This is a genomic window from Streptomyces sp. NPDC049837, assembly GCF_040674455.1.
GTDB lineage: Bacteria > Actinomycetota > Actinomycetes > Streptomycetales > Streptomycetaceae > Streptomyces.
The window spans coordinates 173,015-229,442 of the sequence record NZ_JBFAMP010000007.1 but is presented as its reverse complement, the minus strand read 5'-3'; the positions used below and the strand labels follow the sequence as shown (position 1 = coordinate 229,442).

52 protein-coding genes (2 of these 52 cut by a window edge) are annotated in these 56,428 nt (G+C 71.6%); 19 read left to right on the top strand and 33 right to left on the bottom strand.

Annotated elements, in window-relative coordinates:
* The 6 genes from AB0J57_RS21135 to AB0J57_RS21110 all read right to left on the bottom strand — a co-directional run.
* Positions 1 to 497 carry the 5' portion of an ester cyclase gene (locus AB0J57_RS21135; RefSeq protein ID WP_366129779.1) on the bottom strand. The gene continues 52 nt to the left of window position 1, outside the view, so the window shows 497 of its 549 coding nt (coding positions 1-497); its start codon is at positions 495 to 497; its stop codon lies off the left edge, out of view.
* Between the two features lie 46 nt (positions 498 to 543).
* Entirely contained in the window at positions 544 to 2,064 is a 1,521-nt protein-coding gene (locus tag AB0J57_RS21130; protein WP_366129778.1) for an NAD(P)/FAD-dependent oxidoreductase, read from the bottom strand.
* 88 nt (positions 2,065 to 2,152) lie between these two features.
* Positions 2,153 to 2,683, bottom strand: a complete 531-nt coding sequence (locus AB0J57_RS21125) for an ester cyclase (protein ID WP_366129777.1) — start codon at positions 2,681 to 2,683, stop codon at positions 2,153 to 2,155.
* Positions 2,680 to 3,216, bottom strand: a complete 537-nt coding sequence (locus AB0J57_RS21120) for an ester cyclase (protein WP_366129776.1) — start codon at positions 3,214 to 3,216, stop codon at positions 2,680 to 2,682. The genes AB0J57_RS21125 and AB0J57_RS21120 overlap by 4 nt, the downstream gene beginning before the upstream one ends.
* Before the next feature lie 40 nt (positions 3,217 to 3,256).
* Positions 3,257 to 4,831 carry an MFS transporter gene (locus AB0J57_RS21115; RefSeq protein ID WP_366129775.1) on the bottom strand — a complete coding sequence of 525 codons (1,575 nt, stop codon included), beginning with the start codon at positions 4,829 to 4,831 and terminating at the stop codon, positions 3,257 to 3,259.
* 187 nt (positions 4,832 to 5,018) lie between these two features.
* The gene (locus AB0J57_RS21110) at positions 5,019 to 5,624 is read right to left on the bottom strand and encodes a hypothetical protein (protein WP_366129774.1); all 606 of its coding nucleotides are present in this window, start codon (positions 5,622 to 5,624) and stop codon (positions 5,019 to 5,021) included.
* Positions 5,625 to 5,815: 191 nt separating this feature from the next.
* Here AB0J57_RS21110 and AB0J57_RS21105 point away from each other — a divergent pair, with 191 nt between their 5' ends.
* Positions 5,816 to 6,448 carry a TetR/AcrR family transcriptional regulator gene (locus AB0J57_RS21105; protein ID WP_366129773.1) on the top strand — a complete coding sequence of 211 codons (633 nt, stop codon included), beginning with the start codon at positions 5,816 to 5,818 and terminating at the stop codon, positions 6,446 to 6,448.
* Between the two features lie 88 nt (positions 6,449 to 6,536).
* Positions 6,537 to 7,304 carry a TetR/AcrR family transcriptional regulator gene (locus AB0J57_RS21100; protein WP_366129772.1) on the top strand — a complete coding sequence of 256 codons (768 nt, stop codon included), beginning with the start codon at positions 6,537 to 6,539 and terminating at the stop codon, positions 7,302 to 7,304.
* Between the two features lie 16 nt (positions 7,305 to 7,320).
* Here the strand turns inward: AB0J57_RS21100 and AB0J57_RS21095 are convergent, their stop codons facing one another.
* Both AB0J57_RS21095 and AB0J57_RS21090 read right to left on the bottom strand, forming a co-directional pair.
* A complete protein-coding gene (locus AB0J57_RS21095; protein WP_366129771.1) occupies positions 7,321 to 8,121 on the bottom strand; it encodes an aminotransferase class IV family protein in 801 nt (266 codons plus the stop codon).
* 32 nt (positions 8,122 to 8,153) lie between these two features.
* Complete coding sequence (locus AB0J57_RS21090; RefSeq protein ID WP_366129770.1) at positions 8,154 to 9,590, bottom strand: PLP-dependent aminotransferase family protein; 1,437 nt, start codon at positions 9,588 to 9,590, stop codon at positions 8,154 to 8,156.
* On the opposite strand from AB0J57_RS21090, the gene AB0J57_RS21085 reads away from it, so the two are divergent.
* Positions 9,589 to 10,512: a DMT family transporter gene (locus AB0J57_RS21085; protein WP_366129769.1), complete on the top strand. Its 924-nt coding sequence runs from the start codon at positions 9,589 to 9,591 to the stop codon at positions 10,510 to 10,512. The genes AB0J57_RS21090 and AB0J57_RS21085 overlap by 2 nt on opposite strands.
* Here AB0J57_RS21085 and AB0J57_RS21080 read toward each other — a convergent pair.
* Positions 10,487 to 11,620, bottom strand: coding sequence for a D-alanine--D-alanine ligase (locus AB0J57_RS21080; protein ID WP_366129768.1), 1,134 nt, complete (start codon positions 11,618 to 11,620; stop codon positions 10,487 to 10,489). The genes AB0J57_RS21085 and AB0J57_RS21080 overlap by 26 nt on opposite strands.
* 30 nt (positions 11,621 to 11,650) lie before the next feature.
* Positions 11,651 to 12,595: an EamA family transporter gene (locus tag AB0J57_RS21075; RefSeq protein WP_366129766.1), complete on the bottom strand. Its 945-nt coding sequence runs from the start codon at positions 12,593 to 12,595 to the stop codon at positions 11,651 to 11,653.
* Positions 12,596 to 12,674: 79 nt separating this feature from the next.
* On the opposite strand from AB0J57_RS21075, the gene AB0J57_RS21070 reads away from it, so the two are divergent.
* The gene (locus AB0J57_RS21070; protein WP_366129916.1) at positions 12,675 to 13,595 is read left to right on the top strand and encodes a LysR family transcriptional regulator; all 921 of its coding nucleotides are present in this window, start codon (positions 12,675 to 12,677) and stop codon (positions 13,593 to 13,595) included.
* A gap of 305 nt (positions 13,596 to 13,900) precedes the next feature.
* Here AB0J57_RS21070 and AB0J57_RS21065 read toward each other — a convergent pair whose 3' ends face one another.
* Complete coding sequence (locus AB0J57_RS21065) at positions 13,901 to 14,335, bottom strand: DUF6223 family protein (protein WP_366129765.1); 435 nt, start codon at positions 14,333 to 14,335, stop codon at positions 13,901 to 13,903.
* 66 nt (positions 14,336 to 14,401) lie between these two features.
* A complete protein-coding gene (locus tag AB0J57_RS21060; protein ID WP_366129764.1) occupies positions 14,402 to 14,806 on the bottom strand; it encodes a hypothetical protein in 405 nt (134 codons plus the stop codon).
* 941 nt (positions 14,807 to 15,747) lie between these two features.
* Between AB0J57_RS21060 and AB0J57_RS21055 the strand changes: the two genes are divergently transcribed.
* From AB0J57_RS21055 to AB0J57_RS21035, 5 genes are all read left to right on the top strand, one after another.
* A complete protein-coding gene (locus AB0J57_RS21055; protein WP_366129763.1) occupies positions 15,748 to 16,263 on the top strand; it encodes a hypothetical protein in 516 nt (171 codons plus the stop codon).
* Entirely contained in the window at positions 16,260 to 17,381 is a 1,122-nt protein-coding gene (locus AB0J57_RS21050) for an N-acetylmuramoyl-L-alanine amidase (RefSeq protein ID WP_366129762.1), read from the top strand. Before AB0J57_RS21055 ends, AB0J57_RS21050 begins: the two co-directional genes overlap by 4 nt.
* Positions 17,382 to 17,735: 354 nt before the next feature.
* Positions 17,736 to 18,890: a hypothetical protein gene (locus AB0J57_RS21045; protein WP_366129761.1), complete on the top strand. Its 1,155-nt coding sequence runs from the start codon at positions 17,736 to 17,738 to the stop codon at positions 18,888 to 18,890.
* Between the two features lie 281 nt (positions 18,891 to 19,171).
* A complete protein-coding gene (locus AB0J57_RS21040) occupies positions 19,172 to 19,768 on the top strand; it encodes a hypothetical protein (protein ID WP_366129760.1) in 597 nt (198 codons plus the stop codon).
* A 534-nt stretch (positions 19,769 to 20,302) separates the two neighbouring features.
* A complete protein-coding gene (locus AB0J57_RS21035) occupies positions 20,303 to 21,883 on the top strand; it encodes a phospholipid carrier-dependent glycosyltransferase (RefSeq protein ID WP_366129758.1) in 1,581 nt (526 codons plus the stop codon).
* Here AB0J57_RS21035 and AB0J57_RS21030 read toward each other — a convergent pair.
* From AB0J57_RS21030 to AB0J57_RS21020, 3 genes are all read right to left on the bottom strand, one after another.
* On the bottom strand, positions 21,854 to 24,415 hold the full coding sequence (locus tag AB0J57_RS21030) for a glycosyltransferase family 4 protein (RefSeq protein ID WP_366129757.1): 2,562 nt from the start codon (positions 24,413 to 24,415) through the stop codon (positions 21,854 to 21,856). The two genes, AB0J57_RS21035 and AB0J57_RS21030, sit on opposite strands and share 30 nt — an antisense overlap.
* A 392-nt stretch (positions 24,416 to 24,807) precedes the next feature.
* Positions 24,808 to 26,313 carry a glycosyltransferase family 4 protein gene (locus AB0J57_RS21025; protein ID WP_366129756.1) on the bottom strand — a complete coding sequence of 502 codons (1,506 nt, stop codon included), beginning with the start codon at positions 26,311 to 26,313 and terminating at the stop codon, positions 24,808 to 24,810.
* Positions 26,313 to 27,077 (bottom strand): glycosyltransferase, encoded by a 765-nt coding sequence (locus tag AB0J57_RS21020; RefSeq protein WP_366129755.1) that lies wholly within the window; start codon positions 27,075 to 27,077, stop codon positions 26,313 to 26,315. Before AB0J57_RS21020 ends, AB0J57_RS21025 begins: the two co-directional genes overlap by 1 nt.
* Positions 27,078 to 27,745: 668 nt before the next feature.
* Between AB0J57_RS21020 and AB0J57_RS21015 the strand changes: the two genes are divergently transcribed.
* Together AB0J57_RS21015 and AB0J57_RS21010 are read left to right on the top strand one after the other, a co-directional pair.
* Complete coding sequence (locus AB0J57_RS21015; protein WP_366129754.1) at positions 27,746 to 28,819, top strand: helix-turn-helix domain-containing protein; 1,074 nt, start codon at positions 27,746 to 27,748, stop codon at positions 28,817 to 28,819.
* Between the two features lie 398 nt (positions 28,820 to 29,217).
* On the top strand, positions 29,218 to 30,246 hold the full coding sequence (locus AB0J57_RS21010) for a helix-turn-helix domain-containing protein (RefSeq protein ID WP_366129752.1): 1,029 nt from the start codon (positions 29,218 to 29,220) through the stop codon (positions 30,244 to 30,246).
* A gap of 37 nt (positions 30,247 to 30,283) precedes the next feature.
* Here AB0J57_RS21010 and AB0J57_RS21005 read toward each other — a convergent pair whose 3' ends face one another.
* Together AB0J57_RS21005 and AB0J57_RS21000 are read right to left on the bottom strand one after the other, a co-directional pair.
* A complete protein-coding gene (locus tag AB0J57_RS21005; protein WP_366129751.1) occupies positions 30,284 to 31,609 on the bottom strand; it encodes a class I SAM-dependent RNA methyltransferase in 1,326 nt (441 codons plus the stop codon).
* An 80-nt stretch (positions 31,610 to 31,689) separates the two neighbouring features.
* Positions 31,690 to 33,738: an APC family permease gene (locus AB0J57_RS21000; RefSeq protein WP_366129750.1), complete on the bottom strand. Its 2,049-nt coding sequence runs from the start codon at positions 33,736 to 33,738 to the stop codon at positions 31,690 to 31,692.
* A 391-nt stretch (positions 33,739 to 34,129) separates the two neighbouring features.
* On the opposite strand from AB0J57_RS21000, the gene AB0J57_RS20995 reads away from it, so the two are divergent.
* On the top strand, positions 34,130 to 34,798 hold the full coding sequence (locus tag AB0J57_RS20995; RefSeq protein ID WP_064071475.1) for a TrkA family potassium uptake protein: 669 nt from the start codon (positions 34,130 to 34,132) through the stop codon (positions 34,796 to 34,798).
* Complete coding sequence (locus tag AB0J57_RS20990) at positions 34,798 to 35,475, top strand: TrkA family potassium uptake protein (RefSeq protein WP_366129749.1); 678 nt, start codon at positions 34,798 to 34,800, stop codon at positions 35,473 to 35,475. Before AB0J57_RS20995 ends, AB0J57_RS20990 begins: the two co-directional genes overlap by 1 nt.
* A gap of 134 nt (positions 35,476 to 35,609) precedes the next feature.
* On the opposite strand, the gene AB0J57_RS20985 is transcribed toward AB0J57_RS20990, so the two are convergent.
* From AB0J57_RS20985 to AB0J57_RS20950, 8 genes are all read right to left on the bottom strand, one after another.
* A complete protein-coding gene (locus tag AB0J57_RS20985; protein WP_366129748.1) occupies positions 35,610 to 36,383 on the bottom strand; it encodes a DUF3159 domain-containing protein in 774 nt (257 codons plus the stop codon).
* 3 nt (positions 36,384 to 36,386) lie between these two features.
* Positions 36,387 to 36,785 carry an OB-fold nucleic acid binding domain-containing protein gene (locus AB0J57_RS20980; protein WP_366129746.1) on the bottom strand — a complete coding sequence of 133 codons (399 nt, stop codon included), beginning with the start codon at positions 36,783 to 36,785 and terminating at the stop codon, positions 36,387 to 36,389.
* A gap of 34 nt (positions 36,786 to 36,819) precedes the next feature.
* Positions 36,820 to 37,503 carry a response regulator gene (locus AB0J57_RS20975; RefSeq protein WP_366129745.1) on the bottom strand — a complete coding sequence of 228 codons (684 nt, stop codon included), beginning with the start codon at positions 37,501 to 37,503 and terminating at the stop codon, positions 36,820 to 36,822.
* Positions 37,500 to 40,055: a sensor histidine kinase KdpD gene (locus tag AB0J57_RS20970; RefSeq protein ID WP_366129744.1), complete on the bottom strand. Its 2,556-nt coding sequence runs from the start codon at positions 40,053 to 40,055 to the stop codon at positions 37,500 to 37,502. The genes AB0J57_RS20975 and AB0J57_RS20970 overlap by 4 nt, the downstream gene beginning before the upstream one ends.
* A 142-nt stretch (positions 40,056 to 40,197) precedes the next feature.
* Positions 40,198 to 40,926 (bottom strand): ABC transporter ATP-binding protein, encoded by a 729-nt coding sequence (locus tag AB0J57_RS20965; protein WP_366129743.1) that lies wholly within the window; start codon positions 40,924 to 40,926, stop codon positions 40,198 to 40,200.
* Positions 40,927 to 41,059: 133 nt separating this feature from the next.
* The gene (locus AB0J57_RS20960; RefSeq protein ID WP_366129741.1) at positions 41,060 to 41,824 is read right to left on the bottom strand and encodes a DUF3710 domain-containing protein; all 765 of its coding nucleotides are present in this window, start codon (positions 41,822 to 41,824) and stop codon (positions 41,060 to 41,062) included.
* A 1-nt stretch (position 41,825) separates the two neighbouring features.
* Positions 41,826 to 42,338 (bottom strand): dUTP diphosphatase, encoded by a 513-nt coding sequence (dut, locus tag AB0J57_RS20955; RefSeq protein ID WP_366129740.1) that lies wholly within the window; start codon positions 42,336 to 42,338, stop codon positions 41,826 to 41,828.
* A complete protein-coding gene (locus AB0J57_RS20950) occupies positions 42,338 to 42,913 on the bottom strand; it encodes a PaaI family thioesterase (protein WP_366129739.1) in 576 nt (191 codons plus the stop codon). Before AB0J57_RS20950 ends, dut begins: the two co-directional genes overlap by 1 nt.
* Positions 42,914 to 42,971: 58 nt before the next feature.
* Between AB0J57_RS20950 and AB0J57_RS20945 the strand changes: the two genes are divergently transcribed.
* Positions 42,972 to 43,478 (top strand): DUF3093 domain-containing protein, encoded by a 507-nt coding sequence (locus AB0J57_RS20945; protein ID WP_366129738.1) that lies wholly within the window; start codon positions 42,972 to 42,974, stop codon positions 43,476 to 43,478.
* Here the strand turns inward: AB0J57_RS20945 and AB0J57_RS20940 are convergent.
* The 4 genes from AB0J57_RS20940 to AB0J57_RS20925 form a co-directional block, all read right to left on the bottom strand.
* The gene (locus AB0J57_RS20940) at positions 43,475 to 44,416 is read right to left on the bottom strand and encodes a hypothetical protein (protein ID WP_366129737.1); all 942 of its coding nucleotides are present in this window, start codon (positions 44,414 to 44,416) and stop codon (positions 43,475 to 43,477) included. The genes AB0J57_RS20945 and AB0J57_RS20940 overlap by 4 nt on opposite strands.
* Positions 44,417 to 44,428: 12 nt before the next feature.
* On the bottom strand, positions 44,429 to 44,725 hold the full coding sequence (locus AB0J57_RS20935; RefSeq protein ID WP_003955561.1) for a DUF4193 domain-containing protein: 297 nt from the start codon (positions 44,723 to 44,725) through the stop codon (positions 44,429 to 44,431).
* Between the two features lie 394 nt (positions 44,726 to 45,119).
* The gene (locus AB0J57_RS20930; protein WP_366129736.1) at positions 45,120 to 46,343 is read right to left on the bottom strand and encodes an ATP-binding protein; all 1,224 of its coding nucleotides are present in this window, start codon (positions 46,341 to 46,343) and stop codon (positions 45,120 to 45,122) included.
* A gap of 4 nt (positions 46,344 to 46,347) precedes the next feature.
* Complete coding sequence (locus tag AB0J57_RS20925) at positions 46,348 to 47,001, bottom strand: response regulator transcription factor (protein ID WP_073755389.1); 654 nt, start codon at positions 46,999 to 47,001, stop codon at positions 46,348 to 46,350.
* Between the two features lie 325 nt (positions 47,002 to 47,326).
* Between AB0J57_RS20925 and AB0J57_RS20920 the strand changes: the two genes are divergently transcribed.
* Positions 47,327 to 47,500 (top strand): hypothetical protein, encoded by a 174-nt coding sequence (locus AB0J57_RS20920; protein WP_366129735.1) that lies wholly within the window; start codon positions 47,327 to 47,329, stop codon positions 47,498 to 47,500.
* 109 nt (positions 47,501 to 47,609) lie between these two features.
* Here AB0J57_RS20920 and AB0J57_RS20915 read toward each other — a convergent pair whose 3' ends face one another.
* Together AB0J57_RS20915 and AB0J57_RS20910 are read right to left on the bottom strand one after the other, a co-directional pair.
* Entirely contained in the window at positions 47,610 to 48,419 is an 810-nt protein-coding gene (locus AB0J57_RS20915) for an inositol monophosphatase family protein (protein ID WP_366129734.1), read from the bottom strand.
* A 9-nt stretch (positions 48,420 to 48,428) separates the two neighbouring features.
* The gene (locus AB0J57_RS20910; RefSeq protein WP_366129915.1) at positions 48,429 to 49,556 is read right to left on the bottom strand and encodes a ferrochelatase; all 1,128 of its coding nucleotides are present in this window, start codon (positions 49,554 to 49,556) and stop codon (positions 48,429 to 48,431) included.
* Between the two features lie 161 nt (positions 49,557 to 49,717).
* On the opposite strand from AB0J57_RS20910, the gene AB0J57_RS20905 reads away from it, so the two are divergent.
* Positions 49,718 to 50,977: an MFS transporter gene (locus tag AB0J57_RS20905; protein ID WP_366129733.1), complete on the top strand. Its 1,260-nt coding sequence runs from the start codon at positions 49,718 to 49,720 to the stop codon at positions 50,975 to 50,977.
* Positions 50,925 to 52,256: a D-arabinono-1,4-lactone oxidase gene (locus tag AB0J57_RS20900; RefSeq protein ID WP_366129732.1), complete on the top strand. Its 1,332-nt coding sequence runs from the start codon at positions 50,925 to 50,927 to the stop codon at positions 52,254 to 52,256. The genes AB0J57_RS20905 and AB0J57_RS20900 overlap by 53 nt, the downstream gene beginning before the upstream one ends.
* Before the next feature lie 32 nt (positions 52,257 to 52,288).
* Here AB0J57_RS20900 and AB0J57_RS20895 read toward each other — a convergent pair whose 3' ends face one another.
* Positions 52,289 to 53,062, bottom strand: coding sequence for a hypothetical protein (locus AB0J57_RS20895; RefSeq protein WP_366129731.1), 774 nt, complete (start codon positions 53,060 to 53,062; stop codon positions 52,289 to 52,291).
* Between the two features lie 466 nt (positions 53,063 to 53,528).
* Between AB0J57_RS20895 and sepH the strand changes: the two genes are divergently transcribed.
* A complete protein-coding gene (sepH, locus tag AB0J57_RS20890) occupies positions 53,529 to 54,581 on the top strand; it encodes a septation protein SepH (protein ID WP_366129730.1) in 1,053 nt (350 codons plus the stop codon).
* A 193-nt stretch (positions 54,582 to 54,774) separates the two neighbouring features.
* On the opposite strand, the gene AB0J57_RS20885 is transcribed toward sepH, so the two are convergent.
* Positions 54,775 to 55,602, bottom strand: coding sequence for a sulfurtransferase (locus AB0J57_RS20885; protein WP_366129729.1), 828 nt, complete (start codon positions 55,600 to 55,602; stop codon positions 54,775 to 54,777).
* Between the two features lie 269 nt (positions 55,603 to 55,871).
* Here AB0J57_RS20885 and AB0J57_RS20880 point away from each other — a divergent pair, with 269 nt between their 5' ends.
* Positions 55,872 to 56,428, top strand: the 5' portion of a protein-coding gene (locus AB0J57_RS20880; RefSeq protein ID WP_366129728.1) for a VOC family protein. The gene runs 220 nt beyond the window's last position; only the first 557 of its 777 coding nucleotides appear in the window; the start codon lies at positions 55,872 to 55,874; its stop codon lies beyond the right edge, outside the window.

Below are 56,428 nucleotides of genomic sequence, written 5' to 3'. Positions count from 1 at the left end.
AGCTTGAGGATGGTGCCGGGCCCGCTGCCGGGCTCGGGCGCCATGCCGACCTGCTCGACCATGGAGGCGGTGCTCTCCTCGTGCCACAGCTCGGCGAACTTGCCGTCGCGTACGAGGTGGAAGTCCAGGCCCGTCATCGTCATCCGGCGACCGGTGCCGGGGAAGCCGTACAGCTCCCCGCGGAAGGTGCCCGTGGCGGTCCAGCGGTCGATCACCTTGTCGCCCATGACGACCACGTCGTCCAGGAAGAACCGCAGGTCGGGGAAGGCGTCGTGCATGAGCTGCACGGCGGCGCGGTGACCGGCCGGGCCCTGCGGGCAGCCGGGCAGCGGCATGTGGTCCACCCAGTCGGTGGCCAGCAGCTCGCGCTCGGTGGCGGCGTCGTTCTTGTCCCAGACGTCCTCGATGTAGCGGCGGGCCATCTCGTGGTACGTCTTGTCGAGCGAGCCGTCGACGTTGGCGTGTGCCCGGGTGTCGATGTGTGCGGGGCGCGACATCATCGGTCCTTTCGGTTGCGGTGTGGGTATCGGCGTGCGTGGTCGGTCACAGCTCCGGGCCCACGTCGGTGACCCCGGCGGCGCGGAGGATCTCCTGGGCGGTATGGCTGCCGGAGACGATCACCCTCAGGGCGCTGGCCGCCTGTGCCCAGTGGCCGGACAGGTAGAGCCCCTCGATGGGGGTGCGGTAGGTCAGGCGCTTGCTGCCGGCCTGCGCGGGGGTGTTCTCCCAGCCGTACGCCGCGCCCCGGTGGTTGCCCGTGTAGCGCTCCAGCGTCAGGGGGGTCGCGCTGGACACGAAGGTGAGTCCGTCCCTGAACCCGGGGTAGAGCCGCTCGATCAGGTCGAGGTACTTCTCCTCCAGCTTGGGCTTCAGCTCCGGCCACGGCTCGGGACCCTCGTACGGGGCCAGTGCCGTGGAGGTGACCAGGTGCTCCCCGGGCGGGCCGAGGCTCGGGTCGAGGAGCGTCGGCACGACCACCACCGTGGCCGGGGCCTCGCCGCCGGAGAAGCCGGCGAAGGTGCGGTCGTGGTCGTGGCTGTCGTAGATGAAGGTCTCGTGCGCCCCGCCCGCCGCGGCGATGTCGAGGGTCGTCGCGGCGTACACCACGAACATCGACATGGAGCCCTTGAGCGAGCGGAGCCTGCGGTTGTACGCCTTCGGCAGGTGCTCCAGGCCCACCAGGTCCTGGAAGGTGTGCGTGGCGTCCGCGTTGGAGATGACGACCGGCGCCCGCAGCTCCTGGCCGCCGGCCAGGACCACGCCCTCGGTGCGGCCGTCGCGGACCAGGATGCGCTCCACCGGGGAGTTGGTGACGACCTTGCCGCCGTGGCGTTCGATCGCCGTGGTGAAGGCCGCGACCAGGTGCTGGAAGCCGCCCTTGCAGTGGTACAGGCCGTGCATCTGGGTGAACAGGAAGCGGGCGAACAGCTCGAAGGACAACTGCGAGGGCGGCAGCCCCATGTACGGCCACCCGGCGGTGCAGAACGCCTTGCAGCGCGGGTCCTTGATGTACCGGTCGAGCACCTCGCCGAGCGTGGACATCCGGTGCCCGAACAGGGTGGGGAACCGTTCCACCGCCTCGCCGAGCTCCTTCGGCGAGAGCTGCACCGGCACTTGGTGGGCCTCGGCGAGGAACCGCTCGCACAGCCCGAAGAAGCCCCGGATGCCCTCCGTCTCGTGCGGGAAGAGCCGGACGTGCGACTCGATGAACGCCTCGGCACCGAACGGCGCGTCCAGGACGTCGTCGTCGATGACCACCCGGTACAGGGCGTCGGACTCGACGAAGTCGCACATCTCCCGGACGCCGAGGTAGCGCAGCAGGACGTCGATGGTGCCGCCCTCGGCCGCGCCCGGCACGACGTGGATGGCCGGGTCGTAGTAGCGGTCACCGGCCCGGAAGGCGTGGGCGTACCCGCCGATCCCGGCGGCGCGCTCCGCGACGAGGACCCGCCGGCCGAACTTCGCCAGGTAGGCGGCCGCCGCCAGACCGCCGAGGCCGCTGCCGACGACGATGACGTCGAGGTCGGTGTCGGTGGGCGTGTCGGTGGCGGGAGGTTCTGTCATCGGCATGGGCTCTCCAGAGGATCGAGGTGCGGTGGCTTCACTCTCAGAGATCCGCGGCCGGGGGTCCGGGATACAACTGCCCGCCTTTTCAGCGGAGTTGTTGCGCCTTCCGGTGGTTGCGGTCCAGCCAGGAGAGCCGGATCGCCGTCCTGATGGAGTGGGCGAGCTGGCCGAGCGGTCCGGTGCCGGGCGGGGGCACGATGCCCATCTGCATGAGCATCCCGGCGTAGTCGCCCTCCTGCCGGTACTCCACCATCCGGCCCTGGTCGTCGTACGTCTCGACCATGATCTCCTCGATCCTCAGGTACCGCCCGGTGGGCGGGATGCCGAAGAGCGGGCCCACTTGGTGCCCGTGGAAGGTCAGGCGGAGGACGGCACGGTTGCCCTCGATCAGGACGTCGTGCCATTCGACGTCGAGGTCGGGCTTGGCCGCCCGGACAAGGTTGATCGTGTCCATGAACGCCTGCCCGCCCTCGATGACCGGACGGCTGGGGAGGTGGGCCGTGAATCCGGGTGCGTACCACTGGAGGGCCCGGGAGTTGTCCTTGGACCAGGTCACGTCGGCGACCATGCGTACGTGCTCTTCGGTCAGCTTGAACGTGGTTTCGTGGGTCGTCATCGGGCGTCCGCCTTCCTGCGCTGCTGGATCTTGGCCTTGGCCGCCAGTACGCCGAGCCGGCCGACGGTCTTGAAGGTGTGGGCGACCGAGCCGAGCGGTCCCGCGTCCTCGGGCGGGGCGATGCCCAACTGGCTGAACACGCCCAGGTAGTCCGCCTGCTGCCACAGCTCGGCGACCTTGTTCCCCTCGAACCGCAGGATGATCATTTCGGTGAGCCGGGTGGGGCGGCCGGTGGGCGGTATGCCCATGAGGTCGCCGAGGTGGGTGCCGGTGAGCTCGGCCCGCATGAACACCCGGTCGCCGTCGCGGACTTGGAGCAGGATGCGTTCCGCGAGGTCGGGCAGCGCCGTGCGCAGGCCGGCCGCCATCTCCTTGAAGTCGGCCGGGCCGTGTACGTCGGGCAGGCCGGGGAAGTGACCGACGAAGTGCGGTACGAAGTACTCGTCGATCGCGCCGAGGTCGGCCTGGTTCCAGACCCGGTCGGCGATGTGCGCGGCCAGGTCCTTCAGGTCGGTCGGGTCGTCGTGTGGCATGGGGTGGTTCCTCCACTGGATGGTTTGGGTGGGGAGGGGGTCAGTGCCAGCGGGCCGTCTCCACCGGGCGCTTGTCGTCGGCGGGGCCGGCCACCGCCGTACCGCCGGGGCCGGGCTGGGCCTTCGGGGTCCGCCGGGGCAGCACCACGACCGCGGCGAGCGCGCCCAGCGCGGTGGCACCGGCCGCGATGAGCATCGAGTCCGCGAGCCCCGCCATGAACGCGTCGTTGGCCGCGTCCAGCAGCCGCCGGCCGGGTTCGCCGCCGAGCCCGGCGGCCACGCCTCCGGCCGCGCCGACGGAGTCGCCCACGGCCGTCGCGGCCTCGGGGGGCAGGTGGCCCAGCGCGGGCAGGGCGTCGCGGTAGGAGTTGGCGAGGGTGCTGCCGATGACGGCGATGCCCAGCGCGCCGCCGACCTGCATGGCGGCGTCGGTCACCGAGGCGCCGGCACCGGCCTGTCCGGAGGGTGCGGCGGCGAGCATGGCGTCCGCGCCGGCCGGCATGGTCAGGCCCATGCCGATGCCGAACAGGGCGAGGCTCCACACGACCTGGGTGTCGGAGCTCGCGTCGGCACCGGCCGTGAGGGCGAGGGCGGCGGTGAGCAGTACGAGCCCGGACGTCACGACGGCCTTCAGGCCCAGCCGTTGCACCAGTTGCGGGCTGAGCGGCGCGGCGATCATCATCGTGGCCGCGGCCAGCAGCCGTATGCCCGCGCTCAACGGCTCGTAGTCCAGTACGAACTGGAGGTACTGGGTGAGGACGAACAGCGAGCCGAACATGCCGAAGGAGACGGCGGCGACGGCCATCGCGGAGCCGCTGAACCCGGCGTCGCCGAAGAGGGCCGGCGACAGCATCGGGTGCGGGGTACGGCGCTCCCAGAGGACGAACCCGGCCATCAGCAGCCCGCCGACGCCGAGCGAGACGAGGGTGATCCGGTCGGTCCAGCCGTTGCGGGAGGCCTCGACCAGGCCGTAGACCAGCACGCCGAGGCCGGCGGCCGAGAGCAGGGCGCCCAGCAGGTCCAGGCCGGGGTGTTTGCGGTTGCGCGACTCGGGGATCAGGAGGGCGGCGGCGACGAGGGCGACGACGACCACGGGCGCGTTGACCAGGAAGACCGATCCCCACCAGAAGTTGTCCAGCAGGAAGCCGCCGACGACCGGGCCGAGCGGCACGCCCAGCGCGGCGCTTCCGGCCCAGATGCCGATCGCCTTGGCCTGCTCCTCGGCCGGGAAGACGTCCTTGATGATGGCGAGCGTGGCGGGCATGATCATCGCCGCTCCGGCCCCCATCGCGGTGCGCATGGCGATGAGCATCGTGGAGTCGGTGGAGAACGCGGCCGCCACCGAGAACACCAGGAACACCAGCATGCCCAGCACCAGCAGGAGCCGCCGTCCGAACCGGTCGGCCAGGCTGCCGCAGAGCAGGAGCAGACCGCCGAAGGTCAGGGTGTAGGAATCGACGATCCACTGCATCTGGGTGCCGGTCGACGCGAAGTCCTTCTGGATCATGGGCAGTGCCATGTTGAGGATCAGGTGGTCGAGACCGATCAAGAGCAGGCTCAGGCAGAGCGCGGCCAGGATCTGCCAGCGACGCGGATGGACGGTGTGTCGGTCCACGGTCTTCTCCTTGGAGTGGGTGGGGCACCGCTCCCGGAGGAGCGACAGGCCTGTCGTTCGTGCGGATCCGTCTGTCAGATCCGCGGGGAGGGGAGCTGGATACATCGGCGCCGGGATACGGCGGCGCGTGCGGCACGGTTCAGCGGCGCCGGTGCGGCACGGTTCAGCGGCGCGGGGCCGGGACGGTTCAGCGGTGCTTCCCGGGCCGGCCGCCTGACGGGGCCGCGCGTTCGGCGCGGCGGGCGACGGCGGCCAGCAGGTCGCGGCGCATCAGGCCGCTGAAGGGTTCGATGACGCGCCAGTACGGCTTGAAGCGGCGCGCGGCGTACGGGTCGGTGGCGTACACCCGGGTCTCCGTGTGGAGCCGGCTTCCGGTGCCCTCGGGTTCGGCCCACACGGCGGAGACGCCCTTGACGTACCCGGGCCGGTCGAAGGCGAGGTACTCCTCGGGGCTCAGGCCCGGGATGACCGCCTTGACGAGGCTGGGCTTCCACGGCTGTCCGACGAAGCCCAGGACGAGTTCGCCGCCCGGCACGTTGTCCAGCACGATGAAGCCCAGCTTCGTCATGCCCCGGATCGTGTCGCTGTCCTTCTCGACGACCTCGCGGCCGGTGTGGCCCAGCAGCAGGGACGGGAGGGTGCGCACCGCCATGAGCGGCCGCATCACCCAGGTGTCCCGGAACGTCACCTGCCGGGCGGCCGTGGCCACTTCGGGGACCGGTGCGGCCACCGCCCGGTCGTGGTGGGTGCTCCAGTGGGCGTCCGGCAGCCAGTGGTCCAGCCGTGCCGTCATGAGCCGCCGCCCCTCGCCGGGCGCGCGGCGCGCGCCACCTGGTCCCTGTCCAGCATGGGTTTCCTCCTCGAACAGCGGGCTCATCGCTTACAGATCACTCGGCGGCCGGCCCGGATACAGCCGGCCCGCGGGAGGTCATCCAGTCTTACGAGACTGGAGTTCCGGAACTACAGGCTCGTATACTGCCACCCATGCCGGACTCTGGACAACCACTGGGCCGCCCCAGGGACAGCCACATCGACCACGCGGTGCTCACCGCCGCTCGCGAGCTCCTCGCCGAGGTCGGGTACGCCCGCGTGACCATGGACGCGACCGCCGCCCGCGCGGGAGTGGGCAAGGCGGCCATCTACCGCCGGTTCGGCTCCAAGGCGGAGCTGCTGTTCGCCGCCGCGGTGCACGACATGGGCATCGAGCCGCCCCCGGACACCGGCTCCCTGCGCGGGGACCTGCACGCGCTGGCGCGGCTCATCCACGAGCGCCTGGGCAACCCGCTGGCGCGCCAGGTGACCCCGGCGCTGATGGCCGAAATGGTGCGCTCGCCCGAGCTGACCGCCCGGCTCCAGCAGACCTTCGTCGCCCAGCAGCGCGCCGACTTCGCGGCGCTCCTGGACCGCGCGGAGAAGCGGGGCGAGCTGCCCCGGCCACTGGACCCGTCGCTGGCGCACCTGCTGCTGAGCGGCCCGGTGTTCATGGCGCTGTTCGCCTTCCACCACCCGGTGGACGACGTACTGCTGGACGACATCGCCTCGGTGATCGCGGCCGGGCTCATCGCCCGGGCCGCCGCCCCGACAGGCGGTTCCGGTCCCCTCCCCCGCCCGATGTGACACCTGTTAAGTTCATCGGAGATACATAACGGAGCTGTGCGCACACCGTCCGGAACGGGACACAGAGCTACGAAGGACGCACCTAGGCATGGTCGAGAGGAAGGGAACCGCACCGGGGCTCTCACGGCGGGAGCAGCAGCGTCGCGCGACCATCGACGAGATCAAGCACGTGGCGCGCGGACTGCTGGTCGACGAAGGCATCGGCAGCGTCACCATCCGCGCGATCTCGCGGCGGATGGGGATGACCGCTCCGGCGGTCTACCGCTACTTCACCAGCCACGAGGAACTGCTGCGCACACTCCGGGCCGACATCTTCATCGAGGTGGCCCGGTACCTGGAGGCGTCCTGCGACACCCTGCCCGAGGACGACGCGCCGGGCCGCCTGATCGCCGCCGCGCGGGCGCTGCGCCGCTGGGGTCTGGAGCACAAACGGGAGTTCGGGCTCCTCCTCGGCCCCAGCGCCCCGGGCGCCATCAGCGGCGGTGAGTCGGACCTGGAGCAGGACGCCGGCTGGGTGTTCGGCGTGCTCTTCGCCGACCTGATGGCGAAGCTCTGGCGCTCCCGCCCCTTCCCCGTCTCGCCGCCGGGCTCCCTGCATCCCCGCCTGGCCGACCAGCTCGACCGCCTCCGCGCCCACCGGGACATGGACCTCCCGATCGAGGCCATCGCCGTGATGCTGCGGTGCTGGGTACGGCTGTACGGGCTGGTCTGCATGGAGGTGCTGGGCCACCTCGACTTCGCGCTGGACGACGGCGGCCCCTTCTTCGAACGCGAACTCGCCGACACCTGCGAGACGCTGGGCGTCGGCCACTACTACGCGGCGGTGGCACAGGGCCCCGCCCGGTGCGGGAAGTAGCCGGCAGGGCCCGCCTTCACACGGTCTCGCCGGGGACGGACAGGTACGTCTCGCGCAGCACGCCCAGCGCCGGGTGCTCGGCCGGCAGGTCCGTGTCGTCGATGGCGGCCAGGGCGCGGACGCCGATGCCGGTGTTCGTGGCGAAGGCGGCCGCCATGCCCTTCGCCCGGGCCAGGGTGACGGTCGCGGTCCGGTGCGCGGCGCCGGCGTGCTGCCGGCTCTGCTGTTGGAGCAGCGCCATCGTCACGCCGGGCAGCACGGGAGCCCGCGGCCACACCACGGTCCCGTCGCCGTCGATGAAGCCCACGTTCCAGGTGGTGCCCTCGCTCACGAGACCGTCACGGCCGACGAACAGCGCGTCGTCGAATCCGGCGAGCTGGGCGGTACGGCGGGCGTGCACGGCACCGAAGAGGCCGACGTGCTTGACGTGGGGCAGGTCGCGTTCGTACGGCACGCTCCGGGCGCGCAGCGGCGGCGGAGGCAGCGCGCCGGCCCCGCGTACGGTGACCAGGACGCCGGGATGCTCGCCACCGGGAGGCCGGCCGAGCTCGAACGCGGGGTCGTAGACCGTCACGCGGACCACGCATGGCCCGTCGCGCCCGTCCAGGGCCGCGCGGACCTGCTCGCGGACGCGACCGGTGTCCAGATGCGCGCCCCACACGATCGCGCAGTCGCGTACGAGGCGCTCCATGTGCAGCGTGAGGCCGCGAATCGTGCCGTCGGCCTCGACGCGCATGGACGTGAAGTGCCCGAGGTTGGTCAACGCCAAGGGGAGCAGGTCGTCGACGGTCACGGGCCTCTTCTCGAACGTGGCCATGCCCCCAGCATGTCAGGCGGGGCCGGGTTTCCTCACGTTCCCACGACGAGCGGGGCGAGGCGGCGGACGGCGTCGTCGACGTCCGCCGCCGAGGGCGCCGCCACATAGCTGAGCCGGATGTGCGGCGTACTGCTGTCGCTGACGTAATAGTTGGCGCCGGGCGTGAGAGCGACCCCGTTCGCCAGTGCGGCGGCGGCGAGTTCCGCCTCCCCCAAGTGGTGGGGCAGCGACACCCAGAGGTGGTAGCCGCCGCGCGGCCGGACGGCCAGGGCGTGCGGGCCGAACGTCGCGGACACCGCGTCGATCGCGACCTTCCGGCGGTGCTCCAGAGCGGAGCCGAGGGCGGAGAGGGCACGTTTCCACCCCGGCGCGGTCACCACCTCCAGCGCCGTGTGCTGCAACGGCGCGGGGACGAACATGGTGTCGATGAGGTGCGCCGAGCGCAGTCTCGCCATGACCGGACCGTGCGCCGCCAGTGCGCCGACACGGAGGTTCGACGATGTCACCTTCGTGAGCGACCGGATGTGGATCACGGTGCCGTCCGGGTCGTCCGCGATCATCGGTGGCGGCGTCGGTCCGGCATCCGCATGCCCCATGTGCCGGGCGAAGTCGTCCTCGACCACGAAGGCGCCGTGCTGCCGGGCGATGGTGAGGATCTCGCGCTGCCGGGCCGCCGAAAGACTCGCTCCGGTGGGATTCTGGAACAGCGGCTGCACGATGACGACGCGCGCGCCCGTGCGCGTGAGCGCCTCGTCCAGGTGGTCGGTGCGGAGGCCCTCGGCGTCGAGCGGCACCGGAATGGGCCGCAGCCCCGCGGCGTGAGCGGCCGCGATCGTCCCCGGGTACGTCGGCGACTCGACGACCACGGGGGCACCCGGCTGGCCGAGGGCGCGCAGCACGGTCGCCAGGGCGCTCTGCCCCGCACCGCAGACGAGGATGTCGTCCCTGCTGAGGCCGCCCCCGATGTCGGCCGCGAACCAGTCGCGCAGCTCCGGCACTCCGCCGACCGGCGGACGGTCCCACGTCGCCGGGCGCCGGGCGGCGCGGGACAGGGCGGTCCCGAGCATGGTGAGGGGCTGCAGAGTGGGGTGGAGGTAGCCGCCGTTGAGGTCGACGACGTCCGGTCCCAGCGTCGAGAGCGTTCCGAGGAGCCCGGACGTCTTGAAGCCGCGCTGAGCGCCGGGCGGCGAGCCGATGCCGTTCGCCGGCTGGAGGGCGGCCTCCTGCCATGACGTGTCGCCGGAGCGGGGCACGGTCCGCGTCTCGGCGCGGTAGGTGCCGGAGCCGGGCCGGGAGGTGACCACTCCCCACTGGGTGAGGAGGGCCAGCGCCTGGGAGACAGTAGTGGCGCTCACGCCGAAGCGGCGCACGAGCTCGCGGTGCGTCGCCAGCCGTGTCCCGGCGGGCACATGCTCGAGTTCACGTGCCAGTGTGCTGGCCACCTTGTGCGAACTGCTACTGTGATTCATGAGTATAGATCGTAGCGCTATCGTCCCCGAGCGAGTATCGCCACTCCGGAGGCGAGTATCGCCACTTCAGAACGGCACGGTGCTCGCCGCCCTCGGTGTCGTGTGTTTCTCCTTCAGCTTCCCGGGCACCGTATGGGCACTTGACGGCTTCGGTCCCTGGAGCGCCACGGGCGTCCGGGGCGTCCTGGCCGCCGTCATCGCGCTCTCCGCGCTCGTCTCGACGCGCGCACCGCTCCCGGCTCGTGCCGACTGGCCGGCCCTCGCCGTCGTCGCGGGCGGCTGCGGGCTGGGGTTCCCGCTGCTCAGCACCCTCGCGCTCCAGACGTCGTCCACGGCTCATTCGGCGGTCGTCATCGGATTGTTGCCGGTGGCCACGGCGACGGTCTCCGCGCTCCTCACCCGCCGTCGCCCCTCGAAGGTGTTCTGGGCCGCGGCCGGGGCGGGCGCGGCCACCATCGTCGTGTTCACCCTCATGCAGAGCCACGGACGGCCGACGGCCGGGGATCTCTACCTGTTCGCCGCGCTGCTGGTGTGCGCGGCCGGCTATGCCGTGGGCGGGCGGCTCTCGGCCCACATGCCGGGCTGGCGCGTCATCGCCTGGGGTGTCGTGCTCGCCGCTCCCGTGAACCTCATGGTTTCCGCGATTGCGCTACCGCAGGAGCCGGTGCACCTGACGGTGAAGGCCATCGTCGGCATGGCGTACATCGCCGGCGTCTCGCAGTTCGGCGGGTTCGTCGTCTGGTACCAGGGAATGAGCCTCATCGGGGTGCCGAAGGCGAGCCAACTCCAGCTCGCCCAGCCACTCCTGACGCTGATGTGGGCGGTGCTCCTGCTGGGCGAGCACCTCACCCCGGCCGCTCCCGTCGCCGCTGTCATCGTGCTCGCGTGCATCGTCGTCACACAGCGGGCCAGGGCCTCGTAACCCGGTGTTCCGCCACTCGGTGTGACGCGAGGCCGAGGAGGCGCTCGATCAGGTCGGGGTACGTCCAGCCGGCTCCGGTGGCGGCGAGCGGCAACAGGCTCGTCGTCGTCAGGCCCGGGAGCGCGTTCACCTCCAGGCACATCGGCTCGCCCCGGGCGTCGCAGCGGAAATCGGTGCGCGAGTAGGAGTCGTCGCCGAACCCCAGCGCCCGGTGCGCCCGCCGGGCGAGCTCCTGAAGCCGGGACGCGAAGTCGGGCGCGATCCGCGCGGGGCACACCTCGTTCACGGCCCCGGGCTGATACTTGGCCGCGTAGTCGAACACCGGCGTCGTCAGCTCGATCTCCACCACCGGAAGCGCCTCGTCACCGACCACGGCCACGGTGAACTCACGCCCCGGCAGGAACGGCTCCACCATCAGCTCGGCCCCGGAGGCCCGCACATCGGCGGCCACCCGGGCGAGCTGGGAGGGCGAGTCGACCCGGTACACCGACACGCTGGACCCGTCCGCGACCGGCTTGGCCACCACCGGCCCCGCCGCCACCAGACGCGCCACACCCTCGGGCACCTCGCCGTCCCCGGGCATCCGGCCGCCCCCGGGCGCCTGGCCGTCCCGTGGCACCTGGCCGTCCCCGGGCCGCCACAGCTCCCGTTCGACCACCGGCACCCCCGCCGCACCGAGCAGGGCCTGCGCCCGCCCCTTGTGCCAGGCCGCCGAACACGCCGCGCTGTCCGCACCCGTGAACGGGACGCCCGCCATCTCCAGCAGCGCCTGTACGTGCCCGTCCTCACCCCAGCCGCCGTGCAGCGCCAGGAACACGACGTCCGCGCCGCGCAGCAGTTCCAGGACCGGACCGCCCGTCAGGGACGCATGCATGCGCCGCCGCCACTGCTGCCGCTCGGCCAGGGACGGCGGCTCCTTCGCGACGACGAACCCGTCGACCGCGTCACCCGGCCGCAACGGTCCCGCCGGCACCGGTTCCGCCGCGGCCGGGTCCACCAGCACCACTTCGTGCCCCCGCTCGAGCAGGGCCCGGGCGACGGGCGGGCCGGAGGCCAGCGAAACGTCTCGCTCGGGGCTTTCTCCACCACACAGGATGACCACACGCATGAGGGGAGTCTGCCGCACGACCGAGCGCCCTCAGGGCCTCCCGCCGGGCGAGCCTTCCGTTTTCCGGCGACCGGCCGACCGCGGGGCGTTGAACTGCGCGGCGAGCAAGGCGGCCAAGGCGAGGACGAACCCGAGGGTCTGCAGCAGGCTCAGCGACTCGCCCAGCGCGATGCCGACGACGGTGGCGACCAGCGGAGACAGCAGCACCAGCGGTGCGGACGCGCCGACCGGCAGTTGGCCGATCCCCCGGAACCACAGCGTGTACGCGATGAGTCCGCCCATGCTGCCGAGCCACAGGTAGCCGCCGACGGCTCCGGCGTCGATCCGCTGCGGCACCCCCTCGACCGCGAGGGTGAGCGGGAGCAGCAGCAGGCCGCCGACCGCCAGTTGCCAGCCGGCCAGGGTCAGTGGACCGACACCAGCGGGGCGCCCCCAGCGCTTGGCGAGGACGACCCCGGCGGCCATGGCGGCCGTACCGCCGAGCCCGGCGAGCACGCCGACGACGTCCAGCCGGGCCTCCGGCCCGAGCACCACGAGTCCGACGCCCACCACGCCGACCACGCTCCACACCCATCGCCAGGTCGTCGGCCGGTCGTGGACCACCGCGATGGCCAACCCCGCGACGAGCAGCGGCTGCGCGGCGCCGAGAGTGGCGGCGACCCCGCCGGGGAGCCGTTCGGCCGCCACGAACAACAGGGGAAAGAACGCGCCGATGTTGAGCACGCCAAGGATCGCGGCCTTCCACCACCAGTCCCCGCGCGGGAGTACGCGGGTGATCGCCAGCGCGAGCAGCCCGGCGGGTAAGGCGCGCATCAGTCCGGCGAACAGCGGATGCCCGGGCGGCAGGAGTTCCGTGGTCACGGCGTACGTGGTGCCCCAGGACACGGGAGCGAGGGCGGTCAGTGCGACGGTGGCCATCTGCCGCGCGTGCGGGGACCGCAGCGGGGCCGGTGACCGTTCGGTCAGGGTTTGCATGGGACGAAGTCTCGGCCGGACCCCACCATGCCTCCAAAGCATGCTTGTCATCCCAGCCATGAACCAGAACGATGGTGCTGTGGATCTCCAGCAGATGCGGTACGTCGTCGCCCTCGCCGAAACCCGCAACTTCACGCGCGCGGCGGAGCGTTGCTCCGTGGTGCAGTCCTCGCTCAGCCACCGGATCGCCGGCCTGGAACGGGAGCTCGGGGTCAAGCTGTTCGCCCGTTCCAGCCGCCGGGTCGAACTGACCAGCGCCGGCGCGGCGTTCCTGGCCGGCGCGCGCGACTGCCTGGCCGCCGCCGACCGCGCGGCCGCCGACGCCGCCGCCGCGGCCGGCGTGGTGCGTGGCCGGCTCGCCGTGGGCGTGATCGTGACCACGGCCGCCGTCGACGTACCCGAACTGCTCCAGCGGTACCGCGCCCTGCACCCGGACGTCCGCGTCCTCCTCCGTGCCGGAGGCAGCGACGAACTGGCGGCCGCGATCCGCGACGGCGAACTGGACGTCGCCTTCCTCGGCCTCCCGGAGGGCTCACGCCCATCCGGCGTGGAAACCCTCGTCCTCGATCACGACGAGCACGTACTGGTCGTCCCCGCCGGCCACCGGCTCGCGGGCGCCTCCCGCGTCACGCTCAAACAGGTCGCCGACGAGACGTTCGTCGACTTCGTGACCGGCACCCCCGCCCGCGCCCAGTCCGACCAGGCGTTCACCGCAGCCGGCCTGGCCCGCGACGTCGCCTACGAGGCCGGCGTCGCCGAGCTGATCACCCGCCTGATCGCCCGCGGACTGGGCATCGCCCTGCTGCCCTCCGCCTTCATCGGCCCGCTGGCCGCCGACGACCCCGCCCTGTCCCTGGTCCCCGTGGCCGACGGCCCACGCCGCATCGAGTACCTGGCCTGGAGCCGCTTCAACCCCAGCCCGGCCGCCCGGGCACTGCTCACGGTCCTGGGGGTCAAGGCGCCGTCCACCCGCGGGAACCTCAGTGGCCCACCAAAGTGACCCCGCGCGCCCGGCCGATGCCGAAGCCTGCCACGACAACCGCCGCTTCGGCAGGCTGCTGCGCCAGACGTAGTCGGCGTCCTCCGCGAACAGCCGGCCGAACTCCGCCGCGTCCCCTTCGGTCCAGGTCTTGCAGTACTCCGCGAAGAGCTCACGGATCTCCGCCTCGTGGATGACGGGGAGGTCACCCACGCCCGCACGGAGGGGTGACGGCTCCGACGGCTCCTGGTCGGTGGGTCCCCGGGCGCCGGAAGACGCCTGCCCGCGAGGCTTCGCCGAGGGCCTCGCGGGCGATCACCAGCCGGTCAGCGGCTTCGGCGGGTACGGGAGCGGGAGCGGGCCAGCCGGCCGAGGATGAGGGCGATCAGGCCCAGGGCCATGGCGAAGTAGGCGCCGCCGAGCCCGTTGCCGGTGCCGAGACCGCCGTCCGCGGTGGCCGCGACCGCCCCGCCGACGACCACGGCGACCAGACCCGCCGCGAGAGCCGTGACGGCTCCGTTCCGCCGGGCCCAGGTGCCGACGCGCCCCTGACGGGTGGGGCGGGCCAGGGCAAGGCCGCCGGTGACCGCGCCGAGGAGACCGACCAGTGCCGACAGGGAGGCCCCAACCCGGCCGACGCTCACGGTGTAGACGCTTGCGGCGACCGGCTGGACCGAGGGGTCGGCGGCGGCCGGTGCGGCGAGTACGAAGCCGCCGACGAGGACGGCTGCGGATACGGCGAGCACGGAGCGAACGGACATGAGGTGTCCTGCCTTTCGGATATGGGCCTGAACTGGTCATGCGTGAGACCGGCGGGTCGCGGGCGGCTACGAGCCGGCAGCGGAGCGCGGCACCAGGCGCGGCGACAGTGCCCGGACCAGGGCCAGGGTGCTGAGGGTGAACATCACCACGCCCAGGGGGACGTGGAGCGAGGCCACATGGGCGACGCCCAGCGCGACCTGCGCCGAGGCGAGGAGCAGAAAGCCGGTGGCGTACAGGACGGGTCGGGGCGATCCGCCGCCCGGGCGCCAGGCCAGGACCGCGGCGACCAGGTACAGCATGGCGGCGGCGTACATCACCTTCGAGCCGACGTCGTGCAGCAGATACCCCTGAGACGACGTCAGGAGGGCTCCGGCCGTGGCGGCCTGGAAGAAGAGGCTCAGGGTCTGCAGCGCTATCGCGACCTTGAGGAACGCGAGGGTGCGCTTGGTGTTCGTCGTCCGTCTGCTCATGGTGTGCTCTCCTCCGTCGTCTCAGCGGGTCCAGCCTCAAGACACCGGACCACTGATGGCTGTGACAGTTCGTGACGCGGATCACATCACGCTCAACCGGTGAACGACTCGGGACCGAATCGACCCCACCGCCGGCGCAACGTCACGTCCCGACCCTTGAGATAGGCCAGCAGCCACTCGCTGAACGTCATCTCGTGGAGAGTCCAGGCCGGACCGTCGAAGCCTTTCCCCGGGCGAGGTCCCCCCTGATCATTTCTCCAAGACTGCGCAGAAGATGGCCGGCGAGGTGCTTCAGATACAACTGCCCGTTGATCTCGATCGAACCGTAGGCGTCCACGATCTCACGGAAGTCCGCGGGGAATTCGATACCGAGCTCCCGCTCCAGTTCAATCCATGGCGCCGCATCCGACCGGTTGAACCGGGGTTCGCCCTACAGGGCCTGGATCTCTGAAAGCGTTGCCACCGCTACGCCCCTTCTAGCACTTCGAGCCGATTCCCCTGGGGGCCGTATTCCATCATTCCCCCCCTTAATCGCCGTAGGAACGGCCGAACGAGGGTCTCCGTGTGTGGGAATGACCGACATGACCAGGCACCTCGGGGGCCACCCGCTCCGGTACGCGACCTGCGCTCGGCCTTGGTGAGGGCGGGACCCGTACGCGGTCGGCTGGACGATTCGCTGGAACTGACCTCCTCCGCCGAGGGCCTCAGCATGTCGCCGAAGGAGTCGCGGCGCAGAGGAAGAGCCCCGGGCCGCCACCTGCCAGCCAGCAGGCGGCCTCAGCACGGAGCTGAGCCGCCGTCAACTACTCTCCGATCCGGGCATTTCACGGATCACGTTGAGGGTGATTGGGTTCGGCTTGCCCGACTTTTCTGGTCCCTGGCATTCGTTGGATCTGATGGTGTATAACCCAGCACCGAATTCACCTCACAGAAAGCTGGCCATGCCGACGACCGAAAGACCGGAAGAACCGGATGAGCCCGGAACCCCGGACGGCGCAAGCGGCTCCAAGGCCCCGGACGGCCGCCGCACCGACCGCGGCGGCATCGCCGTCGCCGCGGCTCTGCTGCTCGTGTGCGGGGCGTTCGTCACCTACGGAGTCCTCGGCTCCGATGACGAGCTGGCGGGCAAACGGGCGACCACGCCCACCGTCGAGGTGACCTACGAGGTGCTCGGCGAGGGCGCCGCCGACATCTCCTACCGCGGGGCCGACCGCGACAAGGCGGAGACCGTCACGAAAGCCGGCCTGCCGTGGAGGAAGACCGTGAGCCTGCCTCTCGGCGCCTCCCCGATCGTCAACGTCACCCTCGGCGAGAAGGGCGGCACGGCGACCTGCGTCCTCGCCATACGTGGCAAGCACCTCCAACGCGCCACCGCGACCGGCGCCTTCGGCCGGACGACGTGCAACACCGAACCACCCACCCCCGAAGCATCCGCAGCCCCTGAAGGAGCCCAGTGACCTCCCACCTCGTCGCTCGTACGGCCAGGGTCGTGGCGACCGCCGCCGTCACCCTCGCCACCCTCGGTCTCACCGCCCCGGTGACGCCGGCGGCACAGACCCCGGCCGGGGTGCGGAGCATCGCGCTGCAGGGCTCCGATCCCGCCCAGCGGTCGCTGTCCGCTCGCCGCACAGAGCCGTTCAGCATGCTCGGCGTCACCTGGGCCGACCCGCGCGCGCAGCTCGGCGGCACGGCAGAGGTCCGTACGCGTGACAGTGCCACCGGCGTCTGGTCCGGTTGGCGTGAACTGGAACTCGACGTACGTACACCCGAGGTCGGGCCCGACGCCGAGAACGGCGGGGTGCGCGCCGGAACCCAGCCGCTGTGGACCGGACCGTCCGACGGAGTGCAGGTCCGGGTGACCGGGCAGCACGGCCGACTGTCACGGCTGCCGGACGGACTGCGCGTGGAGCTGGTGAACCCGGACGAAACCAAGGCGACCGCGGCCTCCTCCGGGGTGACCGGGGTGAGCACGGCCCCGCAGCCCACCGTCATCCCGCGTTCCGGCTGGGGCGCCGACGAGTCACTGGTGAAGAACCCGCCGACGTACACCACGGACACGAAGGCGGTGTTCACCCACCACACGGCGGGCACCAACGACTACACCTGCGCGCAGTCCCCGGACATCATCCGCGCGATCTTCCTCTACCACGTGCAGAGCCAGGGCTGGAACGACATCGGCTACCACTTCCTCGTCGACAAGTGCGGCACCGTCTTCGAGGGCCGCGCGGGCGGCATCGACAAGCCGGTGCTCGGCGCGCAGACCTACGGCTTCAACACCGACACCTCGGGCGTCGCCGTCCTCGGCAACTACAACGACGCCATCTCCACACCCTCCGTGCGCGAGGCAGTCGCCGCCGTCGCCGCCTGGAAGCTCGGACTGTACGGGTACGACGCCGCCGGAACCGTCGTACTCACCGCCGCCGCCGACAACGGCAAGTACACCAAGGGCCAGAAGGTCACCCTGAACCGGATCTCCGGCCACCGCGACGGCTACCCCACCGAGTGCCCCGGCAACACCCTGTACGCCGACCTGCCGGCCATCCGCACCCTCGCCTCGGCGGCGCAGACGCGCTGACGATCCACGTCCGGACGGCGATCACAACATGACCACGAGCCGGCTCCGGGGCGAACCCCCTGCCACTCCGCAGCGGTGGCTGGCCATCGGGTCCCACTCCACGCGGAAACCATCGCGGAAAACCCACGCTGATACCCACACTCGCCTCACTGCCGCGCCGAGAGCGGCATGGGACGAAAGGGAAGGGACAGCGAAATGAAAAATGGCACATTGAGGGCCGGTGCGATGGTTGTGGCTCTTACCGTCAGCCCGCTTCTTTATGCGGGATCATTCGCCACGGCGGCGAACGCCGCACCGTCGGCGGTGACGCAGGAGGGGACGGTGGATTGCCCTTCGGCCGGATGCCGCCAGGTCGTGACCGGCGTATCCGCCTGGGGCGTGGCTCTGGACGACACCGCCCGCAAGCTCTACGTCGGCGACGAAGCGGCCGACACGCTGTGGGAGGTCGACCTCGACACGGGGCGGAAGCACGAGGTGGCCAGGGGCATGGACGCCCGCGGCGTGGCTGTGGACGGGGCCGGCTCGGCGTACGTCGCCGACCCGCACCACGACGTGCTGTGGCGGGTGGATCTGAACCGCGGGTCCAAGGAGAGGGTCGCCGAGAGCCTGGGAGACGCGACCGGGGTGGCCCTCGACGGCTCCGGGAAGGCGTACGTCACCGACTCCTGGGGCGACAAGCTGTGGGAGATCGACCTCACCAGCGGCAGGAAGCACGAGGTGGCGACCGGCCTGGGAGACGCCCAGGGTGTGGCGCTCGACGGTGAGGGGCGGGCCTACGTCACCGACTCGCATGGCGACAAGCTGTGGGAGATCAACCTCACCAACGGCAGGAAGGCCACCGTCGCCACGGGCCTGGCCGACGCCATCGGCGTGGCCATCGGCGGTGACCGCCAGGCGTACGTGACGGACTCCTGGGGCAACCGGCTGTGGCGGATCGACCTCGACCGGGGCACCAAGGAGAACCTCGTCACCGGCATGAGCGACCCGCGGCACCTGGTCATCGACCAGAACGGTCACTTCTACGTGGGCGACACCCACCTCAACGTGGTGTGGCACGTCACCGGTCACACCGTGACGCCTCCCGGCCGGACACAGGTGTCGCTGAGCCCGGTACCGTTCCGTAAGGCCGTGCCGGGTGGCATCGCCTCCCCGGCGGTGACGGCGACCAACAGCGGCTCCGCGCGTGTCGGGTCGGTGGACGTCGTCCTCACCCTCGGCCCCAAGGGCGTTTCGTGGCTGAACCCCCAGGAGATCTCCGTCATCCGGGACGGCACCGAGCGCAGGACCCGTTGCACCGTCGACCCCGGCGACAGCACGCAGGCCATCTGCAAGGGCGTCAATCTGTCGCTGGACCCTGGGCAGTCGGCTGAACTGAACACCGAGGTCCGTACCAGCTTCATGCTCCGGCCCGGCGAAATGCCGCGGGTCACCTTCCGCATCGGGGAGCAGTCGGCCGACGCCGACTTCCTGATGGTCGAGCGGGGCGCCGCCGGCCACGGTCAGGGCTGAGTCCTCCGACAGCCTGCCTGCCGCCCGCGAGGGCACACCGAGGCACTGACAGAAGCCCCTTCACTCCGGTGAGGGGGCTTCTCCGCCATGGCATGCCCTCGCGGGCGGCAGGCGGGATTTCCCTGCCTTTGCGAAGCGGGACAGGGCATGGGCCACAGCGGCCAAAGAAGGCCCGAAAACCCTTTGTCAGCCGCGTTTTCGGCGCATGGTTCATAAAGCGGAGCAATAAGCGCGGCGGAAAGGCAGCCTGTCCGCCCCACGCACAGGAGGAGTGAACGAACATGCTCTCAGCCATCCAGCACCATTCCCGCAAGAGCGTTGGGCGCCGAGGACGGGCCAGGGTCCTGACGGCGTCCGCCGCCGTGGCCCTGGCCGCCGTGACGGCGGCCGGCGGCCTCACCAACGCGTCCGCCGACGAATCGGAGCCGGCGGCCGAGCCCTCGGTGGCGGCCACCGTGGAACTCGACGTGCAGGACGTTCCCTTCGTCAGCGCGATCCCCGGCGAGCCGGCGACACCGAAGGTCACAGTCACCAACACCGGCAAGAGCCGCGTCGCCACGCAGGACGTCACCCTCACCCTGGGCCCGCGCGGTCTGTCCTGGCTGGGCTGGCAGGAGGTGTACATCGTCCGTGGCGGCAAGACCGAGAAGAACCGGTGCCGGCTCAGCGAGACGGACGCGCGGCAGGCGTTCTGCAAGGGGGTGAAGCTCTACCTGGACCCGGGCCAGTCGATCAACGTGCACACGGAGGTCGCCACCAGCCCCGACCTGGAGCCGTGCGAGATGCCGCGCGTCCACTTCCAGGTCGGCTCCGCCGGCGCGGACGCCAACTTCGTGATGACCAACCCCGACGGTACGCCCGCGGAGTGCCGTCACTGAGAGCTGGCTCTCGACCGCAGGAGCCGATGGCGTGCAGCCCTCCTGCCCCGCGTCCCCGGCCGCCCCCTCGCGGCCGGGGACGCGGCATGACGGACGCTCGACATCCGGCCGAGGCATGGTCGTCCGGCCGAGGCCGTACCGCTCCGGCCGCCTGAGAGGCACCCCAGCAGGGCCTGGCCTCGATCGGCGGCTCCTCCCCCACGCATCGAAAGGCGCAGCACCACCGTGGAGCACCCGCCGAACGCACAAGACCGTCCCCGCGTACACCACGTGCCAGGGGTACCGGGCCCGCCCACGGCTTCCTCGATCCGGGAACCGCCGGCCCGAGGAGGCACCGGCACGGAAGGCGGGTCGTACCGGCCACGCACCGCAGGTCACGACCATGGGTTCCGCGCCTGGGCCACCCTGGTACGCGATCTGCCTGCCGCCGCCCGCACCCGGCTGCCGTTCCCGTGCCGAGGCCGTGCCACGGACCGCACGCGTCCACGGCGCGGCACTCCCTCGGCCCCACCGCCTCGCACACCGGCCCTGCCCGTGAACCGCACCGCCCCGGCTCGACGGTGGAGGGGCCTGGCCGGCCTCTTCACGCTCGCCCTGGCCCTCCGGCTCTTCGCCGCCGACCGGGCCTACGACGTGCACGTGGACGAGTGCTACTACGTCTCGATCAGCCGCGGTGTCGCCGCGGGCGACGGACCGGTCTTCCAGGGCGACTACTTCGCGCTGCACCCGCCGGCGCTGTTCGCGGTCATGGCCGTCGTACTGCGCCTGTCCGGCGACACCGGGGACCCCGCCGCGCTGCTTCCGGCCGTGCTGTCCGTGCGGCCGGTCAGCGCCTGCACCGGGGCGATGACCGTCGTCGCGGCGGCCGCCCTGCTGCACCGTGCCGTTCGCCCTCCGATCGCCTGGACGGCAGGGCTGCTGCTGGCCATGGACCCCTTCCTCAACCGTTTCGACAGCCGCGCGTTCCTGGAGTCACAAGCCACGGCGGCCACCATGCTCGGCCTGCTGGTCCTCGCACGCCTCCCCGCGACAGCCCGTCGCCGCGCCCTCACCGGTGCCGCGGCGGGCGGCCTGTTCGCGGTCGCCGTGACGACCAAGGACTGGTACGCGCTCCTGACCTTCGTCCCTGTCACCCTCCTCGCCGTGGCCGGTGGGCGGCCGGCCAGGGGCATGCGGCTGACCGCCGCCGCCGTCACCGCGGCCGGCTACGGACTCTATGTGGGTGTGACGGCAGCGACTGGAGGGTGGGACGCCTGGCGGGAACAGAAGCTCGACGGCCTCGCGCGGGCTTTCGGAGTGAAGCAGCTCACCGGTTTCAACAGCCCCCACAACACCACGGATCTGCACGAGCGGCTGCTCGCCCGCGCCGATCACTTCGCCGTCTCCTACACGCTGATCCTCCTCGGCGCGTGCGCCTCCTTCTGGCTGCTGTGGTTCCGTCACCGGCAGCCGGCGCGGTACGCCGGCTCCCCCGCCCGGAGTTTGATCACCGCCTGCGGCGGCTGTACCTTCACGGCCCTCCCCTACGCGGTCTTCTTCGGCACGCTGGAGGAGCAGATGTTCTACCCGCCGCTGGCTGCGGGCGTCCTCGCTCTCGCCCTCGCCGCGGACGCGGTCGGCTCCAAGAGCGTCCGGAAGCGCCACGGCAGCGGGTCCCCACGGTGGCGGGTAGCGGCTCTTCCCCTGGTGTTCACCGCCCTCGCCCTGGACGCCACGGTGTGGGCGGAGGTGCACACCCGCCGGGACGACGCCCACCGGCGGCTCGTCGGCTGGGTCACCGCTCACGTCTCCCCCCACCACGTCGTGGCGGCCACCGATGACACCGTCCCCCTCGTTCTTCCGCGTGCCCGTGCGCAGAGGTGGAGCGCCGCCGTGGCTGAGGACGGTCGCCGCACGCGTTACGTGGTGGTGTCACAGCGACTCGTCGAGCAGGGCTACACCCTCATCGATCCGGCCTCCTACGCGGCTCTCAGCCGCCGAGCCGTCCTGGTGCATCGCGAACCGGGCCCCACGGCCGGCGCGTTGGAGGTGTACGACGTGCGACCCCTCACGGGCACACACAGCGACCACCGAGCTCCCGGGACGTCACGGCCGTCGCCACCCGCCTCTTGGTAGACACGCCTCCCGATAGACACGGAGTTGCGCGTCAGCCGCCGCGTCCCAGTTCAGGTGGCGGACGCCTTCAGGACCCGCCGCGCCGAGGACGCGGCAGCGGTGGGGGTCACGGGCGAGCGTCACCAAGGCCGCGCTGTAGGCGGCGACGTTCCCGGGAGGGACGCGGACGCCGACCCGGTCGGTGACCAGGTCCCGGAGGCAGGGGACGTCGAAGGCGAGGACGGGGGTCGCGGCCGCCAGCGCCTCGGCGGCGACCATCCCGAACGTCTCGTACCGGCTGGGGACGCACACCAGACGTGCGGATGCCAGCAGTTCGAACCGGGCAGAGCCGTTGACTCGGCCGAGCCATCGGACGCGGTGCCCGACGCCGAGGCGCGCGGCGAGGGCCCGGGCGTCGTGGGCGTGGGGTCCGTCCCCCGCGACCAGCAGATCGCCGCTGATGAGCTCGGCCGCCCGTGCGTACGCGTGCAGCAGCAGGTCCAGGCCCTTGGACGTCATTTCCAAACGGCCCAGGTACACCAGGTGTTGCCGGGGCCCGGCGGGACGGGTCCGGAACGCGGCGGGGTCCAGCCCGTTCGGCACGGTGACCGTCCGTGCGGTGGGGTGCCGGCGACGCAGCTCGGCAGCGAGACCCTCGCTGACGGCGACGAGCGTGGTGTGGGACCTCAGGCCGTACCGTTCCATCACGTGGAACGGCAGGTGGTACTCGCGGGCCTTGTCCCGGGCGGACAGCCACTGCACCAGGCCGACGACGGGGCGACGAGTCAGACGGGGAACACAGACGGAAGAGAAGGGGGCGGCGAAGTCCTCGACGACGACGTCCGGGTCGATACGGCGGACCAGGAGAGGAAGGCCGGCCGTGATGCCGCCGAAGTAGGCGAGCAGGCAGAGGAAGCGGTGGCCTGTCAGCCATCCGGGGCAGCGCGGCAGCGGAACGTACCGGACGCCGTCGACTACGGCCGGGGTGGCGCCCGCCCAGGGCGCGCAGACGGCGGTGACCTCCACGCCACGGGCGGCCAGCCGCCGGTTGACCTCATGCGTGCGGACCGACCCGCCGCCCGCTCCAGGACAGCGGGGGTCTTCGAAGGCGAGGTGCAGCACCCGGTACGGGCCCGGTCGGCGCGGACGAGACCGACGCGGACGGGGCCGGGCGGCGCACGCCGCGACGGCGAGGAGGACGAGAGCGGCGAGGCACCAGAACGGTGGGCGGGAGCGCAATGCCCACAGCAGGCAGAAGGCGAATGCCGCCGCGGCGAGCGCCGCAGCGCCTCCGGCTGTGAGGCTGGGAACGCCCACGCGCCGCTGGGCCAGAGCGACGGCCGTACCGGCGGCTGCAGTCGTGAGAGCGGCGGCGGACCAGGCAAGGGCGGACAGATGCGCGGCTGTGGCCACGTACAAGGGGACGGCGAAGACGGCCGCCGCGGCGAGCAGGACGAGCAGCGGTCTCAGCGGCCCCCACGCCACGAACATGGTGGCGACCACGGTCAAGGTGGCGCCCGCGGCCCCGGTCACGCACAACGGGATCAGGAGTCCGGCGGATGGGGCATGAACATCGGGAAGCACCACGGAGAGCAGTGCGGGAGGACAGGTGGCCACCAGCGGCCCGATGGCGGCCACCGCCGTCCAGTGCTGCCGCATGGTGGCGCGCAGGGGCGCTCCGTCCGGCCGCCTGCTCACGGGTACAGCGGCCAGACGCGGCAGCAGGACCGCTGCCAACGAGACCGCCACGAACATCGGTACGCGGGCCACCACCAGGAGGGCCTGGTAGGGCGCGAGGGCGGCATCGCCCGCGCGGACCGCGGCGGCTACGACGACGTCCAGGGCGGGCAGCAGGCACACCAGGCTCTGCACCAGTCCGACTGTGACGGCTCGCCACCACAGGGGCGCCCTGTCCGTCCTGCCCACGGTCGGCCGGTCCGGCCCGGCAGGGCCGGCGACCCCCGCCCGGCGGCCCGTCACCAAAGCGGCGACGGCGGTCACCCCCGCGGCGACCGCGAAGGCGGCAACCGCACCGGCCGCTCCCCATCCGGCGCGTACGGCCACGAAGGTGGCGACGCCGCGCACGGCCACCTCGGCAGGCCAGAACGCGGCCAGATGACAGAACCGCAGGCGTCCTTGGAGGGCTCCGGCGCCGGTCGCGTTGAACCACATGGCGAGGGACGCGGCCGTGAGGGCGGCGAAGAGTGCCGGTGTCCCGTACGAGGTGCAGGCCGCGCAGGCCGCACCCGCGCAGGGCAGGGCATACGCCAGGGCGATCCGCAGGCAGGCCCGGATTGTGCTGCCGCCTTCGTCGCGACGGGCCAGCTCGCACGTCATCAGCGGCGGCATGGTGGCCCCGGCCAGGGTCCCGACGGCGAGCAGCAGGGTGGACGCGGTGGCGTAACGCACGTATTCGGTGGCCGGGAGGAGGTGTACGACGAGCAGTGACAGGCCGTAGTTCGCGGCGCCCGTGAGCAGCGCGGCTCCCGTGAGCAGCGTGGCCGCGCGTGGTGCGGGGGGCTCCCCAGCGGCCGGGTTCCGTGTCCGGCGCATGGTGATCACCGGGCGCGGGAGCGACGGTGAGAACGGTGGCGTCCCGGGAAGCGGCGCCATGGCCAGGCCCTGAGTACGTGCCGATGAGCGGGTGGAGGGGTGCGAGGGGGGTACCCAGGCGGTGAGGGGGACATCCGGATGCCGCTTTTCGTGACGAGGAGGGCGGGAGTGGGGGCCGCCGTGGGCACGGCGGGAGCGAGCGCGGTCGATGGCCGGCGCGTGGTGCTCATGACCGGGCGGGGTGACGGGTACGGGGGCAGCGCAGGCCGGGCGCGGTGACGGGTACGGGGGCAGCACAGGCCGGGCGCGGTGACGGGTACGGGGGCAGCGCAGGCCGGGCGCGGTGACGGGTACGGGGGCAGCACAGGCCGGGCGCCGCCACGGGGAAGCGCTCAGCCGGTACGGGACAGGCGCGGTTTGCGGCGACGGGGGGACAACACACCGCGGTGCAGCGGTCCTTCCGGGCCGGGGCCGCCGGTGCCGGGATGCCGTTGCCATCCCAGCAAGTCGCCGGGGCGGGCCAGGCGGACGCGGAGGCGCGGATCGCTCGCGTCGAGTCCCATCCTGGTGAGGATCGCGTACGCGTCCTGTTCGTCCGCGCCCGTCAACAGCAGCGCGGCGTCCGGACCGCACACCGTGATCAGGTCGGTGACGCGGAGCGCGCCGCTGTCCGCGCGGAGCAGCAGGCTGTTCGGGAGGGTGACCACGGCACAGGAGTCACTGGGCGGCCCGCCACGGTCCCGGTCACGGAGCCTGGTCTGCTCGGCGGTCAGGGCAGCCAGGAGGTGGCCGGCGGTGGCGCTCCAGGTGAAGCGGCCGGCCCACGCACGGCAGGCCGTGGAGATGGCGGCTGCCTGCCCCGGGTCCGCGACGGTACGCAGGGCCAGGACGAGCGCGGTGGTCAGATCCTGCTCGCCCTCGCGCACCAGCCATCCCGTGACGCCGTGGCGGATGACGTCGCGGAGCCCGGGAACGTCGTAGGCGACCGCCGGCACACCGGCTCCTGCCGCCTCCATCACCGACAGGCCCCAGCCCTCGTGCGGTGAGGCGGAGGCCGTGATCCAGGCGGAGGCCACCAGGGCGTCGCGAGCCGGCACCGGCAGCCGCCCGTGGAACACGACGCGGTCACCGACCCCCAGCCGCTCGGCGAGTCGTGCCAGTTCCTCGCGTGCCTCCCCGTCGCCGATCAAGTGCAACTCCACTCCGGGCATGTTCTCCCGGAGGGCGGGCAGGGCGCGGATGAGATGGTCGAGGCGCTTGTGGCGTACCAGCCGGCCCGTACACACGATGCGTGGCCGCGTGGCCATGGCCTGGGGGATGATGGCGGTCAGTCCTGGAGGGGCGAGGTGCACCGGTCCGCGCAGCCCCAGCAGCGTACGGGTCTGCGCGCGCGACGACGGGGAGACCGCGCAGATCGCGCGCCGCCCGTAGACCAGTCGGCTGCCCGTCGCTTCCAGCCATCGCCCCACGACGGCCACGGCGCGCGGGAAGAGCACCGCGAACTGCTGCTGGTGGACATGGTGGACGAGCAGGACCACCGGTGTGCGGCGGGGCAGTACGAGCGGGGTGAAGAAGGGGATGCCGTTCTGGGAGTCGATGACGGCGTCGACACGGCGGCGCTGCCACGCCAGCCACAGCAGGGCGAAGAGATAGACGGAGAACCGTCCACCTCCGCGCACCACGGTGCCGTACGGGGCCTGCTCCCTCCGGGCAGTTCCGCGAGGGCGCGCCGTCACATAGGTGACTCGTACCCCGGCGTCGTGAAGCTGCTGCGCGACCTGCTCGCAGTAGAGTTCGGCGCCTCCGGCCTCGGGATGCCGTCCATCGCGCCAGTTGCACACCACCACGTGCCGGCCGCGCCAGTGCGTGACATCGGGAAACGTCCGGCGCAGGCTCATCACGCACACCTCGCGCCGGCGGTACGGGCCCGGTGCAGCCGCCACAGATCGGTGGCCACCTGCAGCCCGTCGGAGGCGGCACGAAAGCGGGAGCCCCGCTGGTCGCTCCACACCACGGGGACCTCCACGATGCTCAGGCCGAGTGCGCGGGCCCGGACGATGACCTCCAGGTCGAAGGCGAAGCCGGTGCAGGAGATGTCGGCGAACAAGGCACGCGTGGCGCCCGTGTCGAAGAACTTGAATCCGCACTGGGTGTCCTTGACGGGCCCGGAGAGGTGCCGGGTGAGCAGTCGGAATCCGGTGCCGCCCAGCCTTCGGTGCAGCGGCTGACGCACGGTCAGGCGGGCACCGGGGCAGCGACGGGAGCCGATGACCACGTGCCGGCCTTGCCTCAGCAAGGCCAGCGCGTCGTCGATCGCGCCGGCCGGGGTCGAGAGATCCGCGTCGCAGAAGCCGGTCCACCGGGCCCGGGAGGTCAGCATGCCGCGCGTGACCGCTGCTCCCTTGCCGCGCCGGGAACATCCGGTCACCGTGACCGGAATGCCGGAGGCGGCGAGGGCGTCCACACACGCGGCGGTGCTGTCGGAGCTGCCGTTGTCGATGACTCGGAGCGCCGTACGCAGCGGCAGGCGCCGGAGATGGCCGGCGAGCGTCCGTACGGTCGCCGGCAGGCGAAGCTCCTCGTTGTAGGCCGGGATCAGGATTTCGAGGTCCGGATCGGCTGATCGCTGACTGTCCGATTGTCGAAGGAGCGGCTGTTGCATGAGGTCTCCCTGTCGGGCGGCAGCGCCTCGGCGGGATCGCGGGCCGTGTACGTCTCGATGCGACGGGCCCGCCCCATCGCAGACCCTGCGCTGGCGTTTGCAATAGTCCGGACATGGCATTCCGGCACAACCCATGGCAGCGGACCGCCACGAAAAGGAAAAGCATCTCCGAGGGGATGTGGACGCGTTGTCGAATCTGTTCCACGCACCGCATAACCCGCACGCCGGGGGGAATCCTTTCTGCATCACTTCCGAGCGGTAGTCACCACGCCTCACACGCCTTCACCTCAAGCGATCCCCGAATCCCGGCACGCCGATCCGGGCCCATGGGCCTGTCTTCCGAGGACCCGCGCGGCATGCGGGCGTCAAGGCATTCCCCCCAGGCTGCCCCGCATCGGCGCTCACCATGCGGCCCAATGCGGAACTCGCGCTTCCACAGGGAAACCCTTGGACAAGGTGTCCGATTCACGGATCCCCGCGATTTTTCTTTACTGCAAATTGTCCATTGCCGGTCACAGAGGTGGAAATACACGCTGGTCTCCGGCCTCTACGGCCGGGTAGCGCGAAGGCTTCACTTCGAACGAGGACCATTCATGGGAAACGCTGACCGCCCGGAACAACTGCTTGACTCAGGCTCGTGCTCGCTGCGCCGTGAAACCGAAAGGGCGGTGCGTGACAGGATCACCGTGCTGGCCGGGGAAGTGCTGAGGGATCCGACGCTGGTGCGCGGGGCGTTTCCCCCGCGGCACAGCGATGTGGTCAGCGAAGACCTGGGCGTCTGGCTGACCGCGCTCACCAACACCGTCCCGGCACCGGACCTGGAGGAGTTCTTCCGTGCTCGGGCCGCCGCCCACGCGGCGGCCGGGCTCAGGTGCGAGGAGTCGATCCTCCAGCAGCAAGCCTGCGCCACTGTCCTCGTGAGGGCGCTCACGAACGAGGCCCCCGCACACTCACCAGAGCGGACATGCCTGGCGTACGTCCTCAAGGAGCGAGCTCTCCACACGCTCAAGATCTCCACGGCGACGATCATCGAGCGGTACCGGCCACCGTCGGAGCCGTCGGCGCCCTCGCAGTCGTTGGCTGCTCCGCCGCAACCGCCCACACCGTCCTGCACCGCCACCCGGCGTACCGCCCCCCGGCACCAGACGGTTCCTCGGTGGTGCCTGGCCGCCACCCAGCTCGGGCACGGCACCAAAGCCGCCCTGCAGAAGTTCCGGGCGCTCAATCCGCACGCTCTGGTGGCCATCACCGGCACGAACGTGACCGCCTTCACCCAGGAGCGACCGAACGTGCCGGAACTGTTCGGCCCTTACGGGCTGGTGCCGATCGAGGAGGGAGACACCATGCGCGCCGCCCGCCGAGCCGCACTCGCGGCTGTCATCGCCCGGCACTACGGGGTGCGCGTCGACACCGGCCAGGCGCTTCCCCTCATCGCGGCGCTGGACATGGCGCCCGAGGAAAGGGAGAACTTCGTGATCTCATGCCTTGGGCCGCTGTACACCAACCTCCGGCACCGCTATCTGCTGGAAACCCTCAGCACCTACCTGGCGCACAACCTGTGCGTCACTGCGGCCGCGCGCAGCCTGTACGTGCACCGGCACACGCTCACCTACCGGTTGCGCTCCATCGAAAGCCTCACCGGTATCGACCTCAGCAACCCCTTCGACAGGATGCGAGCGGAACTCGCCCTGATTCTGAGCCGGACGTCGGGGTGGTCGGTGCCTCGGGAACGGACGGGCTGACGGCGCAGCACGAACGCGCGGCACCCGACCACCGAATGCCCACGACGGGCGCTTCCAACGAGGTCCCCGCCCGCCCCCTGCGAACGCGTCATCAGCCGCCGCAAGCACACTCGAATGGCCCTTACTCCGAGCAACGGATGTCACATAGCGTCTGATTCAGAAGCTTTTCGGGCACCGCTACCTCTCCCCGGATGAGGAGCGGAACGCGCCGGCCACGGTTACCGCTTGACGCCGCCCACAGTGAGAAGTGAGAGGTGACGCCATGCTCCCCCCAGGCCCATCCCCCCTCCCCCCCACAACGTCGGGGAACGGGTCCCAGAAACACCACCGATACCCCACCCACGGCCGCTCATCTCACCGAAGCCGTCCAGCACTTGCGCGTCCACGCGTCTCACCTCGTGGATCACGTCCACGCCGAGCTGGGCCACCGCGGCGGCGCACAGGGCAGCACCGCGGAGGACACCCGCGTACATGACCCTCGCTCATACGACGAGAACACCGTGCCGGAGAAAGAGGGCCTCATCGAGCGCACCGTGATCGAGACGGTGCTGCGGACACTCACCTGCCAACTCGCCCAGCACCACCTCCGTCCGTGCGAGCATCCCGTTGACGCCGATGAGCAGAGGCCGGTCACCGCACGGCAGACAGCCTCCGCCCTCCTCCCCCGTCAGGGGAACGACCACGTCTCACGCCGCACGTCCGGTGCGTACGCCTCCACCGCGTTGCGCACCTTGCTCGATCCCTGCCCCGTACCCGAGGGGCCGTCGGCACTCCCCCCGCAAGTCCTCACACCCCTGAGCCACTGCGCCGTCACCGCGGTTCTGGACGAATCCCGTAGCCGGAGCACGCTCCACCGTCTCAGACGGGACAACCCACATGCCCTCATCGGCGACGTCGGTAGCCGCGTCATCCTGTTCAGCGCCACCCCACCGGTGTGCGACGGCCTCGACGTGCCGTACGCGCTGGCACCCGTGGACAACGGCGACACAGCCTCGGCCGCGCGCCTCGCGCGCCATACCGTCCCCATCGCCGAGTGCTATCGCGTCGGGGGCTTGGACGCGCGAGAGGTCCTCCCCTTGACGGCCCTCTTCTCGCAGAGCAACCGCGAGCATGAGACCTTCCTCTCCCACTGCCTGGGACCCCTGCACAAGGACAGGCGGCACGCTCACCTGCTCGCCACTCTCAGCGCCTATCTGCGCTACGGCATGTGCGCCGCCACTGCGGCCCGCGCGCTGTTCGTCCACCGCCACACGCTGGAATACCGGCTACGCCGCGTGCACGAGCTCACCGGACTGGACCTGACGCAACCGCTCCACCGGCTTCGCGCAGAACTCGCCCTTCTCCTCACCGGCTCGTGCGGACAGACCGAGGACCCACCCCCGGGTGGGCACAAGAAGCGCCGACGAAAAGTCGTGCGGGACACCTGAACAACCCGCCAGCCGGCGAACCGGCGCGTGGCACGGGTCAGGAGCCCTTCGCGGCCGGCTCCAGAATCGCCACGCACTCCACATGGTGCGTCATCGGGAACAAGTCGAACGCCCGCAGCGTCCGCACCCGGTAGCCGACCTCCTTGAAGTAGGCCAGGTCCCGGGCGAGGGCGGCCGGGTCGCAGGCGACGTAGGCGATGCGGCGGGCGGACAGGCCGGCGAGGTGGTGGACCGTCTGCTTGCCGGCGCCCGCGCGGGGCGGGTCGAGGACGATGAGGTCGACCTCGGTGATGCCGGTGCGCGGGAGGGCCTGTTCGACCTTGCCCTGCTCGATGCGGACCCGGTCGAAGTGCTGGAGGTTGTGGCGGGCGTCCTCCACCGCGCGCTTGCCCGACTCGATGCCGAGGACGGCGCCCTTGTCGCCCACGCGGTCGGCGAGGGCGCCGGCGAAGAGGCCGGCGCCGCAGTAGAGGTCCAGGGCCGTGTCGCCCTTGCGGGGCAGGAGGCCCTGCATGACGGCGCGGACCAGGGTGTCGGCGGCCTTCGGGTGGACCTGCCAGAAGCCGCCGTTGCCCACGCGGTACGTGCGGTCGTCGGCGCGCTCGCGCACGAAGGGGCGCCCGTGGACGCGGTGCACTCCCCCGTCCTCGGCGACGCGGAGGACCGAGACCGGCTTGTCGAGTTCGACGATCGGGAGCCGGGCGCCCGGGCGCGGGGTGAGGACGACCTGTCGGTCCTGCGAGCCGGTCGCGGCGATGGCGTCGATCGAGGCCATCCCGGACCAGTTCCGCTTCTCGATGCCCAGTTCGGTGACGCCGGGCGCCGCGATCAGGCAGCGGTCGATCGGCTGGACCTCGTGCGAGCGGTGCTTGCGCAGCCCCGCGTGGCCCTCGGCGTCCACGGCGTACTGGACGCGCGTGCGCCAGGCCGGTACCTCCCCGGCCGGGACCTTGTCGCCCTCGGCCGGCATGACCGTGCCGTCCCAGCCGGCCTCCTCGGGCGTCAGGCCGGCGAGCCGCTTGAGCTGCTCGGCGATGACCTCGCCCTTCAGACGGCGCTGGGCGCCGGGCTTGGCGTGCTGCCAGTCGCAGCCGCCGCACTTGCCGGGTCCGGCGTACGGGCAGGGCGCCTCGACCCGGTCCTTGGAGGCGTCCAGGACGCGGACGGCGTCGGCGCGCAGGAAACGGGAGTCCGCGGACCCCTCCGTGACGCGGACGACGACCTTCTCGCCGGGCAGCGCGTGCCGGACGAAGAGCACGCGGCCCTCGTCGGTACGGGCGATGCAGTGGCCGCCATGCGCGACGGGGCCGACCTCGACCTCGTACTCCTCCCCGATGAGGGAGGACTCGGGTGCGTTTGGCATGACGGGGTGACTCCAGGGAGTGAGACGGGGGCTGCCAGGCGGCAGCCCACCAGTCTACGTGCCCGCCAGGGTCCTGAAGGTCAGCTCTTGGCCGTCGGCTCCTTGGGGCGCTCGACGGCGGGGCCGCGGCGCACCGAACCGGGCGCGTTCCACTCCTGGCGCTTCTTCTCGCGCTTCTTCGCCACCTCGGAGGACTGGAGCTGGTACGGGACCGAGGTCACCATCACGCCCGGGGTGAACAGCAGCCGGCCCTTGAGGCGCAGCGCGCTCTGGTTGTGCAGCAGGTGCTCGTACCAGTGGCCCACCACGTACTCGGGGATGATCACGCTGACCGCGTCGCGCGGGCTCTCGCGGCGGATCCCCTTGACGTACTCGACGACCGGCCGCGTGACCTCGCGGTACGGCGAGTCGAGGATCTTCAGCGGCACGTTGATGCCGCGCCGCTCCCACTCCGCCTTGAGCGCCTTGGTCTCGGCCGGGTCGACGTTGATGCTGAGCGCCTCCAGCTTGTGGGAGCGCATGAGCTGGGCGTACGCGACGGCCCGCAGCGTCGGCCGGTGGACCTTGGAGACCAGGACGATGGAGTGGACGCGCGACGGCCGGACGGTGTCGTCGCTCGGCTCGTCGGGGGCGGCGATCTCCTCGGCGACCCGGTCGTAGTGCTTCCGGATCGCGGTCATCGTGCCGTAGAAGATGACCATGCCGAGCAGGGCGACCCAGGCGCCGTGCGTGAACTTGGTGGCCAGCACGACGACCAGGACCAGGCCGGTGAAGAAGGCGCCGAAGGTGTTGATCGCGCGGGAGCGGATCATGCGGCGGCGGACGGCGGGGTCGCGCTCGGTCTTCAGGTGGCGGTTCCAGTGCCGCACCATGCCGGTCTGGCTGAGCGTGAAGGAGACGAAGACGCCGACGATGTAGAGCTGGATCAGCTTGGTGGAGTCCGCCCCGTACATCCAGACCAGCAGCATGGCGGCGCCGGCCAGGAGCACGATGCCGTTGGAGAACGCCAGCCGGTCGCCGCGCGTGTGCAACTGGCGCGGCAGGTAGCGGTCCTGGGCGAGGATCGAGCCGAGGAGCGGGAAGCCGTTGTACGCGGTGTTCGCGGCGAGGAACAGCACGAGCGCGGTGGCGGCGGCGAGCAGGATGAAGAAGAAGGTGCCCTCGCCGAAGACGGCGGCCGCGACCTGGGAGATCACGGGGTTCTGGACGTAGCCCTCGCCGACCGGGACGCCGTTGCGCAGCAGGTCGTGGGCCGGCGTCTCGGCCATCTTCACGCCGGTGGCCATGGCCAGGCCGATGATGCCGCAGAACATGGTGACGGCGAAGGCACCCATGAGGGCGAGGGTGGTCGCGGCGTTCCGGCTCTTGGGCTTGCGGAAGGCGGGCACACCGTTGCTGATCGCCTCGACGCCGGTGAGCGCGGCGCAGCCGGAGGAGAAGGCGCGCAGGAGCAGGAAGACGAGGGCCAGGCCGGCGAGGCCTTCATGCTCGGGCCGGATCTCGAAGTCGGCGGTCGGGGCCCTCATGGTCTCGTCGAGGACGAGCCCCTTGAACGCGCCCCACGCGATCATGCTGAAGACGCCGACGACGAACACATACGTGGGAATCGCGAAGAGCTTCCCCGATTCCCTCACACCCCGGAGGTTCATGAGGGTGAGGAGCAGGATTATCGCTATAGCGGAGAAGACCTTGTGCTCGACGACGAAGGGAATGGCGGAACCGAGATTCTCCACTCCGGAGGAGATGGAGACGGCCACGGTGAGCACGTAGTCGACGAGGAGCGCGCTGGCGACGGTGAGGCCGGCCTTGGGGCCGAGGTTGGTATTGGCGACCTCGTAGTCCCCGCCGCCGCTGGGGTAGGCGTGGACGTTCTGCCGGTAGGAGGCGACCACCGTGAACATCAGGACCACGACGGCGGCCGCGATCCAGGGGCTGAACTGGTAGGCCGACACACCCGCGATGGAGAGGACCAGCAGGACTTCTCCCGGCGCGTACGCCACCGAGGAAAGCGGGTCGGATGCGAAGACGGGGAGCGCGATGCGTTTGGGGAGAAGGGTCTCTCCCAGCCTGTCGCTGCGCAGCGCCCGGCCGATCAGAATCCGTTTGGGCACGTCGGTCAGTTTGGACACGCACAGGATCGTATGCGTTCGAAATTGGCCCCGCCCACCCACCACCCGCCGTTGCGCCGGAAACTTGCGCTCCCTTAACGCGGACGGCACGGAAAACCGTGAAAACTGTGACGTAAGCCACCGACTCGTCGGTTTGTACGCTGGTTCGCTGCCGCGTGGGGCAGTCCGCCACGTGGCAGAGCCGGCCGCCGGAGCGGGGAGCCGCGGCCGACGGCCCGACGGACGGACCGACGGACGGACCGACGGACGCGTCGGCCGCCTCGGATGAGGGCAACAGCGTGGTGGCGGCATAAGCTCGTCTCGGGCAACACCGCACGCAGGCTGAGAGAGAAGAGTGAGCAGGGTGTTTTCGCAGGTCAGCAAGATGACCAGGAGTGCGGGGTAAGCGGACGTGCACATCGTCATCATGGGCTGCGGGCGAGTGGGAGCCGCACTCGCGCAGACCCTGGAACAGCAGGGGCACACGGTCGCCGTCGTCGACCAGGACCCGACGGCATTCCGGCGCCTGGGCTCCGGCTTCGGCGGACGGCGCGTCACGGGTGTCGGGTTCGACCAGGACACCCTGCGTGAGGCCGGGATCGAGGAAGCCGGGGCGTTCGCCGCGGTGAGCAGCGGCGACAACTCCAACATCATCGCGGCGCGGGTGGCCCGCGAGATGTTCGGCATCGAGAACGTCGCCGCCCGGATCTACGACCCCCGGCGCGCCGAGGTGTACCAGCGCCTGGGCATCCCGACGGTCGCCACCGTGCGCTGGACCGCCGACCAGATGCTGCGGCGGCTGCTGCCGTCCGGCGCCGAGCCGCTGTGGCGGGACCCGAGCGGCGGTGTCCAGCTCGCCGAGGTGCACACGTCCCCGTCGTGGATCGGGCACAAGGTCAGCCGGCTCCAGGAGGAGACGGGCGTACGCGTGGCCTTCCTCACCCGGCTGGGCGAGGCGGTCCTGCCGACGTCGCAGACGGTGCTGCAGGAGGGCGACCTGGTGCACGTGATGATGCGTACGGACGAGATCGAGAAGGTCGAGGCGGCGTTCGCCGAAGGCCCTGAGGAGGGCGGTCACTGATGCGGGTCGCTATTGCGGGCGCCGGCGCGGTGGGCCGTTCCATCGCGGGTGAGCTGCTGGAGAACGGGCACGAGGTGCTCCTCATCGACAAGGCGCCGACCGCGATCTCGGTGGAGCGGGTGCCGCAGGCGGAGTGGCTGCTGGCGGACGCGTGCGAGATCACCTCGCTGGACGAGGCCGCGCTTCAGCGCTGCAACGTGGTCATCGCGGCGACCGGCGACGACAAGGTGAACCTGGTCGTCTCGCTGCTCGCGAAGACCGAGTACGGGGTTCCCCGGGTGGTCGCCCGGGTGAACAACCCGAAGAACGAGTGGCTGTTCAACGAGGCCTGGGGCGTCGACGTCGCGGTTTCCACGCCGCGCCTGATGTCGGCGCTGGTGGAGGAGGCGGTGAGCGTCGGCGACCTGGTCCGGCTGCTGCGCTTCAGCCACGGCGACGCGAACCTGGTGGAGCTCACGCTCCCGCCCGAGTCGGCCATGGCTGGTACGTCGGTGGGCGACGTGGCCTGGCCGCAGGACACCTCGCTGGTCACGATCATCCGCGGCTCGCGCGTCCTGACGCCGAGCGCGGAGGAGACCCTGGAGGCCGGCGACGAGCTGCTCTTCGTCGCGGCCCAGGCCCGCGAGGAGCAGTTGGAGGACCTCCTCTCGGTACGCCGCGAGGACGCCACCAGCTAATCCGGTGCGTTAACGGTTGACGATCGAGGGGCTCGGGACCACTGTCTGGTCCCGAGCCCTCGTCGTACGCCTGGAGGGTTCGCCGGCTTCGTTGCCCCTGAGTGGGGGCCTTGAGCGGTACGGGAGCGGGGGCGTCAGGCCTCGCCGCGGTGGGGCTGTGGCTGGGCCGCTTGCGCGGCGGCGGCGGCCTTGCGTTCCTTTTCGGCGCGCTCCTCCGCCTCCATCTCCGCGAAGACGTCGATCGGCGGCGGCGCCTTCGCCAGGAAGACCCACGTCAGGTAGACCGCGAGCAGGAAAGGCGGGACCTTCAGGGTCACCAGCACCCAGCCGAGCTGGGTGGTGTCCGCCCACCAGTACAGCGGGAAGAGGATCGCGCACTTGCCGAGCAGGATCAGGCCCCACGCCCAGCTCGCCTTGGCGTACGCCTTCTTGCGGCCGGGGTTGCGGGTGCGCCAGGAGAGGTTCTCCTTGAAGACCGGGCCGAGGATCAGGCCGATCAGCGGGACGCCCGCCAGCGTGGTGGCGATGTACGCGATGCCCAGGCCCAGCGTGTAGAGCATGCCCGGCAGGTAGAAGTCCTTGGCGTTGCCGGTCATCATCGCGAAGACCACGCCGAAGGCGACGCCGAAGACGCCGCTGAAGGCGTGCTTCACGGTGTCGCGGCGGATCAGGCGGACCGCGACCAGCAGCAGGGACACGCCCAGCGCCGCGATGGCCGAGAGGTGCAGGTCCTTGTTGATCGTGTAGATCGTGACGAAGAGCAGGCCGGGGAGCACTGTCTCCACCAGGCCGCGTACTCCGCCGAAGGCTTCGAACAGGGCCGCTTCCGTCACGGCCTTCGAGTCGTGGGCGCCCTGGGGGCCGTCAGTGGCGTCCTGGTCGGTGGTCGGCTTGTCGAGTGACGTCACCGGCTACTCCTGTCCGAGCGGTCGGAGTTCGTATTTGGGATTGAAGAGCACCCTGCGGCCGTGACTCATGCAGATGCGGCCGGAGGCGATGAGCTTGCGGCCCGGTTCTATGCCCATGATGGAGCGCCGGCCCAGCCACACCACGTCCAGCGGCGCGGTGCCGTCGAACAGCTCCGCCTCCAGCGCGGGCACGCCGGCCCGCGGGCGCAGGGTGACCGTCCGCAAGGTACCAGTCACCTTGACGATCTGCCGGTCCCCGCAGTCCGAGATACGGATGCACCCCGAAGCCTGCGTGTCCTCCCGCAGCTCCTCCGATTCCAGCTCCCCCTGGGAACTGGACAGCCGGTCGAGCATCCGGCGGAAGCGGCCGGCCTGCTTCTCGGTACGCGGTGCAGCACTCATACAGAAAGCGTACCGGCCGCCACCGACAGGAGAATCAGCGCTCGAAGCGGTATCCCATGCCGGGCTCGGTGATGAAGTGCTGGGGGTGTGAGGGGTCCGCCTCCAGCTTCCGGCGCAGTTGGGCCATGTAGACCCGGAGGTAGTTGGTCTCCGTGCCGTACGACGGCCCCCACACCTCCTGGAGCAACTGCTTCTGGCTGACGAGCCGGCCGCCGTTGCGTACGAGCACCTCCAGCAGGTGCCACTCCGTGGGCGTAAGCCGGACGTCCCGCCCGTCGCGCTGCACCTTCTTCGCCGCGAGGTCCACCGTGAACCCCCGCGTCTCGACGACGATCGTGCCGTCGTCGCCGCCCACGGGCTCGGCCCGGCGCACGGCGGCGCGCAGCCGCGCGAGCAGCTCGTCCATGCCGAAGGGCTTGGTGACGTAGTCGTCGGCGCCGGCGTCCAGGGCCTCGACCTTCTCGTCGGAGGTCTGGCGCGCGGAGAGCACCAGGATGGGTACGCGGGTCCAGCCGCGCAGCCCCTTGATCACCTCGACGCCGTCCATGTCGGGCAGGCCGAGGTCGAGGATGACGACGTCGGGGTGACGGCCGGCGGCCAGTTCGAGCGCCGTCGCGCCGTCGGCCGCCGCGTCGACCTCGTACTTCCGTGCCTTCAGGTTGATCACGAGGGCGCGTACGATCTGCGGCTCGTCGTCGACCACGAGCACCCGCGTCATGAGGGGCCTGCTTTCTCCAGGGAGGGGGCTTCCGGATTTTCGGAGGCGGCGGCCGGGGCGGCCGCCTTGAGGGTGAGGACCATCGTCAGGCCGCCGCCGGGTGTGTCCTCGGCCGTGATGGTGCCGCCCATCGCCTCCACGAACCCGCGCGCGACGGCGAGGCCGAGGCCCACCCCGGCCCCGCGCGGGGCGTCGCCGTAGCGCTGGAAGGGGGCGAATATGCGGTCCTTGGCCTCGTCGGGCACACCTGTGCCCCGGTCCACCACGCGCAGCTCGACGCGGTCGGCCATGGCGCTGGCGGACACCAGGACCGGTGCGGAGCCGGGGCTGTACTTGACGGCGTTCTCGACGACGTTGGCGACGGCCCGCTCCAGCAGGCCCTTGTCGACCTCGACCATCGGCAGGCTCTCGGGGATGTCCAGCTCGGCGCTGCCGTCCGGTACGCCGCCGAGCGCCATGGGGACGACCTCGTCGAGGTCGATGGCCCGGATCAGCGGGGTGACGGTGCCGGTCTGGAGGCGGGACATGTCGAGCAGGTTCCCGACCAGGTGATCGAGGCGGTCGGCGCCCGCTTCGATGCCTTCCAGCAGCTCGGCGCGGTCCTCCTCGGACCATTCCACGTCGTCCGAGCGCAGCGAGCTGACGGCGGCCTTGATCCCGGCGAGCGGGGTACGGAGGTCATGGCTGACGGCCGCCAGCAGCGACGTACGGATCTTGTTGCCCTCGGCGAGCTTGCGGGCCTCCTCGGCCTCGCCGACGAGCCGCTGCCGGTCCAGGACCACGGCGGCCTGGGCGGCGAAGGCGCCCAGCACCCGGCGGTCCTCGGCGGGCAGGACGCGGCCGGAGAGCGCGAGCGCCATGTGGTCGCCGACCGGCATGTCGACGTCCGCGTCCTCGGGGCGCGCCACGGGCCGGCGCCCGACGCTGCCCGCCCGGGTCCACGGCTCGATGTCGCTCTCGCGCTCCAGCAGCGCGACGGACTCCATGGAGAACGTCTCGCGGACCCGCTCCAGCAGGGCGTCCAGCGCGGTCTCCCCGCGCAGCACGCTGCCGGCCAGGAACGACAGCACCTCGGACTCGGCGCGCAGCCGCGCGGCCTGGTGGGTGCGGCGCGCGGCCAGGTCGACGACGGAGGCGACCGCGACGGCGACTCCGAAGAAGACGGCGATCGCGACGATGTTCCTGGGGTCGTGGATGGTGAACCGGTACAGGGGCGGGGCGAAGAACCAGTTCAGCAGGAGGGAGCCGAAGGCGGCGGAGGCCAGGGACGGGACCAGGCCGCCGAGCAGCGCGGACGCCACGGTCAGTGACAGGAACAGCAGCATGTTGTTGGCGATGCCGAGGTCCGCGTCGACGTGGGTGAGCAGGAGGGTGAGCAGGGCGGGGCCGGCGACGCCGGTCAGCCAGCCCCAGATGATCCGGGAGCGGCCGAGGCGGGCACCGCGCGCGACGGGCAGGCCCCGGCCCCGGGCGACCTCCTCGTGGGTGACGATGTGGACGTCCAGGTCGGGTCCGGACTCCCGGGCGACGGTGGCGCCGACGCCCGGCCCGAACACGTACTGCCACGCCTTGCGGCGGCTGGAGCCGAGCACGATCTGGGTGGCGTTGACGCCGCGCGCGAACTCCAGCAGCGCGGACGGTATGTCGTCGCCTATGACGTGGTGGAAGGAGCCGCCGAGGTCCTCGACCAGGGTGCGCTGGACGGCCAGCTCCTTGGGGGACGCGGAGGTCAGGCCGTCGCTGCGGGCGATGTAGACGGCGAGGATCTCGCTGCCGGAGCCCTTGGCGGCCATCCGGGCGGCGCGGCGGATGAGGGTGCGTCCCTCGGGGCCGCCGGTCAGACCGACGACGATGCGCTCGCGGGCCTGCCAGGTGGTGCGGATGTTGTGCTCGCCCCGGTACTGCTGGAGGTATTCGTCGACCCGGTCGGCGGTCCACAGCAGCGCCAGCTCGCGCAGTGCGGTGAGGTTGCCGGGGCGGAAGTAGTTGGAGAGGGCCGCGTCGACCTTGTCCGGCTTGTAGATGTTGCCGTGCGCCATACGGCGGCGCAGCGCCTGCGGCGACATGTCGACCAGCTCGATCTGGTCGGCCCGGCGGACCACCTCGTCGGGAACCGTCTCCTGCTGCCGTACGCCCGTTATGGACTCGACGACGTCGCCCAGCGACTCCAGGTGCTGGATGTTGACGGTGGAGATGACGTCGATGCCGGCGGCGAGCAGCTCCTCCACGTCCTGCCAGCGCTTGGCGTTGCGCGAGCCGGGGACGTTGGTGTGGGCCAGCTCGTCCACGAGCGCCACGGCGGGCCTGCGCTCCAGGACGGCGTCGATGTCCATCTCGGTGAAGGTGGCGCCGCGGTAGGCCAGCTCCTTGAGCGGTATCTGTTCGAGGCCGTGCAGCATCACCTCCGTGCGGGGGCGGTCGTAGTGCTCGACGAAGGCGATGGCGCAGTCGGTGCCGCGCTCGACGCGGCGGTGTGCCTCGGAGAGCATCGCGTACGTCTTGCCGACGCCCGGTGCCGCACCGAGGTAGATCCGAAGCTTGCCGCGTCCCATGGCCTCATTGTCGTGATTGTTCGTTCGATTGCCTGTGCGTAGACCTTACGGCCAGGGGCAGGGGCAAACCGGACGCGGAGGTCGGTTCCCGGGCGTCTTGACGGGATTCTGATGCGCCCATGGCCCATCTGGGGCCTGTGGTTCAGTGCTCGGTCAGCTCGCCGTCGCTCAGCTCCAGGACCCGGTCCGCGAGGCCGAGGAGCTGGGTGTCGTGCGTGGCCACGAGGGCGGTGACGCCCTCGCCGCGTACGACCGCGCGCAGCAGCTCCATCACCGCGAGGCCGGTCTCGGCGTCGAGCTGGCCGGTCGGCTCGTCGGCTATCAGCAGCGCCGGCTTGTTGGCCAGCGCGCGGGCTATCGCGACGCGCTGCTGCTGGCCGCCGGACAGCTCGCCGGGGCGCTGTGCCGCGTGGTCGGCGAGGCCGACGAGGGCGAGCAGCAGTTCGACGCGCTCCTCGCGCTCGCGGGGATCGGCCTTGCGCAGCCGCAGCGGGATGCCGACGTTCTCGGCGGCCGTCAGGATCGGGATCAGTCCGAACGCCTGGAAGATGAACCCGATCCGGTCGCGGCGCAGCTCCAGCAGCCCGTTCTCACCGAGGCCGGCGAGGTCGGTGCCGTCGACGGTGATCCGCCCCCGGTCGGGTGCGTCCAGGCCGCCGACCAGGTTGAGCAGGGTGGTCTTGCCGGAGCCGGAGCGGCCCTTGAGGGCGACGAGCTCGCCGTGCGGTATCTCGAAGGAGACGCCCCGCAGCGCGTGGACGGCGGCGGCCCCCGTCCCGTACGACCGGTGCACGTCCTCCACGCGCACCATGGGCGCCCGGCCCTCGGCGACGGCCGTGGCGGTGCCTTCCCCGCTGTGCTGCTCGGACATCGGTTCTCCCCCCGTCACTGTGCGCGTTCAGTATGTGTGGGGCCGGAACAGGGCCGCAACGCCTGTGGAAAACGTGGTGGGCCGCACCCCGTCGTACGGGGTACGGCCCACCATCCGTATGCGTCAGGACGACTCAGCGGACCTCGGTGATCTCCGGGCCCCGCTGGAGCTGGCCCATGCCGCCCGAGAAGCGCGACGTCTCCTGGTCCTCCTGCTGCACGCCCTCGGGCACCATCTGCGCGTCGTTCGGCAGCTTCAGGACGATCGGGTCGCGCGGCGCCATCGGTCCCTCGCCCCGTACGACGACGGTGTCCCGGAAGATCTGCTCCAGCAGGCCCGCGGCCTCCGGCTGCACCGCGCCCTGCCCGGAGATGACCCCGCGCAGGAACCAGCGGGGGCCGTCCACGCCGACGAACCGCACGAGCTGCACACCGCCGGTGCCGTCCGGCAGCTTGACCGGGACCTGGGCGCGCAGCTCCCAGCCGAGGGGGCCCTCGACCTCGTCGATGACACCGCCCTGCTGGGTGATGCCCGAGGCGATCTCCTCGCGGACCTCGCCCCAGATGCCCTCCTTCTTGGGGGCGGCGAACGCCTGCAACTGGATGGCGCTGTCGCGCAGCACCACGGTCGCCGCGACGATCGCGTCGCCCGCGACCTCCACGCGCAGCTCCATGCCCTCGACTCCGGGCACGAACATGCCGCCCAGGTCGACCCGGCCCTCTTCCGGCCTGGAGACCTCGGAGATGTCCCAGGGACCGTCGGGCCGGGGCGCCGGCGGAAGGTTCACCCGGCGCGGCTCGCTGTCCGCCGCGTCGTCAGTGCCGACCTCGTCGACGACCTGCTCGGCCTCGCCCGCTGCGTCCGCAGCGGCACTGCTCTTCTTGCGACGTCCGAACACGTCACTGTCCTTCCCGGTCGGATACGACCGAAGCGTATCGATTCCCACCCGTCCAGCCCTCCGTGGCGGCATGGCCGCCGGTGGACCCGAAGCCCCCCTCGGCCCGCGCCGAGCCGGGAAGCTCCGCCACCTCGTGGAAGCGGACCTTCTCGACTTGCTGAACGACCAGTTGGGCGATCCGGTCGAACCGTTCGAACCGCACGCTCTCGCGCGGGTCGAGGTTGACCACGATCACCTTGATCTCCCCACGGTACCCGGCATCCACCGTCCCTGGGGCATTCACGAGGGCTACTCCGCACCGGGCCGCCAGCCCCGAGCGGGGGTGCACGAAGGCCGCGTACCCGTCCGGCAGGGCGATCGACACCCCGGTGGGCAGGATCGCGCGCTCGCCGGGGGCCAGCACGGCGGCCTCGGTGGTGACGAGATCGGCGCCCGCGTCGCCCGGGTGCCCGTACGACGGGATCGGCACCTCCGGGTCCACGCGGCGGATCAGGACGTCGACAGGGTTACGCATCAGGGGTTCACCTCGAAGGCGCGGGCGCGCCGGACCTGGTCGGGGTCGGCCATCGCCGCCTGGATCTCCTCCGGGCGGCCGTTGTCGATGAAGTGATCGACCTTGACTTCGATGAAGAGGGCGTCGGCGCGGACCGCCACGGGCCCCTCGGGCCCGCCGATCCTGCCCGTCGCCGTGCAGTAGATCTTCCGGCCGTGTACGGCGGTGACCTCGGCCTGAAGGTGCAGCACCGTGCCGACCGGCACCGGGCGTACGAAGTCGGTCTCCAGCCGGCCGGTCACCGCGATGACCCGCAGCAGCCAGTTCAGCGAGCCGAGCGTCTCGTCGAGCGCGGTGGCGAGGATGCCACCGTGGGCGAGGCCGGGGGCGCCCTGGTGGTCGGTCGTGACGGTGAACTCGGCCGTGACGCTCACGCCTTCGCCGGCCCTGGCCTCCACGTGCAGCCCGTGGGGCTGGCCGCCGCCGCAGCCGAAGCAGTGCTCGTAGTGGGCTCCCAGGAGCTCGCCCGGGGCGGGCGCGTCGGGGTGCCGTACCGGCGGTATGGCCTCGGCGGGGGGCGTCAGTGCAGTGCTCACAGCGGGAGACCTTACCCGCGCGGCGGACCACCGGTCGCGCCGTGCCAAGCTTGGGTGTATGCAGCCTTCCGCATCTGCTTCCGTCCCGGCCTCCGCGCCCCGGTACGACGAACGTCTCACCGCTCCCCGCTCCTGGTGGCTGCTGGCCGCCCTGGTGGCCGTCTCGGGCGGGCTGATCATGCTGCCGCTGGGCACGCTGCCCATGCTGGGCGGTCTGATCGTCGCGGGTGCGCTGGCGTCGATGGCGGTCAGTTCGTACGGCTCGGCCCGCGTCCGGGTGGTGGCGGGCTCGCTGGTCGCCGGGGACGCCCGCATTCCGGTGTCGGCGCTGGGTGAGCCGGAGGTGCTGGACGCCGAGGAGGCGCGCGCCTGGCGGACGCACAAGGCGGACACGCGTGCGTACATGCTGATGCGGGGCTACATCCCGGGGGCGGTGCGGGTCGAGGTCACGGACCCGGCGGATCCGACGCCGTACGTGTACCTCTCCAGCCGCGACCCGGAGGCCCTGGCGGCGGCGCTGACCGACGTACGGGCGGCGCAGCCCGAGGGCTCCGGAAAGGCCTAGAAGCCGATCTCCTTGGGGTTCTCCGGCTGGTCCAGAGGGGGCAACTGGGGAAGGGCGTCCCAGGGCACCTGGCGGCTGCGGAGGTCCTTGCGGATGCGTTCGGCGAGCTTCTTGGTGTCGCGCCGGTTCATGACGGCGCCCACGGCCGCTCCGACCATGAACGGCATCAGGTTCGGCAGGTTGCGCACCATGCGTTTCATGATCTGCTGGCGCAGTTCGCGCTTCATCCGGCCGCCGAGGGCGGCGTTGATGGTGGTGGGCTTGGTGACGTCGATGCCGCGCTCCTCCGTCCAGGAGGTCAGGTACGCGGTCGCGCGCTCTTTGAGGTTGCCCGGGGGCCGCTGGCCGTAGACCTCGTGGAGCTCGGCGATGAGCTTGAGCTCGATCGCCGCGACGCCCGTGATCTCGGCGGCCAGTTCGGCCGGCATCGCGGGCGGTACGGGGAGCATGGCGGCCGCGCCGACACCGGCGCCCACGGTGGAGGTGGCGTTGGCCGCGCCCGCGATCAGCTTGTCCGCGAGCTGCTCCGGGGTGAGTCCCGGGAACTGTCCGCGCAGGGTGGCCAGGTCCCGGACGGGAACGCGCGGGGCGTTCTCGATGAGCCGGTCGGCGAGGTGGGCGATGCCGGCCTTGGCGCCCTCCCGGCTCTTGCGTACGCCACGCCTGACGGCGTCCAGGCGCCGTCCCTTGGGTGCGGGCGTATCGGCCGGTGTACCGGCCGTCCCGGCCTGCTCGGCCGGCGTCCCCGCCCTTCCGGCTGCCGCGAGCGAGGCCGAGGGGCCCCGCTCGTCGTCACGCGTGCCGGGGGAGGGCAGGAGGGCGGAGTGCTCGGCGGGCGCGTCGTGGGCGCCTGGTGCCGGGCCTGTGCCGCCCTGGTACGCCTCCGGCTTCCTGTGGAGCCGGAAGCGTCGCTTCCGAGACGGGGTGTCGCCTGCCACGGCCGACGGACCTCAGTCGCAGTCTCGGCAGATCGGCTGACCGTTCTTCTCACGGGCGAGCTGACTGCGGTGGTGGACCAGGAAGCAGCTCATGCAGGTGAACTCGTCCGCCTGCTTGGGCAGCACCCGGACGGCCAGCTCCTCGTTCGAGAGGTCCGCTCCGGGCAGCTCCAGGCCCTCGGCGGCCTCGAACTCGTCGACGTCGACGGTCGAGGTCGACTTGTCGTTGCGCCGGGCCTTCAGCTCTTCAAGGCTGTCCGAGTCGACGTCGTCGTCGGTCTTGCGTGGGGTGTCGTAATCCGTTGCCATGTCGCTCTCCCCCTCTGGGTGGTTGCGGTGTCTCCAGCGCACGTAACGCGTGAGAGGCCGGACTTGTGCCCGACCTGAGGCGGAGATTTTGCCTCACATCAAGGTCTGTTACTCAATCGACACCCAACCGGACCCCTCGAGAGTGATCGGGTTTGGATGGCGAACGGGACCGTACACGGTCCGGAAGCCGCGCCTCGAAGGCGCCACCCCGTGTACTTCCCGTGATCCGACCCCCTGGAAACCCGGACTTTTCCTGGTTTTCCGGGGGAATTCTTGATCACGGAGAGTAGATGGCCGGAAACGTTCCCTTGTGATCGATCACACACGGAACTCCCGGGAACAGGTCACGAAAATTCCGCGCAAAGCGAACACGATGACGGTCTCGACCGGCGTGTCACAGCGGGAGTGTGACGCGCATGACGAGGCCGCCGCCCTCGCGGGGCTCCGCGATGATACGGCCCCCGTGGGCCCTCGCGACGGACCGGGCGATCGAAAGACCAAGTCCGACGCCCTTGTCACTGCCCGTGCGCTCCTGTCGCAGGCGCCTGAACGGCTCGAAGAGGTTGTCGATCTCGTAAGCGGGAACCACGGGTCCTGTGTTCGAAACCACCAGTACCGCCTGGCCGGCCTGCGTCTCGGTGGTGACCTGCACCCAGCCGTCGTCCACGTTGTAGCGGACGGCGTTCTGCACCAGGTTCAGGGCGATCCGCTCCAGCAGGACGCCATTGCCCTGGACGACGGCGGGGGCCCGCTCGCCACGGATCTCCAGGCCCTTCGCCTCCGCCTCGGCCCGGGTCTGGTCGATGGCCCGCGAGGCGACCTCCGCCAGGTCCACGGGCTTGCGCTCGACGATCTCGTTGTCGCTGCGGGCCAGCAGCAGCAGGCCCTCCACGAGCTGCTCGCTGCGCTCGTTGGTGGCCAGCAGCGTCTTGCCGAGCTGCTGGAGCTCGACGGGCGCCCCGGGGTCGGAGAGGTGCACCTCCAGCAGGGTGCGGTTGATCGCCAGCGGCGTGCGCAGCTCGTGCGAGGCGTTGGCGACGAACCGCTGCTGTGCGGTGAACGCCCGCTCCAGCCGGTCGAGCATGTCGTCGAAGGTGTCCGCCAGCTCCTTGAGCTCGTCGTCCGGGCCGTCCAGCTCGATCCGGCGGGACAGGTCCGTGCCGGCCACGTTACGGGCGGTACGGGTGATCCGGCCCAGTGGGGACAGGACGCGTCCCGCCATCGCGTACCCGAAGGCGAAGGCGATGACGCTCAGGCCCAGGAGCGCGAAGAGCGACCGGCGCAGGAGGTCGTCCAGGGCGTGCTGGCGCTGCTCGTTGACGCAGGCGTTCATCGCCCGGTTGAACTCGTCCGGTCCGGCCTCGACGGGGAAGTTGCAGACGTTGCTGGTCACCTGCCCGTTGACGATCTTGAACGGCAGCTCACTGCCGATGTGGAGGGCCTGGGCGGCCAGCAGGTAGATGATCGACAGAAGCAGGATGCCGGCGATCAGGAACATGCCGCCGTACAGCAGCGTGAGCCGTATCCGGATCGTCGGACGCAGCCAGGGGCGGACGGGCTCCCTGGGGTCCCAGGTGGGCTTCGGGGGCGCCTGCGGTGGCGCGGGGGTCGCGGCCACGGGGTCAGATCCGGTAGCCGGAACCCGGCACCGTGACGATCACCGGAGGCTCGCCGAGCTTGCGGCGGAGGGTCATCACGGTGACGCGCACGACGTTGGTGAACGGGTCGGTGTTCTCGTCCCAGGCCTTCTCCAGCAACTGCTCGGCCGAGACGACCGCGCCCTCGCTGCGCATCAGGACCTCCAGCACCGCGAACTCCTTCGGCGCCAACTGGATCTCCTTGCCGTCCCGGAACACTTCGCGCCGGTTGGGGTCGAGCTTGATCCCGGCCCGCTCCAGGACGGGCGGCAGCGGGACCGTCGTACGCCGGCCCAGTGCCCGTACGCGGGCGGTGAGCTCACTGAACGCGAACGGCTTGGGGAGGTAGTCGTCGGCGCCGATCTCCAGGCCCTCCACGCGGTCGCTGACGTCACCGGATGCGGTGAGCATCAGGACACGGGTGGGCATGCCCAGGTCGACGATCTTGCGGCAGACGTCGTCCCCGTGGACCAGCGGCAGGTCGCGGTCGAGGACGACCACGTCGTAGTCGTTGACGCCGATGCGCTCCAGGGCGGCCGCCCCGTCGTACACGACGTCGACGGCCATGGCCTCCCGGCGCAGACCGGTGGCCACCGCATCGGCGAGCAGTTGCTCGTCCTCGACGACGAGTACGCGCACGGCGTTGTTCCTTCCTCCGAGCCCGGTTCCGGGCGGGTCTGTCGCACTGACTGTGCGTATCCATCCTGCCCCTTACGCGCGTAAACCGGCTGTAAGGCGGCCTGCGGCCGACCGGGGCCCGCTGCGGTGCTCCGGGAATCAACGGAATTCACGGACGAGTTGAGGTTTCCGTGAGGAAGCCCCTGGGGAGGACGACTGCACACCCGAGATCACGCCCCGTATGTGGCGCGCCACAAACCGCTCTGTCCCCAGAGGCGCAGCGCGTGATCGACCGACAACCCTCGGCACACCCCCGTGCCACCGACCCATGACGAGGGGGCGCACGATGGACGCTTTCACCGCAGGACTGCTGCAGCGCATAAGGGCCACGGAGACCGACCTCACTCGGGCTCGCGAGACGGGAGACGACTTCCTGGCCGACGTCGAGCAGGCTGAGCTCGACGACCTGCACCGCCTGGCGGCGGAACACGGCGTGGAGATCACCACCGCGAACGCCTGACCTGAACGGGGCACGGGCCCCGGTGTCCCGCGGAACATCCGCGGAGCACCGGGGTCTTTCGTTTGCCCGTACGGGTGAGGGGCGGGCCCCAAGCCCAGGGCGGCCCTGCCTAGTCGTGCCAGGCGCCGAAGTCCTCCAGGAGGACCTGGAGCGGCTCGAAGACCCCCGGAGGCGCCGCCACCGTCAGCTCGCCCGACGGCGGCGTGCCGGGGCGGCCGCCGGTCAGGGCGCCGGCCTCGCGGGCGATCAGCGCCCCGGCCGCCAGGTCCCAGGGGCTGAGCCCGCGCTCGTAGTACCCGTCCAGGCGGCCGGCGGCGACGTCGCAGAGGTCGATCGCGGCGGAACCGCTGCGGCGGATGTCCCGCAGCAGGGGGATCAGGCGGTGGGCCACGTCGGCCTGGTGGGCGCGGACCGCGGCCACGTAGTTGAAGCCCGTCGAGACCAGGGCCTGGTCCAGCGGCGGCGCGGGCCGGCAGCGGACGGGACGGTCGTTCAGGAACGCGCCGCCGCCCAGCACCGCGCGGAACGTCTCGCCGCGCATCGGGGCCTCGACGACCCCGACGAGGGTCTCGCCGTCCCGCTCGGCGGCGATGGACACGGCCCACGTCGGCAGGCCGTACAGGTAGTTCACCGTGCCGTCCAGCGGGTCGACGACCCAGCGGACGCCGCTGCTGCCCTCCGTGGCGGCGCCCTCCTCACCGAGGAGCCCGTCGTCGGGGCGGTGCTCGGCGAGGAAGGCGGTGATCAGCTTCTCGGCGGCGATGTCCATCTCGGTGACGACGTCGATGGGGCTCGACTTGGTCGCCGCGACACCCAGGTCGGCCGGGCGGCCGTCGCGCAGCAGCGCACCGGCCCGGCGCCCGGCCTCCAGGGCCAGTTCCAGCAGCTCGGTCAGGAGCGGGTCACGCGGGTCGGTCACTGCGTCTCCTCACGCGTACGGGCTGTCGGCGCCGGCCGCCGCGGGCCGCTCGGTGCGGGCCGGACAGCAGCCGATCGGGCACAGGTCGTGCGACGCGCCCAGGGCACCCAGCGCGCACCGCTCCACCACCTTGCCCCGCTCGGCCGCCGCGCGCTCCAGGACCAGGTCCCGGACGGCGGCCGCGAACCGGGGGTCGTCGCCCACCGTCGCCGACCGGCGCACCGGGAGGCCCAGCTCGGCGGCCTTGGCGGTGGCCTCGGTGTCCAGGTCGTACAGGACCTCCATGTGGTCCGAGACGAACCCGATCGGGACCATGACGACCGCCGGTGCCCCGGCGCCCTGCAGCGCTTCCAGGTGGTCGCAGATGTCGGGCTCCAGCCACGGGATGTGCGGCGCCCCGCTGCGCGACTGGTAGACCAGCTCCCAGGGGTGCTCGACGCCCGTCTCGTCCCGTACGGCGTCGGCGATGAGCCGGGCGACGTCCAGGTGCTGCCTGACGTACGCGCCGCCCTCGCCGTGCTCCTCGACCGGCCCGGAGGTGTCGGCGGCGGAGGTGGGGATCGAGTGCGTGGTGAACGCGAGGTGGGCGCCCGCGCGCACGGACTCGTCGAGCTCGGCGAGCGACCTCAGGACGCCGTCGACCATGGGCCGGACGAAGCCGGGGTGGTTGAAGTAGTGCCGCAGCTTGTCGACCCGGGGCAGCGGCATGCCCTCCGCTTCCAGCGTGGCCAGGGCGTCCGCCAGGTTCTCCCGGTACTGGCGGCAGCCGGAGTACGAGGCGTACGCGCTGGTGGCGAGGACGGCGATGTGGCGGCGGCCGTCGGTCACCATCTCGCGCAGCGTGTCGGTGAGGTACGGCGCCCAGTTCCGGTTTCCCCAGTACACGGGCAGGTCGAGGCCCGCGTCCGCGAAGTCCTTGCGCAGTGCGGCGAGCAGCGCGCGGTTCTGGTCGTTGATCGGGCTGACGCCGCCGAAGAGGAAGTAGTGCTGCCCCACTTCCTTGAGACGTTCCTTGGGGATGCCCCGGCCCCGCGTCACGTTCTCCAGGAACGGGACCACGTCGTCGGGACCCTCGGGCCCGCCGAAGGAGAGCAGGAGCAGGGCGTCGTACGGGGCTGGATCGCGCTGATCGGCCATGGCATCGGACATGGGATCGATCCTGCCACCAGGGTCTGACAGCCGGAAAACCGCCGTGCACAGTCACCCGTTCGGACGTAACCTGTGAAGGCTGCCCGTACGCCTTACGCCACGCGCCCTCACGTCATGCGCGCCTACGCCTCACCGGCCGGAGTACCCCCTTGCCCAGTCCCTACCGCGCGATCTTCTCCGCCCCCGGCACCGTGGGCTTCTCCGCGGCCGGCTTCCTCGGCCGGATGCCGCTCGCCATGATGGGCATCGGCATCGTCACGATGATCTCCCAGCTCACCGGCCGCTACGGGCTGGCCGGCGCGCTGTCCGCGACGCTCGCCGTCTCCGCCGCCGTGCTCGGCCCGCAGGTCTCCCGCCTGGTCGACCGCTACGGCCAGCGCCGGGTGCTGCGCCCGGCCACCCTGATCACGGTCACGGCCGTGGCGGGGCTGCTCATATGCGCGCAGCAGGGGCTGCCGGAGTGGACGCTGTTCTTCTTCTCGGCGGCCGCCGGCTGCGTACCGAGCATCGGCGCGATGACCCGGGCCCGCTGGGCGACGATCTACCGGGGCTCGGCGCGTGAGCTGCACACCGCGTACTCCTTCGAGTCGATCATCGACGAGGTGTGCTTCATCTTCGGCCCGATCGTCTCCATCGGACTGTCGACCATCTGGTTCCCGGAGGCGGGGCCACTGCTGGCGGCGGTCTTCCTGGCGGTCGGTGTGTGGTGGCTGACCGCCCAGCGGGGCACCGAGCCGGTGCCGCACCCGGTCGAGCAGCACACCGGCGGCTCGGCACTGCGCTCCCCCGGTCTCCAGGTGCTGGTGGCCGCGTTCGTCGCCACCGGCACGATCTTCGGCGCGGTGGACGTGGTGACGGTGGCGTTCGCCGAGGAGGAGGGCCACAAGGCCGCGGCCAGCCTGGTACTGGCGGTGTACGCGCTCGGGTCGTGCGTGGCGGGCGCGGTCTTCGGGCTGCTGCACCTCAAGGGCGAGCCGTCCCGCAGGTGGGTTGTGGGTGTCTGCGCGATGGCCGTGAGTATGATCCCCCTCCAACTGGCCGGGAACCTGCCTTTCCTGGCTGTGGCGCTCTTTGTCGCGGGCCTTGCCATCGCGCCGACGATGGTGACGACCATGGCCCTCGTCGAGGCCCACGTACCGCGCACCAAACTGACCGAGGGCATGTCCTGGACGAGTACCGGGCTCGCGGTCGGCGTGGCGCTCGGCTCCTCGGCCGCCGGCTGGGTGGTCGACGCGCACGGGGCGGCCGCGGGGTACGCGGTGCCCGGCATCGCGGGAGTGCTCGCGGCCGTGGTGGCGTTCCTGGGGTACCGCCGGCTGCGCAGGCCGGTGCCGACGCGGGAGGGGCAGGGGCAGCGTGAGCAGCGCGAGCAGGACCCGGAACAGCCGGAGCAGCAGCACGTGGCGTAACTGGGCGGGGAACGTGGCCGCCAGGCCCGTACGGGAGGCCCGTCCGGCTTCGGTCCAGGAGCTGGCGGACACGGTGCGGAGCGCCGCCGGGGAGGGCCTGCGGGTCAAGACGGTCGGTACGGGGCACTCGTTCACGTCCATCGCCGCCACCGACGGCGTGCTGATCCGCCCGGATCTGCTGACCGGGATCCGGCGGATCGACCGGCGCGAGCTGACCGTGACGGTGGAGTCCGGCACCCCGCTGAAGCGGTTGAACGCGGCTCTCGCGCGGGAGGGCCTGTCGCTCACCAATATGGGCGACATCATGGAGCAGACGGTGGCGGGCGCCACCAGCACGGGTACGCACGGCACGGGCCGTGACTCCGCGTCGATCGCCGCGCAGATCAGGGAGCTGGAGCTGGTCACGGCGGACGGCCGGGTGCTGACCTGCTCCGAGAAGGAGAACCCGGAGGTCTTCGCGGCCGCCCGGATCGGGCTCGGCGCGCTGGGCGTCGTCTCCGCCATCACCTTCGCCGTGGAGCCGATCTTCCTGCTCACCGCGCGCGAGGAGCCGATGACCTTCGACCGGGTCACCTCGGAGTTCGAGGCGCTGCACGCGGAGAACGAGCACTTCGAGTTCTACTGGTTCCCGCACACCGGCAACTGCAACACCAAGCGCAACAACCGCAGCGCGGGTCCTGCGGCCCCGCCCGGGCGGATCAGCGGCTGGATCGAGGACGAGTTCCTCTCCAACGGCCTGTTCCAGGTGGTCAACTCGATCGGCCGGGCGGTGCCACCGGTCGTCCCCGCGATCGCCAAGGTCTCCAGCCGCGCGCTGTCCGCGCGTACGTACACGGACATCCCCTACAAGGTCTTCACAAGTCCGCGCCGAGTGCGGTTCGTGGAAATGGAGTACGCGATTCCGAGGGAGGCGGCGGTCGGCGCGCTGCGCGAGCTGAAGGCGATGGTGGACCGGTCGCCGTTGCGCGTCAGCTTCCCCGTGGAGGTCCGGACGGCGCCCGCGGACGACATCACGCTCTCGACGGCGTCGGGCCGGGACAGCGCGTACATCGCGGTCCACATGTACAAGGGCACGCCGTACCGGTCGTACTTCACGGCGGCGGAACGGATCATGACGGCGCACGGGGGGCGCCCGCACTGGGGCAAGCTCCACACCCGGGACGCCGCGTACTTCGCGGACGTGTACCCGCGGTTCGGCGAGTTCACCGCGCTGCGTGACCGCCTGGACCCGGAGCGGGTGTTCGGCAACGACTACCTGCGGCGGGTCCTGGGCGACTGACCGCCCCGCCCGGTCCGTCGGCGCCCGTCGGCTCACTCGGCCGAGCCGTCCGGGGACGGCGTCGGGGTGGGCGTGGGTGTCGGGGTAGGGGTCGGGGTCGGCGTGGGCGTGGGGGTAGGGGTCGGTGTGGGCGTCGGTTTCGGGGTCGGTGTGGGGGTCGGCGAACCGGTGCCGTCCCGCCCGGTGTCCTGGCCGGGCGTCCGCTCCGGCCGCCGCTGATCGTGCCGGTCCTGCTCCGGGGCGGACGGGGTGGACGGCGTGGTGGACGGACGGGTCGGCGGGGAGTCGCCGCCGCCGCGCACGACGCCACTGATGGTCGTCCCCTTGCCGCCGCTGAAGTCCTGACCGGATATCAGCTCGTACGCGGTGATGCCCGCCATGGCCACCCCGAAGACCAGCGCCGCCGCGATCGCCGAGCGTTTCCAGCCACGCACGCGCGTGCCGTACGTGGTGGCCTCGCCGAACTCCCCGTCCGCACCGGCCGCCCGGTGAACGGGGGCGCTCCGGCAGCCCTTTGGCCGGGCCGCCTGGAGCGTGACTCCGCGGACCCGCTCTCCGGTGCTCCTGAAGAGGTGCTGGAAGACCGAACCGCCGCAGGTGGCGATGACGCTGATCACGCCCGCGCCGAGCACCGTGCCGTACACGCCCATCTTGGAAGCCAGTTTGGCGGCCACCACGGCCGCGACCGCGCTGCCCGCGACCTGGGCGGCGTTCAGGTCGAGCCGCTTCCTCTTCTCCCTTACCCCTTCTGTCCCGTTATTCCGCGTGTACACCTTCTCGTCCACCTTCAGTATCACTTCACCCATCTGTCCCAGCATGCAGGGAGAGGAGACCTTTGGGCGAAGCGAATAGTTCCATTTCTGCGGATTCTGTGAAGGACACCACGTGTGACAACCGGTCAGGGGGACCCAACTGCCGTACGCGGGGAGAACTTCGGCGGCGCGCCGGTCCACCCAGGTGGCCCGAATGGAGTACTGTGGCGAGCCCTGGGCCCCGATCCCTTTCGGGTGCCCGGGACCACGGGAGGGGGCCGAAAGCGGCACTCGTTCCGGCGGCGCCGCAGCACCGCACGGCCGCCTGCTGCACAGAGTGACCACACCGGTCACCCTGAGTGGCGAACAGGTAACCGTGCCATAACGGCGTTCCAGGGCCCATGCCCGACACGCCGGGCAACTCGGCAAGGTTGTGGCAGGCTGCACCCGGGCAGGCCACACTCGACTAGCGGAAGCAGCGACGCAGGTGACGTCGGCAGGCACCACCCGGGAGGTCCCCATGCCCGAACTGCGTGTCGTGGCCGTCTCCAACGACGGCACACGACTGGTGCTGAAGGCTGCTGACAACACGGAGTACACGCTTCCGATCGACGAGCGGCTGCGCGCCGCCGTGCGCAACGACCGTGCCCGCCTCGGCCAGATCGAGATCGAGGTCGAGAGCCATCTCCGGCCGCGCGACATCCAGGCGCGTATACGCGCCGGTGCCTCCGCCGAAGAGGTCGCCCAGCTCGCCGGCATCCCCGTCGAGCGCGTGCGCCGCTTCGAGGGCCCCGTCCTCGCGGAACGCGCCTTCATGGCCGAGCGGGCCCGCAAGACCCCCGTACGCCGGCCCGGCGAGAACACCGGCCCGCAGCTCGGCGAGGCGGTGCAGGAGCGGCTGCTGCTGCGCGGCGCCGACAAGGACACGGTGGTCTGGGACTCCTGGCGCCGCGACGACGGCACGTGGGAAGTGCTGCTGGTCTACCGCGTCGCGGGCGAGGTGCACTCGGCGAGCTGGACGTACGACCCGCCCCGCCGGCTGGTCCAGGCCGTGGACGACGAGGCCCGCGCGCTGATCGGTGAGACCGACGACGCGGTGGCCGTCCAGGAGCCGAGCTTCCCGTTCGTCCCGCGCATCGCGCGCCTCCCGCGCGACCGGCCGCTCGACCGTGCCCTGGACCGGCAGATCGAGCGCCCTGCCGCGCCTGCTCCGGCGCCCGAGCCGGAGGAGGAGCCCGAGCGCGACTCGTTGACCAGCCTGCTGGAGGCGGTGCCGAGCTTCCGGGGCGACATGGTCGTACCCGAGCGCCCGGCGGCCGAACCCCCGGCGGCCGAGCCCGTCCAGGAACCGGACGCGGAAGAGCCCCCGGCCGCTGCCCCCGCCGCCTCGGCGGGCGCCGGCTCGGCCTACGCGGACGTGCTGATGCCCCGCGCGGTGAGCGGTCACCGCGACCGCCTGACCGGCACGACCGATCGCCAGGCCGAGGCCGACGGCGTTCGCCCCGGCCGCCGGGCCGCGGTCCCGAGCTGGGACGAGATCGTCTTCGGCACGCGCCGCAAGAAGCAGGAGTAGCCGGCGGCACGGACCGGCGGGGTCCACGTCCGGTCCGGGCCGGCCCGGGTTACGTCCGGACCGGCCCGGGTTATGTCCGGGCCGGCCCGGTCCGTGTCCGGTCGGTGCGTCACGTCCGTGCGTCCGGTCCGGGGCCGAGCTGCTCAGGCCCCGGCCGGTCCGTGAAGGGGTCCCTCGGGGGCCGGTCCGAGGGTCAGCCGCGGGCGGCGCCCTTGGCGACCGGGCGCGACGGGTCGGAGGACCAGTCGGACCACGAGCCCGCGTACAACGCCGCCTGGATGCCCGCGATTTCCAGCGCCAGGACCTCGTGGGCGCCCGAGACGCCCGAGCCGCAGTAGACGCCGACCTCCGGGGCCTCGGTCGCGCCCAGGGCCTTGAAGCGGGCCGCCAGGGCCTCGGCGGGCAGGAAGCGGCCGCTCTCGTCGACGTTCTCCGTCGTCGGGGCCGAGGCCGCACCCGGGATGTGCCCGCCCACGGGGTCGATCGGCTCCACCTCGCCCCGGTACCGCTCCCCCGCCCGCGCGTCCAGCAACAGGCCCGTCCGGGCCAGCGCCGCCGCCCCGTCCGCGTCCAGCAGCGGCAGGACGCCCGGCTCGGGCGTGAAGTCCCCGGCCACGGGGGTGGGCGTCTCGGTCGACAACTCGCCCCGCCAGGCCGCCAGGCCGCCGTCCAGGACCCGTACGTCCGTGTGCCCCGCCCAGCGCAGCAGCCACCACGCCCGGGCGGCCGCCCAGCCCTGGCCGCCGTCGTAGGTCACGACCCGCGAGTCGGCGCGGACGCCCGCCCGGCGCATGGCCGCGCCGAATTCCGCCACGTCCGGCAGGGGGTGCCGGCCCCCGGCGCCGGGCGGCCCGGCGAGCTCGGTGTCGAGGTCGACGTACACGGCGCCCGGGATGTGCCCCGCGTCGTAGGCCGGTCGCCCGGGCGGGCCGCCGAGCTGCCAGCGGACGTCCAGGAGGACCGGAGGGCGGGTGCCGGACAGCTCGTCGGCGAGTTCGGTCGCCGAGATGATGGGGTTCATGACGCCATCCTCGCGCAGACGGCGCAGTGCGGGCGTGCCGGGACGGGTGGCGGGAGGGCCGGGCCGAGGATGGGCAACGAAATTTCGGGCATCCTCCTGCGGGATCGCGCCAATTCACGGCGCGGCCGGGGCGCACCGCGCGGCCGGTGGTGCAAGCATCTGACGGGGCGTACAGCCGGGCCTACGGTCGGTGGCCGACACCGGGACACGGCACGGCACTCGCCCGGTCCCCCGCACGGCCACGACGATGGTCCGAGGAGAGAGTGACGATGACCGAGGCGACTCGGCGCAAACCCGGTGCCCCCTGTTGGGTGAGTTTGATGGTGCACCGCCTTGACGCGACGCAGGAGTTCTACGGGGCGCTGTTCGGCTGGCGGTTCGAGCCGGGCCCGCAACAGCTCGGCCCGTACGTGCGAGGGCTGATCGACGGCAAGGAAGTGGCGGGTATCGGCCAGTTGCCGGCCGACCGCGACCTGCCCATCGCCTGGACGACGTACCTGGCGTCCGACGACGCCGACGAGACCGCCGAATCGATCCGGTGCAGCGGCGGCACGGTTGCCGTCGGCCCGCTCGACGCCGCGGACGCGGGGCGGCTGGTGATCTGCTCCGACCCGACGGGCGCCGTCTTCGGGGTCTGGCAGGCCGCCTCACACCTCGGCACGGCGGTGGTCGGCGCGCCCGGCACCCCGGCCTGGAACGAACTGCTGACGCAGGAGACGGAGTCGGTCAGCAAGTTCTACAAGACGGTGTTCGGGTACGAGATCGATCCCGTCGCCCCGGCCGGTCCGGACCTGGTGACGCTGAAGGTCGACGACCGCCCCGTCGC

What these genes read in the sequence shown, in the direction of transcription:
- AB0J57_RS21130 (WP_366129778.1), bottom strand. Translation starts at nt 2,064, where the DNA reads ATGACAGAACCTCCCGCCACCGACACGCCCACCGACACCGACCTCGAC.
- AB0J57_RS21125 (WP_366129777.1), bottom strand. Translation starts at nt 2,683, where the DNA reads ATGACGACCCACGAAACCACGTTCAAGCTGACCGAAGAGCACGTACGC.
- AB0J57_RS21120 (WP_366129776.1), bottom strand. Translation starts at nt 3,216, where the DNA reads ATGCCACACGACGACCCGACCGACCTGAAGGACCTGGCCGCGCACATC.
- AB0J57_RS21110 (WP_366129774.1), bottom strand. Translation starts at nt 5,624, where the DNA reads ATGACGGCACGGCTGGACCACTGGCTGCCGGACGCCCACTGGAGCACC.
- AB0J57_RS21105 (WP_366129773.1), top strand. Translation starts at nt 5,816, where the DNA reads ATGCCGGACTCTGGACAACCACTGGGCCGCCCCAGGGACAGCCACATC.
- AB0J57_RS21100 (WP_366129772.1), top strand. Translation starts at nt 6,537, where the DNA reads ATGGTCGAGAGGAAGGGAACCGCACCGGGGCTCTCACGGCGGGAGCAG.
- AB0J57_RS21095 (WP_366129771.1), bottom strand. Translation starts at nt 8,121, where the DNA reads ATGGCCACGTTCGAGAAGAGGCCCGTGACCGTCGACGACCTGCTCCCC.
- AB0J57_RS21085 (WP_366129769.1), top strand. Translation starts at nt 9,589, where the DNA reads ATGAGTATAGATCGTAGCGCTATCGTCCCCGAGCGAGTATCGCCACTC.
- AB0J57_RS21090 (WP_366129770.1), bottom strand. Translation starts at nt 9,590, where the DNA reads ATGAATCACAGTAGCAGTTCGCACAAGGTGGCCAGCACACTGGCACGT.
- AB0J57_RS21080 (WP_366129768.1), bottom strand. Translation starts at nt 11,620, where the DNA reads ATGCGTGTGGTCATCCTGTGTGGTGGAGAAAGCCCCGAGCGAGACGTT.
- AB0J57_RS21075 (WP_366129766.1), bottom strand. Translation starts at nt 12,595, where the DNA reads ATGCAAACCCTGACCGAACGGTCACCGGCCCCGCTGCGGTCCCCGCAC.
- AB0J57_RS21065 (WP_366129765.1), bottom strand. Translation starts at nt 14,335, where the DNA reads ATGTCCGTTCGCTCCGTGCTCGCCGTATCCGCAGCCGTCCTCGTCGGC.
- AB0J57_RS21060 (WP_366129764.1), bottom strand. Translation starts at nt 14,806, where the DNA reads ATGAGCAGACGGACGACGAACACCAAGCGCACCCTCGCGTTCCTCAAG.
- AB0J57_RS21055 (WP_366129763.1), top strand. Translation starts at nt 15,748, where the DNA reads ATGCCGACGACCGAAAGACCGGAAGAACCGGATGAGCCCGGAACCCCG.
- AB0J57_RS21040 (WP_366129760.1), top strand. Translation starts at nt 19,172, where the DNA reads ATGCTCTCAGCCATCCAGCACCATTCCCGCAAGAGCGTTGGGCGCCGA.
- AB0J57_RS21030 (WP_366129757.1), bottom strand. Translation starts at nt 24,415, where the DNA reads ATGCGCCGGACACGGAACCCGGCCGCTGGGGAGCCCCCCGCACCACGC.
- AB0J57_RS21025 (WP_366129756.1), bottom strand. Translation starts at nt 26,313, where the DNA reads ATGAGCCTGCGCCGGACGTTTCCCGATGTCACGCACTGGCGCGGCCGG.
- AB0J57_RS21020 (WP_366129755.1), bottom strand. Translation starts at nt 27,077, where the DNA reads ATGCAACAGCCGCTCCTTCGACAATCGGACAGTCAGCGATCAGCCGAT.
- AB0J57_RS21005 (WP_366129751.1), bottom strand. Translation starts at nt 31,609, where the DNA reads ATGCCAAACGCACCCGAGTCCTCCCTCATCGGGGAGGAGTACGAGGTC.
- AB0J57_RS20990 (WP_366129749.1), top strand. Translation starts at nt 34,798, where the DNA reads ATGCGGGTCGCTATTGCGGGCGCCGGCGCGGTGGGCCGTTCCATCGCG.
- AB0J57_RS20980 (WP_366129746.1), bottom strand. Translation starts at nt 36,785, where the DNA reads ATGAGTGCTGCACCGCGTACCGAGAAGCAGGCCGGCCGCTTCCGCCGG.
- AB0J57_RS20975 (WP_366129745.1), bottom strand. Translation starts at nt 37,503, where the DNA reads ATGACGCGGGTGCTCGTGGTCGACGACGAGCCGCAGATCGTACGCGCC.
- AB0J57_RS20970 (WP_366129744.1), bottom strand. Translation starts at nt 40,055, where the DNA reads ATGGGACGCGGCAAGCTTCGGATCTACCTCGGTGCGGCACCGGGCGTC.
- AB0J57_RS20965 (WP_366129743.1), bottom strand. Translation starts at nt 40,926, where the DNA reads ATGTCCGAGCAGCACAGCGGGGAAGGCACCGCCACGGCCGTCGCCGAG.
- dut (WP_366129740.1), bottom strand. Translation starts at nt 42,338, where the DNA reads ATGCGTAACCCTGTCGACGTCCTGATCCGCCGCGTGGACCCGGAGGTG.
- AB0J57_RS20945 (WP_366129738.1), top strand. Translation starts at nt 42,972, where the DNA reads ATGCAGCCTTCCGCATCTGCTTCCGTCCCGGCCTCCGCGCCCCGGTAC.
- AB0J57_RS20935 (WP_003955561.1), bottom strand. Translation starts at nt 44,725, where the DNA reads ATGGCAACGGATTACGACACCCCACGCAAGACCGACGACGACGTCGAC.
- AB0J57_RS20920 (WP_366129735.1), top strand. Translation starts at nt 47,327, where the DNA reads ATGGACGCTTTCACCGCAGGACTGCTGCAGCGCATAAGGGCCACGGAG.
- AB0J57_RS20910 (WP_366129915.1), bottom strand. Translation starts at nt 49,556, where the DNA reads ATGGCCGATCAGCGCGATCCAGCCCCGTACGACGCCCTGCTCCTGCTC.
- AB0J57_RS20895 (WP_366129731.1), bottom strand. Translation starts at nt 53,062, where the DNA reads ATGGGTGAAGTGATACTGAAGGTGGACGAGAAGGTGTACACGCGGAAT.
- sepH (WP_366129730.1), top strand. Translation starts at nt 53,529, where the DNA reads ATGCCCGAACTGCGTGTCGTGGCCGTCTCCAACGACGGCACACGACTG.
- AB0J57_RS20885 (WP_366129729.1), bottom strand. Translation starts at nt 55,602, where the DNA reads ATGAACCCCATCATCTCGGCGACCGAACTCGCCGACGAGCTGTCCGGC.